The sequence below is a fragment of the Lactococcus hircilactis genome (assembly GCF_009601015.1).
GTDB lineage: Bacteria > Bacillota > Bacilli > Lactobacillales > Streptococcaceae > Lactococcus > Lactococcus hircilactis.
Window position 1 is genome coordinate 115,344 of sequence record NZ_WITJ01000001.1, and the last position, 57,671, is coordinate 173,014.

A 57,671-nucleotide genomic window follows, 5' to 3' on the forward strand; every position below is an offset into this window, starting at 1 on the left:
TTTTTATTTTTGGAAGTTTACCAAATCTTATCGAGATTTCAGACCCGACAATCACTGAAAATACACTCTCTAACGAAAATGAATTTCTTTGTGGCTTGCAATTAATTCTTGATGGTGCAAAATCAATAATATCCAATCAGAAAAATTAAAAATTATCATCCTTATCCCTGAATTAGAACAAACGACAACTTCGTATCTTCTGAAAAAAATATTTGAGAGAAAAAATTTGGACATGACGAGTGCAATCAACTCGTTTTTGGAAAAACGGTTGAGGAAAATTGCGTAAAAAAAGACCATAAAAAGGTCTTTTTTGTGTAAATCTGTTTCTTGCATTGTTTGTGGACAAGAGAGAGCAATGATGTCATTATTAAGGATAAAGGCAGTACAGGTTATGGCACAACCTACACAGATGGTAAGATTTAATCCTTGATTACGAAGAAATTTAAGTTCTTGAAAAAGTTAAAAAGCTAGAAAATGTTTAAAATTCACACATTAATAAGAACGTTTCGTTTGATAATCTTCTGATTTTACGACGCTGATGATAATTTTTTTATGATTTTTGGCGTGTTGTCCATAAGTAATCATTAGCCATGAAAGGACAAATAAGCTTAACGAAAATTTTGCAAGTCCATTAGAGAGAAGAAAGTCTTGACTTGTAAATAAATACATTGAACTGAAAGCTAATATAAAAGATACGATGAATAAAATAAGTCCCAAATTTTCAAATTTAAATCTTTTTTTGATTTTAACGTTTTTTAATTTCATAAGTCACTCCTTTTATTGATTTTTTCTATATTATATCGCTATTTTTTTTATTTGTCAAGAGAATTATCGTTTTATTCTATATTTTTTTAAAAATAAAAAGAATAGAAGTTTAACTCTGCTCTTTTTATTGTTGCACTTCATGATGAAAAAAATTTACTATTTAAGCTTAAATACCAGTGGCACTCCTGCAGTCAATTGTTCTTCTTTTCCGTAAACAAAAATGCGAAGTTTTTGATCTGAAGTGACTTGACCTTTATTATCGAAAAGATCGATATTCAAAACGGCACCGTGAAATTTTTGAGTAAATTTTAAAGCTGTCCAATTTTGGGGCATGGTCGGAGCGATTGAAAAATATCCATCTCGAAAATCAACGCCAGCAAATTCATTTTGAATGACTTCTAATGTTTCTCCCATTACTCCGATATGAACACCTTCAGCAGTGGTTCCTCCTTGAATATCATAGTAGTCTGATCCAATTGCTACGATCAAATCATCTAAAGCGGCTTGTGTTTCTCCGAGTTGTACGGCAATGCCTCCAAAAACAGGACGTGAAGTCGTAGAACCGTGAACTGTACAGGAGAGATAATAATCACGATTGATGGTTAACCAATTTTCTGGTAGTGTGTATCCAAGTTGTTCTACGAGTTCTTTTGTTTTATGTTTTCCTAAATTGTAGAGAATCATCAATAAATCTGCTTGTTTAACCACTTTAAAGCAATCAGGGGAATAGCCGTTTGCTTTGAGGATGCGATCAAGTCGATGGATATCTCCATATTTCTTTTTGTAAGCATCAAAATCGACATCGTCAAGTTTGAAAAATCCATCATATTGCTCAATTACACCATTTTCATCAATATTTAAATATAATTGATGTGCTACTTCTTGTGCTTTATCAAGCTGAGTTTTTCCAAGTGCTGAGAGATCAAATCCCTTTTCTCTTAGTTCAAAAAGCCAATTTAATTGCCAAACGACCATCAGATTAGTATAAGCATTATCCCTGATTCCACCAGCTTGTCCTGGATATGCTTCGTGGTATTCGTCTGGTCCCATCACACCTGTGATGTGAAATCTTCCATCTTTTCCAAGTTGCGCTTTATTTAGCCAAAATTTGGTCGTTTCGATAAGTAACTCTAGCCCCCCTTCCTTAAGAATCGTATTATCGTTTGTCAATTGAATATAAATCCAGAGATTATAAACAATGGCAAGAGACACATGACGCTGTCTGCGGGAATGATCTGGCTCCCACTCTTTATTCACTGGGTTGAGATGAACAAACTGAGATTGTTCATCCCCAATCATCGCTGATTGCCAAGGAAACATTGCTCCTGTTTCATCATCAATTTTGGCATTTGCTTTGGCAGCATCTATTCTTCTAATGCGATATAAAAGGAGGTCACGCGCAGTTTTCGGCTCATTTGCTGCAAAATAAGGTAAAACAAAAATTTCATCCCAAAAAATATGGCCGCGATAGCCTTCTCCAGTTAATGCACGAGAACCAATCGAAGCATCCAGATATTGGTTTGCTTCATGTTGTGCGGCTTGTCGGATGTGGAAAATATTCATTCGTGTCATGAGTTGAAGATCTTTGTGATCAGATTTTATTTTAATGTCTGCTTCTCTCCACACTTTTTCCCAATAATTTGAACGATGCGTTTGAATGGAAGATAAGTTTGCGTTTTTTATTTCATTTTTTACGAAAAGTAATGGATTTTTTGTTTCGTAACTTGTCGCAATCACAATTACTTTTTCAAAGGAGAGTGGTGTACTTTTTTCTAAGTGAAAAGTTCCAGATTCAATGATTGTTTCAGGATTTTCTGAGTCAATTTGTCTGAGTTCTTGTCCTGAGACCACTGTTTTTGCACTTAAGACCAGATCAATTTTTGTTGATCGTGTTTTTGCAATTAAGGTTTTATTTTCAGTTGATACTACTTCAAATTCTTTGCTATCAAAAGCGCGATAGCGCTCAACATTTTGATTGAGAACCGTGCCATCAATCCTACTTTCTATTCTTATCTTTGCAGGAAAATCAGATGTGATGGTTCCGCTAAATCCAATCTGGTGAAAGTTCACTGGATCTACTTCTTTTATTGTTGATAGAATTAACTGACCTTTTTCTAATTGTACCGTATAGCAGTCTTTTTGTTGTCCTTTTTTTAAATCTATTTCACTTTTTCTTTGCGTCGTTTGTGTTGAAAAATCAATGCATTGATCGTCAATAAAAATTTTTATTAATTGAGGGTTGGGAAGATTGACCATGTCTTCATTTTCAACATCGTGTGTTTCTACTGTGGTATGTGTGCGGTTAAAAATACCAGCCACATAAAGTCCTGGGTAGTGATCTGTTGAGCATGACGACCAAACTGGTGCACCACGCCACCCCAGATATCCATTTCCTAAAGTCATTAATGATTCTTGAGCATACGATCGTTTTGCTGTTTCAAGTTGATTAAATTTGATGGCCCAATCTGTATTTGACATTCGTCGTCCTTTCTTTGAGGTAGATTTTTTGTTGTTTCGCGCTACGATTTTAAAAAGAAACTAGAACGAGTTCGCTCTAGCTTCTTTAGTGATAAGAAGCTTATTGGACGGCATCTTTAAATGCATTTTTCTTTTCAACACCCGCACCCATGACATCTGAATCTTTATAGCCAAACATCCAAACAAGAACAAAGGCTACAATGATACAAATCACAGTTGCAATCCAGAAAATCGTCAAATTACTCATGCCTAAAAATTGATGGGGAACAACTTTTACACCATTAATGATTTTTCCATCCATTGGATTTGAAATGAAACTAGGAAAACCAATCAACGAACCTGAGAACCCGTACATTTGAAGTCCCATAAATCCACCAACAGCAGCTCCGACAGCGGCGCCAATTGAACTCATGATAAAAACTTTGATGTATTTCAAGTTGATTCCATAAATTGCAGGTTCAGTGACTCCCATCAGTGCTGACAAGGAAGCTGGAAGTGCTAATCCTTTCATATCTGCCTTTTTCGTTTTGAAGAATACTGCAAGCGCTCCTGCACCTTGAGCAAGCATGGTAAAGCTAACAATCATGTTAATGTTAGATTGACCTGTTGAGGCAAGTTGGAGGGTTAAAATTGGGATGATCAACCAATGCAAACCAAAAATAACAAGACATTGATAAAGTCCACCAATGATAAGTGCTGCGATACCAAGTTGAATGAGATTATCTCCATTTCCAATCAACGTTGTGACAATATTTCCTAAAACTCCACCAATCAAATTCATGATTGGACCTACGGCTACCATGACGGCAATTAAAGTCACAAAGAAAGTGATCATAGGTTCAAAAATTGGACGAAGGGCAACGTGGAGATGTTTGTGAAGCCATTTTCCAAGGGGCGCTGCGATTGCTGTGGCACAGATCGCTGGAAAAATTGTGTAAGCATAGGAAGGGTATCCTGTTGGATCAGGAAATGCGATCGGAATTCCAAATATGGTTGAAGTAAAATGGACACCCAAAACATTATGAAGTGTGGGCTGAGTGAAATTTGTATAGGTAACGCCTTTATGAACCACTGTTGTCACGGTATTAATTGCTCCGCGAAGGTTGGGATCAAGAAATACAGCCATGACTGCAGCGACAACATATTCGTTTGCTTTGAGTTGTTTTGCAGCTGAAAATCCGACAAGGACAGGTAAGAAATAAAATGGAGCCATTGCTGCTGTGGTAATGATAATAAAGGTTGATCCATTCGGATTCAGTAAGTGTGCATTCATCGCAGCAGGGAAAATCATACTTCCAACAGGCTGTTGTTTGAATAAATTGGCGAGTCCGTTAATCATTCCGCCAGAAGCTAAAAGTCCGATAATTGGAATCATAGATCCTGTAATTGTTCCAATAATTACTTGAAAGGCGTGAACGAATGGATTTTTACTTTGGTTACCTTGTGTTTCTCCAATCGCTTCTTGGGTTGCGGCGTCGTCAACAACGCGATTTCCGAGTTGCAAAACGACTTCGTCATAGATGTCTTCGACCGTTTGACCGATAACGACTTGATATTGATTCAGTCCTTGGTTGTAAACGGCACCTGCAACGCCTTTGATGGCTTCCACTTTTTCGTTGTCCGCTTTATCTTTATCTTTCAATGTAAAACGAAGTCGCGTGATGCAGTGGATGACTTTTATGATGTTCTCATCTCCGCCAACTGCAGCGATGATGTCTGATGCCATTTGGGAATAATTGGCCATGTGTTTCCTCCTTACTCAACGGGTGAGTTTTGTTAATAATAATAATGGTGGTGAGAATTTCCTATTTTCTCATTTGACTTGTGCGCTTCCAATATCAGCACCAGCGGTTGTCGTGCCTTTTTTCACTTCAAAATTTCCAAGTTTGTCTTGAGTGTTTGTGAAGACGATCATTGTCGTTTGAGATAATCCTGCCTTCTTTACTTGATCCCAATCGACGTGTCCAATTTCTTGACCGCCGTCAACAATGTCGCCCTCTTTCACTTTGAACGTAAATGGTGCACCGTTTAGAGAGACGGTGTCAATCCCAACGTGAAGGAGCACCTCAAGTCCGTCAGCTCTGACAAAACCAAGCGCGTGTCCTTGGACAAGTGATACTTTTGCTGAAACGGGTGCGAATAATTGATTTCCAGTAGGTTCAACAGCATAGCCATCACCCATCATTTTTTTTGAGAAAACAGGATCTGCAACCTCTGAAATGGAGATGATTTCGCCACTGAGTGGAGCATACAAGTGGGAATCTTCTTTTAAATTTTTCTTTTTACTAAAACCAAACATGTGATAAATCCTTTCTTTTTTTGATGTGTTGTATGTTTTGTTTTACAATCAGGTGCTTTTCCCCCTTACTTGTACATACAAGTTTGAAACTAAGATAAGTTTAACACATGAAACCGTTTTCGTCGAGTCTTAACTTATTTTTTTTTGATATAATGGATTTATGAAAAAATATGAAGTGATTTTACAAGATTTAGAAAAAAAGATTTTTGATGAAGTTTACACAGAAAATACATTACTTCCCAGCGAAAATGAATTGTCAGCGCATTATCATGCGTCGCGCGCTACAGTGCGTCAAGCACTAAAAATTCTTGCGGATAATGGGATGATTCAACGCAGGCACGGCTATGGGAGTCTTGTGATTCCACACAAAAAGTTACTCTTTCCTGTGACGGGTTTAATTTCCTACAAAGAATTGCAGCAGTCTTTGCAATTTGAAAGTCAAACAGAAGTTTTAAAATTTGAGAAAAAAAAAGTGGATGCCGCGTTGTCAGTACTGACAGCATTTCCAATTGGGACAGAAATTTTTCATATTTTGCGACGGCGTAAAATTGATGGAAAGTTTGCCATCTTGGATCGCGATTTTTTTAGGGCAGATCTTGCACATGGTTTGACGCTTGAACAAGCTTGCGATTCAGTTTATGAGTATTTGGAACGGGACTTAAATTTAGACATTGCTTATGCTCAAAAATCGATTACAATTGATCTTGTCAGCGCTGACGATATGAATTTTCTTGATTTAAATCCACATGATCGCCACATCGTTTCCGTGGTGTCCCATGTTTCTCTTGCAGATAATACGCTTTTTCAATTCACGCAAAGTCATCATCAGGTGGATAAATTTAGATTTTCAGAATTTGCACGACGACAAAAACATTGAGCGTGATTCCTCACTTGACAAAAAAAGAAAGACACATCATGATGAAAAAATTGGGACTATTGGGGTTGACCTTACTTACGGCTTTGTCATTAAGCGCCTGTCAAAGCAACTCCACACAAAAATCAGCCGCATCACTCACAGCTTCAAAAACAACGGAACAAAGCACATCTTCTGCTCCATCACACGCATCAACGTCTTCGTCAGCAGTCACAACAACTGATGAAACGCCTGATGCCATTTTAAAACGCTTGATCACTTACACAAATGAAAAATCAGCTGGACCGACACAAAATTATTATTGGAATAATGGAAAAGCACATTTATCTGGATTTGAGACGATGAAACCAGCAGATTATCATTTTGCGGCAGATGAAAAAGGCCGCTCAGGAATTGCCCGCGCAGTCTTGACTTTTTCTGAATTTGAAGCGTCAAAAGGTGCGCGTCAAGGGACACCACTCGATCCTCCTGCGTGGCCCAAAAATTCAATGACGAGCATTCATTTTGGACTGACCAATCGGACGTATCATGGCTTTTTGTATAATCGCAGTCATTCCATTGCTGACAGTCTTTTAGGCAAATTTTCTTATCGTTCACAGTACAATTTTACAACAGGAACGCGCAGTCAAAATGTAGGGGCTGACCAAAATGGCGGTATGCGTGCGGCTGAAGAACTTGCAGAAAATTATTGGAAAACGCATGAAAATAGTGATCAAACCATTCAATATCAAACTACACCACTTTATAATGGCAGTGAAACCATTCCGCGTGGCTCCGTCGTTGATGAAAAATCCTCTGATGGTAAACTTGATGTTGAAATTGTTGTCATTAATGATGCAGAAGGCGTTTCCATTGATTACAATGATGGCAATGAAAAAACTGGAACAGCTGAACCTTCAAAAGCACCTGAAACCACACAATCGTCCTCAAGTGTTGCTACACAAGATTCTAGCGATAACAGCGCTCCAGCAACTGCCAACGGCTGGACTACTGCCGCACAAGGCATGGTTTTTGTCAGTAAGAGCAATAAGTATTACACTGCTGTAGTGAATCCGTCAAATTATCAGTACGTCTCCCTCACCAAGGCACAAGAAATGAACGCAAATCAAGGGCGCAGCAACGCTTACGCTAAAAATTGAATGTTGTCAGTACTGACAGAAAAAAAGACATCGTACGATGTCTTTTTAAACGTGTGAAATTTTTTCAATGAGTGCATTTGCAAATTCACTCGTGCTCAAGTTTCCTCCCAGATCTTGTGTTAAATGCTGCTCCAGAATGGTTTGTGCTAAAGCACTTTTGATCACCTGTGCGACTTTAGTCCAGCCCAGATATTCAAACATCATCACTCCTGACAAAATCAAACTGGATGGATTTGCCAGATTTTTCCCCGCAATATCTGGTGCTGTTCCGTGTGTTGCCTCAAAAATCGCGTGTCCTGTTTTAAAATTAATATTGGCTCCAGGGGCAATCCCAATCCCACCAACCTCAGCTGCAAGAGCATCAGAAATATAATCCCCATTCAAATTTAAAGTCGCAATAACCTCAAACTGCTCAGGGCGAATCAAAATTTGTTGTAAAAAGTTGTCAGCAATGACATCATCCACAAAAATTTTTCCCGCTTCCAGTGCTTCTGCTTTCGCCTGCTGCGCGGCAGAAATCCCTTGCGCGGCTTTTATTTTCTGAAAATCAAGCGCCGTAAACGTCGGATATTCCGAGGCCACTTCATACGCCCATTTTCTAAACCCTCCTTCAGTAAATTTCATAATATTTCCCTTATGAACAAAAGTAACGCGCTTTTTGTCAGTACTGACAGCATGATCAAAAGCTGCGCGAACCAGACGTTTTGTTCCGTCAGTACTGACAGGTTTGATTCCAATTGCGCTATGCTCTGGAAAACGAATTTGTGATACTTTCAACTCATCAGACAAAAACGAAATGACTTTTTGTGCTTCCTTTGTGCCACTTGCAAATTCGATTCCTGCGTAAATATCCTCAGTATTTTCTCTGAAAATTGTCATATTCACTCGCTCTGGATTTTTAAGCGGAGACGAAATCCCAGAAAAATATTCGACAGGACGCACACACGCATACAAATCCAATTTTTGCCTGAGCGCGACATTGATTGATCGAAACCCTTCTCCAACAGGAGTCATAAGTGGTCCTTTAATTGTTACAAGTGCATCATCAATTGCTTGGAGCGTTTTTTCAGGCAAATAATCTCCCATTTTCTCAAATGCTTCTTGCCCTGCAAATAACTTTTTCCACTCAATTTTGTTTTGTCCATCAAAAACAATTTTGACCGCCGCATCAAAAACACGCTGTGCAGCAAAAAAAATATCCACACCAACACCATCTCCAGGAATATAAGCAATCGTAGGATGATCAGGGACGTTCAATTTCCCATTATTTTGTTCAATCTTCACTGTTTCACTTCCTTTACTTATTTCTAATCACATAAGGCATAATCCCATCATGAGCATAATAATCAAGATCCGACTGTGCATCAAATCTTAAAATCACCTCAAAAGTATGCCCATCTGCATGAACTTTAATTTTTTCATGAATCTGAGGATGATCAGGAAAATCAATTGTGTACTGTTCATCTCCCGTCAATCCAAGCACTTGCGCATTTTCTCCTTCCAAAAACTGCAAAGGAAGAACACCCATCATCACTAAATTGCTTCTATGAATGCGCTCAAAACTATCCGCAATGACAGCTTTAACACCAAGAAGTTTTGTCCCTTTTGCTGCCCAATCTCGACTTGAACCCATGCCATAATCTTTACCAGCAATGACAATCATTCCCGTACCCGCTTTTTGATAAGCCATCGCCACATCAAAAAGCGGTAAACACTCACCATTATATTTTGAATATCCTCCATCAGTCCCCGCAACCAATTGATTCTTAATCCGAACATTTGCAAAGGTTCCTCGTGTCATAACTTTATCATTTCCACGCCGCGAACCAAAACTATTAAAGTCCTTATAGGCCAATCCAGCAGCACTCAAATAGGCACCCGCTGGTGATTTGAGTGGAATATTTCCAGCAGGACTAATGTGATCTGTCGTGATTGAATCTCCGAACAATCCAAGCACACGCAAATTTTTGAAATTCTTCTTTTCTGGCAATGCTTGTGTAAGCGACTTAAAATAAGGAGGATTTGAAATATAAGTAGAATGATCATTCCAAGGATAAACTTCACTTTGACTCGTCTCGATTGCGTTCCAAGCTTCATTTTCATCGAAAATTTTTGCATAATTTTCCGCATATAATTCACGCGTGACGTATTTTTGAACGATTTCCTCAACCTCATGAGCATCTGGTAAAAGATCACTTAAAAACACATCTTGCCCTTTTTGATCTTTTCCCAAGCTGGTTGTTGACAGATTTTTCCGAACATTTCCAGCTAGCGCATAAGCCACGACTAAAGGTGGACTAGCCAAATAATTTGCCTTTACTAAAGGATGAATACGCCCTTCAAAATTTCGATTCCCACTCAATACACTTGCGACGGTTAAGTTTTTTTCTAAAACTTTTTCTTCCATTTCAGTCAATAATGGTCCAGAATTCCCAATACAAGTCGTACATCCATAACCTACCACATGGAATCCCAACTGTTCAAGATAAGGCAATAATCCTGCTTTTTCAAGATAATCTGTCACTACTTTAGACCCTGGTGCAAGCGATGTTTTAACAAACGAAGGCACACTCAACCCTCTTTCAACCGCTCTTTTTGCCACAAGTCCTGCCATCATCATAACATGCGGATTACTCGTATTGGTGCAGCTCGTAATAGCAGCGATCGCAACTTGCCCATCTTCTTTTTGTAACGGACCTTGTTTTAATGCAAATTCTTCAAAATTTTCAGCAACCTCAGAAAGCTCAACCATGTCCTGCGGACGAGAAGGTCCAGACAAACGTGTTGTGATCTGATTTAAATCCACTGTTATTACTTTACTATACTGAGGAATATTTTGATCATCATAAAATAATTGATTCGCTTTCGCATAAGCTTCAACAATCTCAATATGATCTTCCGAGCGATTTGTCCGTCTCAAATAATCAATTGTTTTCTCGTCAATTGGAAAATACCCACAGGTTGCACCATATTCTGGTGCCATATTCGCAATGGTCGTCCGATCAGCAACAGACAAATTTGCAAGTCCACTTCCAAAAAATTCAACAAATTTTCCCACCACTTTTTCTTCTCGAAGAACTTTAGTGATGGTCAATGCCAAATCCGTCGCTGTCGCAAAAAGTCCGAGTGATCCGACCAATTCAACCCCAATCACTTCAGGCAATAGCATTGCACTAGGTTCACCAAGCATGACTGCTTCTGCTTCAATACCTCCAACTCCCCAGCCTAAAACACCTAATCCATTGATCATTGTCGTATGACTATCTGTTCCAAACACACTATCTGGATAAAGAACGCCTTCTTTTTCTTGAATCAATGGACTTAAATATTCAATATTAACCTGGTGAATAATCCCAGTTGCTGGAGGAACAACTCGGAAATGGTCAAAACTTTTTTCTGCCCATTTCAAAAAAGCATACCGCTCATGATTTCGCTCAAATTCCTTTTGAGCGTTCCTTAAAATAGCAAAATCACTCCCTTGAACATCAACCTGAACAGAGTGATCAATGACTAAATCTACTGGAATTTCCGGATTAATTAACTGCGGATTTTTCCCAAGTTTCACCATCGCATCACGCATCGCTGCCAAATCAACAATTGCTGGCACCCCAGTAAAGTCTTGTAATACAACACGGCTCGGTAAAAAAACCGTTTCTTTTCCCGTTTTTCCTCCTAAATATCCCAAAACAACAGACAAATGTTGTTTTGTAATCGTTGTACCATTTTCTTGCCGCATCGTACTTTCTAATAACATTCTTAAACTGTACGGAAAACGTTCAATATCAGGAATCTCAGTAATATCACAATAGTCATAAGTTCGATTTGAAATGGTTAATTTTTTCATTTTCTATCCTTCATATCAATATATTTTTGTGATGGTAAAACACTTTCATAAGCTGGACGAATGATCTTATTCATATTGATCAATTCCTCAATTCGATGTGCAGACCATCCAACGATTCTTGCAATCGCAAAAAGTGGTGTATAAAGTTCTTTAGGAATCCCAAGCATTTCATAAACAAAACCTGAGTAAAAATCAATGTTTGGAGAAATCGTTTTATACGTTTTCCGATGTTTTTGAATCAAACGAGGTGCCATTTTTTCCACTCGTTCATAAAGTTTAAATTCTTCAATTCGTCCTTTTTCAAAAGCTAAATCCGCAACATACGCTTTAAAAACTTCAAACCGAGGATCGCTGATTGTATAAATCGCATGTCCAATACCATAAATTAACCCTTTTTGATCAAACGCTTGCTTATTTAAGATTTTCAACAAATAATCCGAGAGCACTTCATCACTCGCATCATAAGCCACGTTTTCACGAATATCATTGAGCATTTTTGCTGCACGAATGTTCGCTCCACCATGTTTAGGTCCTTTTAAACTAGAGAGTGCTGCCGCAATTGTCGCATAAGTGTCTGATCCAGAAGAAGTCACCACGTGAGTCGTAAACGTTGAATTATTTCCTCCCCCATGTTCCATATGTAAAATCAAAGCAATATCAAGCACCTTCGCTTCTGTATCTGTATAAGAACAATCTGGTCTTAACAGTCGTAAAATATTTTCTGCAGTCGTCAAATCAGCACTCGGATAATGAATGTATAAACTTTTAAACTCATGGTAATGACTGTGAGAATGATAAGCATAAATTGCAATCAACGGAAAAATTGAAATCAAATCAAGAGACTGATCCAACACTTTTTCAATCGAGATGTCAGTACTTCTTCCATCATAACTTGCCAGCGACAAAATACTCAAACTCAAAGAATTCATTACATCCTCAGAAGGATGCGACAAAATCACATCTCGAACAAAATTTTCAGGAAGTTTTCTTCTTTGCGCTAAAGTTTTTTGAAAAGCATCCAATTCATTTTGATTAGGGAGAGAACCAAATAAAATCAAATATGTAATCTCTTCAAAACCAAAACGATCCTCTTTACGAAGTGTTGCGACAATGTCTTTGACATTAAATGCACGGTATTCAAGAATCCCAGGAATTGGATTTCCACTTTGATCAACAGCATGAATCGCAGAAATATTTGTCAATCCCGCAAGCACACCAACACCATTGAGATCGCGTAACCCTTTTTTTACATCATATTTTTGATAAAATTCAATCGGAATAATCGAATGATGAAGTACTTTGTACTCGTAATCCTTTAACATTTGATCCATCTTAACCTCCCTTTTCAATTAAAAACATTCTTAATTATTAGATATTTTTAATATATTTCATACTATTATACATTTAATTGCACAAGTAAAGATATTAAAAGAACAAAACAATTATGTTACATTTTATTACATTGCGGCTTTTGAAAACGTTTAGATGTTTCAAATAACCCTCATTTATTTATTATCTAAAAATATGTGAAATATTTTTCATAAATTATTGAAATACTGACTTCTTTGTGATAAAATAATCAATGTATCGAAAGGAGTACTTTATGTTTTCATTAAAAAAACCCACTGCTTCACTTCAAGAAATTATTCTTAAAAGTGTGTGGTATGGATTTATTTCTGGAATGATTTCTGGAATGGTTAAAATTGGTTGGGAGGCCATTCTTCCACCACGTACAATTGCACGGAATTTAACCAATCCTCCTCAACATATGCTAGAGCAATTTGGAGCACCTTCATCATTAACTCATGCTTATGTTTTATATTCTACTGACCAAAAAGTATTTTGGTTCTCGCTTATTTTACACTTCACCTTCTCTGTTTTCTTTGCTGCTTTATTTATTTTTATTGCACAATATTGGAAAGCCATCACATTATGGCAAGGCGCAGCTTACGGGATTGTGATTTGGATTGTGTGGCATCTTCTCTTAATGCCCGCAATGGGAACTGTACCTGCCCCTTGGAACCAACCTTTTGCCGAACACTTCTCAGAATTCTTCGGCCATATCGTTTGGGCGTGGGCCATCGCCGCTTGCGCTTACTACTTGATTGCTAAAGATAAACGAGGAAATTTAGATAATATCTAAGCGACTATTACAAAATAAAAAGCATCTCCCATAATAACTATGGAGGTGCCTTTTATTTTATCTCTACAGCCTGGCATACAGTTCACACATCAATAATTTTTACTTTTACTGATAGAATTTCTGTCAGTCATTTTTCAAATCATTATAGTGCACAATTGCCTTTTCTAATAAATGACGTAAGCTGTCAGTATTATTTTCTAACCACTCCTCCCAAGCCACACTATATATTGCACGAGCCAGTCGAACCGCGAGTCTTGCGGTTCTTTCATCATAAGCTGTCAGCAAACATTCGACCAAGAGTCCCTCAATTTTACTTTGTTTTAGGAGTTCACGCTCTTCCAAATCAGGATGACTCGCAATTATTTTTTGACGTTTGACCGTTCGTATGCGATGTTCGTCAAAAAAATCTGCCGCATAAAAATAGCCGTCAAGCACGATAAATAAGGGATTCGTCTCTTTTGATTCACGCATTTTATTCAGTAACATTTCACTGTATTGCTCGCCTCCAGCAAAGAAAATATCCGCTTTATTTTTAAATTTTCGAAAAAAAGTGCGCTCAGTCAGACCTGCTTTGCTTGCGATTTGTAAAATTGTGGTATTCTCATAACCCTGTGCTGTAATCAGCTCAAGCGCTGCTTCATATAATTTTTCTTGACTTGATTTTTTCATTTTTCTCTTCCTAAAATGTCAGTTTGTGACATTTTTCTTGACAATCACTTTTTAAAAGCATATACTATTCTCAAATGTCAGTTACTGACATTATATAAAATCTGACTAAAACTGTCAATAAAGAAAGTTAAAAATGGAAATCAAATGAAAATTCTAATCACTGGTGCAACCGGAAAGGTCGGCAGTCGTCTTGCTCAATATTTTCTCAATCAAAAAGAAGACATTCGTCTTTTGGTACGTGATAAAAATCGAGCCGCTTCACTAAAAGAACAGGGAGCCGAAATCATCGTTGGTGATTTAACAAACCTAGAAGATTTGAAAAAAGCGGTCAATGGCATTGATGTCGTCATTCATACTGCAGCAGCTTTTCGCGGCGTTTCTGATGAAACTCAAAAATCTATCAACCTTGATGCAACAATCCATCTTGCCAAAGTAGCACTTGAAGCCAGTGTCCAACGTTTTATTTTTGCAAGCACAACTAATGTTTATCTCGGAAATACGCTTAATCGCCCAGCCACAGAAAACGATGAGCCAACAGGGACTGCGACTTATCCAGCAAGTAAAATTGCCGCCGAAAAAGGCCTTCATAAGCTTTTGGACGGCACCGCTACCGAACTCGTCATCACTCGCTTTGGCTTAGTTTATGGTGATAATGACCCACATCTGAGCGAACTTGCTCCTTATCTGACAGAACGTCATCCTGAAAAGTTAAATTCACTGGTTCATCATACAGATATTGACCGCGCGCTTCTCCAAATCGTTCGCACCAAAGACTTGAAACATGATCTTTACAACATCGTTGATGATTCTGAAACTTCTATCGCTGACATTTTATCAATTGAAAATATTGCTCAAGAGCGTCCGACTGATAATGCCTATACCAAATGGGAGTCGGTTGCTTCAAATCATCGTTTGAAAGAAGATTTTGGCTTCAGCTTCCTCTATCCGTCTATCACTGACGCTAAAGACGCCAACGCCCTTTAAAATTTAGAAAAGAGAACAAGTATGAAAATTACACTTTTAGGCTCACTAGGAAACATCAATCGACATTTTATTCCCAGATTAATCGCTGACGGACACGAAGTCACTGTCGTTACTTCACGTCCCGAAGGTGCCACAGCGATTGAAACGCTTGGTGCGAAAGCCGCGGTCGGATTAAATACTGACCTCGACTTTCTCAGTCAAACTTTCGCTGGCTCTGATTTGGTTTATCTCATGATTACGGGTATCGCTTTTTCATCAGCAACATCAATGTCTGATTTGGCTAAAATTTATAGTCAGGCCATCAAAAACGCTGACGTCAAAAAAGTCATTAACCTTAGCTCAGTCGGTGCACAAAGCCCAGAAGCTGGCATTCTCTACGAATATCATGTCATGGAAGATGCGCTTGATGAACTTGATGGTGTCATTGTCAAACACATTCGTCCTGTTGGTTTTTATACCAATTTACTGACAGAAATTGCGCCACTTAAGGCGCAAGGAAAAATTTTTGAAGCCATCAGTCCTGAAACATTGCGGGCTTGGGTTCATCCAAGTGACATTGCTGACGCTGTTTACAATCGTATCAATGATTTACTGACGGACAAAGCTGTCAGTAAAATAAAATATGTCGTTTCTGATTGGGCGACAGGTACTGATTGGGTCAATGCCTTAAAAACAAATAATATTTCTGCCCAATATATCACCATTTCGGTGGAAGTTTTAATAGAAAACTTTGTTAAAGCAGGTCTTCCAAAAGCTGTCGCTGACGGATTTGGACAAATGAATCAATTTCAACAAAGTCCTGACAAACTCTACCAAGAAATCAAATCCTCAAACTATCATCATGGCAAAGTCAAAATAAATGATTTTGCTAAAGAATTTGCACAAGCTTATGATCAATAATTCATTAATAAAATAACTTTACGACTGTCAACTTTGCGCGGAAGTGAGCGTTTTATGCCAATATCATTAGGGTCAAACGAGTACAATCATGAAGGATTTAATAAATTCAAACCGTATTTGAACCTCCTCTAAAACAAATGATCATCGCGACTATTTTACCAGACCTAAAATCAAATTCAATTTTACAACACAAATAAAATGAGACTTTAAGCAGTCCGAACGTTTTTTGTTTTGTATCAATAGGTTGGTGGATATCAATAGTTTTCCGAGTTTTTTTGCAAACTTTCGTAGTAATGGTGTTTCTTTTGCAAAATAAAATCTAGATGTTCTTCGAGTTCAGTAATTTGCTGACGTAAAATTCGTTCTTGTTCAACCAAAAGTGAAACTCGTTGGAGAATTGTTGAATCGCCTTGTTCTCGTAAAATTGAGTATTCTTGGATTTTTGTGAGTGGCATTCCTGTTGCTTTAGCTCTCTTGATGAATTCAATCCAAGCAAGATCAACTTCTGTGAATTCTCGATAATTACTGGAATTACGTTCTGGTTTTAGAAGTCCAAGTTCTTCATAATAGCGTAAAGTAGGGACTGATAGACCTGTCAGTAAAGCGATTTCTGAAATTTTATAAGTTTTTTTCATTTTTCACCTCTTTTTACTTGCTCTCAAGTTCACTTGAGGGTTTATAATGATTTTACCATAGAAAGGTAGAAATAAAATGAACAAAAAAGAAATTGGCTTAGAAAATTTAGCAAAAATTGACGGAGCGGCAGCTGAAGTTGTTTTTGATTCACTCAAAGATATTGCACCAGATTTGAACGATATGATGTTAGAATTTGCTTTTGGAACAATCTATAATCGAGGAGTGCTTGATTTTAAGCAGCGCGAAATGATTACAATTACAAGTTTGTTGACTCAAGGAGGATGTGAAAATCAATTGCGCGTGCATATTCAGGCTTCATTAAATGTCGGGTTGACTCAAGAAGAAATCATTGAAACCTTTATTCATTGCGTACCCTATGTCGGTTTTCCCAAAGTTTTAAATGCTATATTTATTGCCAAAGAAATATTTACTGATGAAAAGTAAAAAATCACTAACCCCAAAAAATTACTGATGAAACCATTGGAATTTCTGTCAGTGATTTTTTTCTTATTCAATCGCTCATCAGCAACACAGTTCCTTCCTCCTTGGATTGATGGACGTTGCAATCGCTTCTGGAGTTATTCTGGGAAGTTCTGTTGTATCCCAAAAAATATTAGGGAAAATAAAAGATATGATGAAAATGGGCTTAGCTATGCTATTTTATGGTACTATCATGTGCTTTGTAAGCTTTTTTGTAACGAATTTTTGGGTACTCCTTCCGCTTGGACTTGGCGCAATTTTTCTCGGTGTCATTCAGACAATCATCTACCCTTTGATCCAAAAAATTACAGAAAAAACTCAGCAAGGAAAAATATTCGCAGCTTTTGAAACACTTACCGTTGGAATTATTCCATTAGGTTCCATTCTATTTGGCTTTATTGCAAAATTTTTAGTTCCTCAAATATTTTTCTTGATTTATGGTTTTTATTATATATTTCTTGCAATAATTTTTATCCTCATTATAAAAAAATATAATTTTTCGTAGAATTACCCTCTATTTGAGTTTTTTTGCCATGCTAAAAGCACCGTCATAGTGATTATGACAGGTGCTTTTATGATAGATTAACGATTTGAGAGAGCCTCTTTTAACCAATAAAATTTTTATTTATTCATTTTAAATTGAAGATAATAATCATTATAAACCCCTGTCCAATAAGGATTAAGATTTGTATATGCTTCATCATCTTTAATTTTTGATGTTTCTGGATAATATTCTTTATCTTGACGCAAAGCTTTTGGTAAAAGTGCTTTTGCTTTTAAATTAGGGGTTGAATAGCCCACCCATTGTGCATTACTTGCTGCATTTTTAGGATTTTGCATAAAATTAATGAACGCATAAGCGGCTTTGACATTTTTTGCGGTTTTAGGAATGGCGAGATTATCATACCAAATGTTCGTTCTTTCAGGGATAACATAATGCAAGTGCGCATTAGTTGAAGTCATTTCTTGCGCTTGTCCAGAATAAACGACGGCCATCGGTGTTTCATTATTAATCATATAATTCATCACTTCATCGCCCAATATTGCCTTTATATTTGGAGTCAATTCGAGTAAACGATGATAAGCTTTTGTAATTTGCTTTTGATCCGTAGAATTAACAGAATACCCTTGTTCTAACAGCCCCATCCCAATGACATCTCTAGTATCATCTGTCAGAATGATACTATTTTTATATTTCTTATCCCATAAATCACTGAATTTCGTTGGCGGGGTTTTGATATAAAGATCATTATAAACAATCCCTAAAGTTCCCCAAAAATAAGGAAGAGAATACTGATTCCCTCGATCAAAACTGGGATTGAGCAATTTTGGATCATCATCACTCAACCCTTTAATTTTGGAATGATCGAGCTTAATTAAAAGATTTTCTTTTGCTAATTTTTGAACCATATAATCTGATGGAACTACAATATCATACCCTGTCCCACCTTGTCTCACTTTGGCATACATTGCTTCGTTTGAATCAAAAGTCATGTAATTCACATGATAACCCGATTCTTTTTCAAACTTTGTAATTAAATCTGGGTTGATGTACTCGCCCCAATTAAAAATTGTTAATGTATTGTCACTTGTTTTCGTTCCGCCTTTTGAAGCTAATTTGAGGCTACTCAAACCAAGAACAACTGTAATTGAAATTATTCCAATAAGGAAATAAAGTATTTTTTTCATTTTTATTCTTCCTTATGCAAATGCCAACTTCTTTTTCATTTCTGTCAGTACTGACAGAAAATATTAAGTCAAATTTGGCGCTTTTCCAGCAGTATCTGAATCCTTCATAATATAATAATAACCTATCACAAGCAAAATTGAAAAGAGAAATACAATTGCAGACAGGGCATTAATTTCAAGAGAAATTCCTTCGCGCGCACGACTGTAGATTTCAACAGACAAAGTTGTAAAATCATTTCCAGTGACAAAGAAAGTCACCGCAAAATCATCCAATGAATATGTAAAGGCCATAAAGAATCCAGCAATAATCCCTGGGGTTAAATACGGAAGCACTACTTCTTTGAGCGTTTGAAAACGTGTTGCCCCCAAATCATAAGCAGCATCCATCAATGATTTATCCATTTCCTGATAAAGTGGCATCACCATCAAGACAACAATTGGAATCGAGAATGCAATATGACTAAGCAAAACAGAAATAAATCCTAACTGCATCCCAATCACCGTAAATAAAATTAAGAAACTTGCCCCAATAACAACATCAGGTGACACCATCAAAACATTATTCAGACTCAACAATGTATCACGTCTTCGTCCTTTTCTTGTCTCAATATATATCGCTCCGATTGTCCCAATCAAAGTAGCAATCAATGAACTTAAAAACGCTAAAAAGAACGTCTGCACGACAATCAAAATTAAGCGACTGTCTTCAAATAAGGTTTGATAATTCGCCAAAGTAAACCCTGTAAATTTACTCATATCACTTCCAGAATTGAAAGAATAGAAAATCAAAAAGAAGATGGGAACATATAATACAAGCATCACAACACCAAGATAAATTTTGCCAAAGGTATGTTTTTTTTCCATATTATCCCTCCTTCTTTTCTTTTGTAAGTCCCATAACCGCAAGCATCGCAAGGACTAACACCACAGCGATAGTTGAACCCATTCCCCAGTTTTGTGTCGTTAAAAAATGTTCTTCTACAGCGGTCCCTAACGTAATGACTTTATTTCCACCAATTAACCGTGTTAACATAAAAAGAGATAAACTTGGAATAAAAACAGCTTGAACTCCAGCTCTTACACCATTAAGTGACAACGGAAAGATCACGCGTGTAAATGTTTGCCACTTACTTGCTCCCAAATCAGAACTCGCAAAAACCAAATGTTCATCCAAATCCTCCAACGCATTAAAAATAGGTAAAATCATAAACGGAATCGAAATATAAGAGGCCACAAAAATAAAACTGGCATCTGTAAATAAAATTTGAGTTCGACCAATGCCAATAAATTGTAAAAAATTATTCACAGAACCATACTTCCCAAAAATTCCTATGAATGCATAAGCTTTCAATAACAAATTAACCCAAGTGGGTAAAATAATCAACATCAGCCACATTTGTTTCATTTTTAGTTTTGTTAAAACATAAGCTGTCGGATAACTAATCAAAAGCGTCACAAGCGTGATAATTAAAGCATAGAGGACAGAATTCCACGTCATCATTAGATAAGTCCCGCTGCTAAAATAAGTCGCATAATTCAATAACGTGAACTGTCCAGAAAGATTAAAAAAACTTTGATAAATCAACATCGCCAGTGGAATGATCACAAATAGACCAATCCACAAGAAGTAAGGCAACGCATAAAGCCGTCTCATCATGCTTTCTCACCTCCTGAATTTTCCTCATCATCCATGGCTTCATGAAGATTTTCAAGTGTGTCTCCATCAGAATCAATCGCTTCTTGAACCACATCGTGAACCGCTTCTTGTACTGTTTCTTTAAATTCAGCTTCTTCTTCAGCAATCATATTGGCGAGACCAACGGTTTGTTCCTCTTCTTCTACATACTCTTCAATCCGTGCATCAAACTCTTCTTCAGATTCGTTTAGTCGCATAATATGGATGGCTTCAGGTTCGAAATCAAGACCAACTGTCTCCCCAACAATTGCTTTATGTGTGGAGTGGATGAGCCATTCATTATCAAATGCATCATAAGCGACAATTTCATAATGAACTCCACGAAAAAGCTGTGTATCAACTTTGACATTAAATTTTCCTTCATTTGGCAATGTAAATTCAATATCTTCAGGTCTAATCACCACTTCAATGGCTTCGTTTTTTCGCATCCCACCATCGACGGCTTCGAATTGTTGCCCATTAAATTCGACTAAATAATCTTCAATCATTCGACCATTTAAAATATTTGATTCCCCAATAAAATCAGCAACAAAATGGTTAATAGGTTCATCATAAATGTCTGTAGGACTTCCTGATTGTACAATTTCGCCCTCATTCATGATAAAAATCCAATCTGACATCGCTAACGCTTCTTCTTGATCATGCGTCACAAAAATAAATGTGATGCCAAGACTTTGTTGAAGTTCACGCAGCTCATACTGCATGTCTTTTCTAAGTTTCATATCCAACGCAGATAAAGATTCATCAAGCAAAAGAACTTTTGGACGATCTACAATCGCGCGTGCGATAGCAACTCGCTGTTTTTGTCCCCCCGATAATTTACCAATCGATCGTTTTTCATATCCAGCCAGCTGAACCATCTCTAGTGCTTCTTTTACACGATTTTCAGTTTCTTTTTTCCCTACACCTTTAATCTTAAGTGCAAAAGCGACATTATCAAAAACGTTCATGTTAGGAAATAGGGCATAACTCTGAAAAATTGTATGCACATCACGTTTATTCGATGGTAAGTCATTAATTCGTTTTCCATCAAGAATTACATCACCACTCGTAGCATCAAGTAGTCCTGCAATAATATTTAAAATTGTGGATTTTCCAGATCCAGAAGCACCAAGAAGGGTATAAAATTTTCCTTCTTCAATTTCAAAACTAATATTTTTTAAAACTACTGTATCATTATCAAAATACGTTTTCGATACATTTTTAAATTCAATAATATTTTTTGCCATTTTGATGAATTACCCTTTTTCATTTCTTTAAAGTACAATAAAACCAAGCGCCACTTACACTTGGTTACATTCAATATCGTATTTTATACTACTGAAAAGCAGAATTATACCGAGCAGAGTCTTGTGCAGAAGAACTTTAAATACTCTTATTGATGCGCGCAAGCGTGTTTTCTTGGGTGAGGAATTAATCCCCATAGTTAAACTAACCGTTTAACTAATCAATAAGGCAACGAAAGTCGCCATTTTCGGCTTTTGACCCGGCTGTCCGGCTGGCCTTAGCTCTACCATCATCTAAAATTCAATGAGAGCGGTCAAATCTTCTGTAAGCACAGAATAATTTAATTATAGCTTAAATTATTTTGAATTGCAAGCACTACATTTTTTATTAATGCAATGCTTAATGTTTAACACAAATGAATTAAAAAAATAACTCAATTACATGGATTATCATACTTTCAAGTTTACTAAAGTATCATTTTCATAAATATAGTGTTTTTCTTATGTTTTTTTATGTAAAATGTCCATTTAATTTGTTCATCTTTTTTTATTCTTTCTCAGCAATTATATAATTAACGATGTTTATGATTGTTGAAAAAACAGCAAAAATAAGAATTATATATAAAACTAGTTTCGTGGGCTGTCTCACAGCATTCATTTGAGTTAATATCTCAAATAAAGAGATAACGACAATAAATACTTGTAACATAATATTTGTTAATAAAAATTTAAATTTCATATAGTTTCCTTTATTTTTTGTTTTTTATTTCTATTATTTTATCTAATCTATTTTTAACTGTAGTATTATGGGTAGCGATAATAATTATTTTTTTCTTGTCTAATATTTCTAATAATAAGTCTATCACTTTTATTCCTTTTTTAGATACTATTTACTACAAGTTCAGTACATCATAAAACAAGATTCGTTACAAATTTCCTATGTAAGTTTAAATTAAGTTAGTCATCAAGATTACGAAAAAGATATCACAAAATTCTAAACTTGTGGTTAAGCAACAGCAAATAGAAAAGAGATGTAAGATTAAGAAAATAAAATACATCTCTCAAATATAATGATATAATAAAAAGAAAAGGAAAAAATTATGATCTTTCTTTCTGCTGTACTTATTTTATGCTGTCTGTGGTATTTATTAAAATTCTTAGCTCATTTTTCATTAAAAATTCATGATCTCGTGCGCAAACTGTCGCTTTACACTCTTTTTCTTGCAAAGTGGTTACAATCTGCTCCAGCAACGTTTACTTATACTGCTATTTTTTGTGCGTTCACACTTGTTCAAGGTACGACACCACAACGTTTGATTAATATCATCACAAATCATTCTTCAACCAGTATTGCAAGATTTTCCAATCGTCCGATTTCAGTATTTTTTGATAGTGCGTTTTGGGTTGCTGATCATGGTGCAGGATTGATCCTCTACGTGGTGATTTTTTGGACCGTCATTGCTTGGGCGGAGCGAAAATATGGCTCACCTAGAATTATATTTATCACTCTTTCAGGTCATATTTTAGCAAGTATTGCGACCATTTTTATTGAACTTTGGGCGATTAACAGTGGACGCGCTCCAAGCTCTCTTGCGATGGCAACCGATGTGGGTGTTTCATATATTCTTGTTGCAGGATGTGCTGCAGCAATCCTTTTGATGAAAAAAGGAATGTTTTGGTTAAGTCTTATCTCATTAGGGGCATTTATTTTATTCCCCATTATTTTTGAACACAGCATTTGGGATATGGGACATCTTTTTGCAACAGTGATCGGGTTTATATTTGCAAAGTTGTTGCTGTCTCTCTCTCCGATTAGAAAGGTTAGCTCGCCTCGTGAATTATTTGAAAAGTGTCGTGCTGAACTTTCCAACTTATAAAAATCAACCAAATTCCACCAATAATGGCATTGATTTGCTGTCCTAAAGGTCCAACCAATTGAGGAATCGCTCCAGCAACAAAAGATAAAAGTGTGGTCAAAACGAAAATTATCATCAGTACCATCAAAAGTTTACCACGATAGATGAGATAAGAAAACACCACTGCTAATAAGATAAAAAGTAAAGCAATTACGCTCAAGCCATCATGAATAAAAAGAAATGGTGCTTTGAAGGGGTTTGGAATTCCCTCACTATGAGGCAAATCTGAATAAGGAAAAAGTGCTGCTCCTGCTGTTGTTAGTCCAAATCCTGCAATGGAAATAAAAATCATAAAAAGACGATTGTCTTTTTTTTCATTGATTTTGTAGAGTCTAAACGCAAGAAAAAGGCAAAAAATGCCTGACAGAATATCCGTAAAGGTAAAGAGAAAATGATAGGGTTGATCAAGTGCTGAAAGGCCACTTAATAAACTGGAATTTACAACTTTGGGATTAAGCCAAATCGCTATCAGCCACGCGTTGTATAATAAAGCAATTAGCGTTGCAAGTCCGATTAAAAAACTATTTTTTTTCATGATTGAGGGATGCTCCTTCATCAGATGAATTTTGACTTAGTGTAATTTCTGTCATTGTGAACGCAGGTAAGCCATAAGTTAGTGCTGATTTAAGTGCACTACTTGCTGTGTCATTCAATGCTGGATCTGGAAAAACATCGGAGATATCAATTATCATTTCGTCATCCACAAAATCATTAAGCAATTGGCGTGTTTTTTCTTTGCTTTGATAAGCTAAAAGCACGGTTACTTTTAATTCTTGAACAAAAAATACTTGATCAAATCCCAGAGATAATGCTAGAAAATCTAGTGGTTCAACTTCGACAAAATCATGTAAGATCAATGATTTTCGTAAGTTCGATAATTGTGCTGTTACTTTGATCAACGTGGCTTGAAGATCCTTTTTATCATCAGTCAACTCAACCAATGTCTTAGTAAGCATCTTCCAAGAGTGGACACGTAAACTTAATTCACCAGTCTGTGTTCTCATCAGAACGCCCGTCACGCGCACACGATCGCCAACAGTGACATCTTTTTTCCAGACAGCAAAGCTTTCAAGACGATTTTCAGCTTCTGAGTAGTCATTGATCAGATCACGTTTTAAGACGAGTTGGATTTTTGATTGATGGTCTGATAAATCTGCAAAAAACATCGCCCCACGTCCACGTAAGCTGATTATTTTTCCTTGAATCGAATGTTCATTTTCATCAAAATCTATGGTATTTTCATACTTTAATCGAAGTATTTCAATCGCTTCACACTCCGTGTCAAGGAGGCTAAATGCTGGAATTCCAATTTGTTTGAGATCGTTTAATTTTTGAAGTGCACTATCATCTAATGTATTTTCTTTCATTAATTCGAGGCGCTTTTTTTCCTCAATTTGATGGACTTTTTTTATAAAATCGGATTTTTTCCACCATACATTTTCAATTCTCTGATCATAATTCCGAACAAAAAAGTGTTTTATTTTTGACGCAATATTGGTTGGCACAAAACCTTCTGCTTGCCCAATCGCTAAAAGCACTGAGGTGAGCGATCCTCCATTGTCATAACAAATGTAACGTGTGCGCCATTCTGGAAGATAAATATCATTTGAGCGATAGAGTGATTCAAGCTGATACCACCGAGAGAAAAATTTCATAACGGTACGTGCTGCTTTATCAAGAGGGTTCGCTTGAAGGGTTTCACCGTTAATAAAGAATTGACGTGCGGCAGCAAAATTTAAGCTGATTTCACTCAAGCCTTTTTCTTTTCCTGCTTCAATCAAACTGGTAATCATAAATGTTACCACACCATTCATCGCATCAGGCGCTCGTCGCATACTGTCCAGTGAAAGTTTATCGGTACCAACGGGTACAAAAGAAAGGATGCCTTGATAATTTCCAACGGCATTTGTTGCTGTGACAATCATCACTTGTTGATCTGTAGGATCACCAAAACGACTAGAGGTCATAGAATATCCTCGCTCATCTCCGTTTCTCCATTTTTCAGTGAGTTGCGTTAATTCGTTGAGTTCTTCAGTTGAAAGATCTGCTTGACGTCTGATTTGAATTTGATAGTTTTCCCGCTCTGCACGGCGCATCACTTGCGCTACATCGTGCATTCCTGGATTTTCCGTAGAAAAATCATGGACAAGAACGACGGCTTCATCTCCAAATACCGTTGCATTAAGTCCTAATTGGGTATAGAGTTTTGTCGCTACTTCTGAGGATCCAACTACAGCTGGTGTCCAACCTTGTGCGCGAGCAAGTTTTAAGAATGCTTCTATTGCACTTTTCCACGATTTTTCTTCTCCAATTGGGTCGCCACTGGCTAATAAAACATCACCAAAAAGATGATATGTGATTGCAGCTTTTCCATTTTTTGAAAAAATGGCTTTTTTATCTCTTCGCGTCGCAAAATAGGCCAAAGAATCCTGAGTACCGTAATCTAAAATTAATTGACGAATGGCGAGTTCTTGTTTTGCGTTTGATGAAAGTTCACGTTGATTGGATCGCGTGAACATTAAAAATGCAGTGATAAATCCAAACAACATGATGACTGAGATTGTTGTGCTAACCCAAATGTTGTTTCCTGAACTATAAGTAAAAAGATTTTGTCCAAAAGGGAGAAGGTAACGAAAATCGCTCACGGATTCCCTAAAAACATAGAGCATCCGTTGTCCCAAACTGACGGAACCATGGAACGATAAATATGAAACAATGAGTCCAAAGAAGTTGGAAAAAACGAATCCTCCGATGGCAACAATAATTGCTTTTCCCCACGTTCCGTTGATTATCTTGGTTGGAAAAGCATGACGTGAAAGTATCATGATGAACGCAGTTCCAAGTGAAACGAGAACCCCTAAAATAACAAATAAGAGCGATAAAATCGAAAATTGAGACAATTCAAGAGATTCTTTTGTGACATATCCTGTCCAATAAGACAGTAAAAAAATGAGTCCAAAAAGAACAAACGCTAATTGAAAATAAATCACTTCAATCCATAACGCTAATCTTCTTCGATGACGAATTGAACTTGCTAAAATAAACAGAACAATCGCATTGAAAATGCTAAAATCAGTCGGTAGGGCAAAGAGATATAAAAATCCTGAAATTAGTTTTTGTACTGGTGGCATTAGCCAGCCCATAATCCCAACAATCAAAGCGTAAATGGACGCGAATTGCACTAACCATCCCAAAAACTTCGCTGCCGTTTCTTGCCAAGCATTGATTGGTTTTGTTTTTTTGGATTTTATTTTTTTTGTCTTTTCATTTTTCATATTTTTTTTCGATTCATTTTGGATTGTGGAGCGTATGCAATTACTGAGTTTATTTTTTTTGATGAACAATCAAAAAAATTCGGGTATCATTCGTAATTCATAAAATTCGATTCTTACATTATAGCACATTAAATAAATAAAAAGATTAAAAAAATGAGAATATAGCATCTCAAGTTTTTTTTTTAGTGAGCGTGATTGATGAGTTATTCTTGGCTCATTGTTCGTTTCAATGATTTCTCTTTGAGAGCTTCTATTTTTAGTCCTGTAAAATTCATTTTCTGACTTGAATTGATTTATTTTTCGTACAGGAAGTAAAATTTTGGAGTGTCATTTTTGCTGTTTTCCTTATCTGGACAGCTATTTTTTTTAAATTTAAACCATGAACTTATTTTTTTTATCATCATCATTAAAAAAGGATTAGATTTGATTAATGCTTTTTTCACTTTTTCTTTTAGGACAATACTGTGTGACTTTTCGTTAAATTCAATAATACTTCCTTGGATTTGAGTAACTCCTTGTTTTTCTTTTCCTCCAAAATTTTGGCGTTTTTCTGATGTGGAGATTTCTTTTTTGTAGTGGAGGAGTTCTGATGTTCTTTCCTTAATCCAAATTTGATGTGTCCATTTTTCAATAGAAAAAAAGAAGAAAAGGAACAGACAACATAGTAACACGAACATAAGCTTTTTTTTCAAACTTTTCTCCTTGTCAATGGTTTGTTATACATACTCTATCATATTATTATTTAATGTCAAGTATTTATAGTATGTTTCATAAAAAACGAATGAGTGATATTTTATAAGAAATCGTGATTCGTTCACTTTTTTCTTGAAGGTTTTACATTTAAAGCGTACAATGTGAATTATAAATAAAAAGATGACATGGGGGAGTTTATGAAAATCGTTTCTAAAAAGAAAATAGGCATTTTTCTTGTTTTAATTGGTTTTGTCATTTTTGGATTCTTTTTTTGGCAAAAAATAACAAAACCTGATTTAAAAAATGCAAATTTATCTGCACAACAAATCCCCAAATGGACTGCTTCTACACAAGCTTTAGTGAGTAAAAATGCTTTTAAAAAGGCTTTAAGTCCTTATTTTCCTGCAGTGAAAACGATGCAAATTACAGATGAAAACTCGCCGATTGTCCCTGGACTTTTAGGTACTTGGTCTATTGATCCAAAAACTGGGAAAGCGGCTTATGCTACAAAATGGACGCCTCAAGGAATTACAGCAATTTCTAATCAATACATTCTTGTGACGGCTTATGATGGAAATCATCACTTAGACTCTTTAGTTTATGTGATTGATTTTAAAACTGGAAAGTATTTGAAAACTGTGATTTTACCGAACCAAGCTCATGTTGGTGGAATTACTTATGATGAAAAGCGTCAGAATATTTGGATCTCGACAGATGAGAAAAAAGCTGCAGAACTTACGGTTCTTAAACTTTCTACTTTGAAAGCTTATGATGCTAAAAAATCAAAAAAAGCCATCAGAGTCGATGAAACTTTTAAGTTACCTTGGTTAAAAGCAACGTCAACGATTGCTTATTCTGAATTAGATAATGCAATTATTGTACCCTATTTCTCAACAGAAACATCAAGTTTGTATGGTTTACCCCTCAATGATCAAGGAATGATTGATGATCAAACGATTTTAAGTACGGGGCAAAAAAATAAACTCAGTGATCTTGATTTGCAAAACCTTTTGAAACATGTTTATTGTGCGGAAATTCCTGCAAAAGTGCAAGGTTTTGCATCACTTGGCAATGGATATGTTGGTACTTTTAATACATCTTATGGGAATGTGAGTTCTTCTGTGCGTTTTACTGCTTGGTATCTTGATGATCAAAGTAATACGTCACTCAAAGAATTTAAATTTAAAAATATCAGTGTTTCGACATCAAAGAAAAATCAAATCATAAAAATGCCACCTTACTTAGAACAAGTCGCAGCACATGATGATACGAGTTTATATTATCTTTTTGAATCAGGCGCTACAAAATACCGACTTAAAACACCTGAGGTGATTGACCGAATCGTTAGTGTGAGTTATGATGATAAGGGAGTTTATGAACAAGCTAAATCCGCACTCAAACCTGAGAAAATTTCGCTTCCTTCCTACGATGAATTTCATTCAAAATAGTCTTGAATTTCTTATTTGTCACCAATGATTCGTACTTCACACTCGAGTGTAATCCCTGAATTTTCTTTTACTTTTTCAATCACGTGAGCAATCAGTTGTTCATAATCGAGTGCTTTTGCATGATCAACATTGACCATGAATCCTGCGTGTTTTTTGGAAACTTCGACACCACCAATTCGAAAGCCTTGCACGCCAGAAGCTTGTATAAGCTGTCCTGCAAAATGTCCAGCAGGCCGTTTAAAGACAGAACCACAACTTGGATATTCTAGCGGTTGTTTACTTGCACGCAGCGTGTTCAATTTTTCCATTTCTTTTTTGATGAGCATTGGATCTCCAGTGGTCAGCTCAAATTTTGCAGAAACGACAATGAGATTGTGCTCACGGATGATGGATTGACGGTACCCCCAGTGCATTTCTTGTCCTGTCAGTACTGACAGATTTCCATTTTGATCAATGACTTTACAGCTGGCTAAAATTTCTGAAATTTCTCCGCCATAAGCGCCCGCATTCATGAAAACAGCTCCTCCAATTGATCCTGGAATACCACACGCAAATTCGAATCCAGAAAGTGCATGTGCAGCCGCAATTTCTGAAACTTGAATGAGCCCAGCGCCCGCTTGTGCTTCAATCGTGTACCCTGCAATTTGAACACGGTTCATTTTTTCAAGCAAAATGACCACTCCTCGAATTCCACCGTCACGAACTATTAAATTTGAAGCATTCCCAAGAACGGTCACAGGTACCCCATTTTCACGTGCTTGTGCAATCAATTGCTCTAGCGCCATAACGGTTTTTGGAAAGGCTAAAATATCTGCTGGACCACCGACTTTAGTGTATGTATACTGGCTCAAGGGTTCATTATATTTTAATTCCAAATCTGAAATTTGTTCAAATATTTTTTTATCTAACATCATTTTCCTTCATCACATCATCTTTTTTATCATTATAACATGTTTTATTTTAAAAAAGTGCTCACCACAGGTTCAAAAAACAAATGTGGCATTTTTAGTCGATTAATTTTAAGAAACGATTCTCCCAGAGTTGCTCAAAAAATGCGATGGTTTTCTCAGCAGAAAGAAAGGGATTATCATAAGTTGATGACAAGCCGCGCATCATAACATTTTCATACCCCAAACCAAATGCAAATTCAACACTCGCATTGATACAATAATCTGTTTGAGCGCCTGCAAATTCTATTGATTTGACCTTAAGTTGGTTTAGTATGTCTTGCAAAGTCGTCTGATAAAACGCATTCGCATGTGTTTTTCTAACAAAAAAATCCTCTTTTGATAATTTTATCTCAGGAATAATTTCCCACGCTTTAGTCCCAAAAATAAGTCCCTCATCCTCATGTTGTACGACAATGACGGGCAATTGTTGCTTTCGATACAACTTAAGACGCAAATCAATGGCTTCAATCAATTTTTCACGCTGATAAATGGGTTGACTGCCTTCTTGCAACACACCGTTTTGCATATCAATCATTAAAAAAGCATCTGCTAACATCTGTCAGTACTCACAATCTTTTTTTTATTCTTTTTTATGGTCCAAATTTTTTCTGTCAGTACTGACAGAAATTAATGGAGCAAATCCAGTGTTTTGAGCTGCTGATCGATTTGGTCCAGCACATTTTTTAAATCCGATGGATTATTGACAAAGTCAATTTGATCTCCATCAATTTTTATTTTGGGTGAAACATTATATTTTTCATACCATTCTGGATATTCGTGATAAACTTGATGATAATATTCTCTTAAGCCTGGTTGTGTCTTGATTTGCTCAAATGCACGCCCACGCTTTTCAATTCGTGATAACATAGTCTCAAAAGAAACGTCAATAAAAACCAGTAAATCAGGGCGCTTCTTTGGCATCCCTTCAAGTTCTTCAAGCATATTTCCAAGTAAATCTTTGTAAATATCAAGTTCAGTTTTAGTTACATTTCCATTTTTGTAGTTTAATTTTAAAAACAATTCATCTTCAAAAATAGAACGATCCAATACATTGTTATCTCTACGATATGCCATTTTAATGGATTCAAAACGCTTATTTAAAAAATAAATTTGAAGCAAAAACGCATATTTTTTAGGATTTTCATAATACAAATCCAAAACGGGATTATGATCCACTGCTTCATAAAAAACTTCCGTCCCTAAATGTGCGCCCAAAGCTTTGGCAAGACTTGATTTCCCAGCACCAATAGTCCCTGCTAATACGATCAAAATTCTAATTTCCTCCTCTAAAATTGGTTTTTTTTATTCCAATTTTCCATTGTCAAACACAAAAAATGACAACTTATCTATTATACCTTATCTCATCGATTTTTTTAATAAATAATCTCGAACTTGCGAAGAAAAATAAAGTGATCCGGTGATCAATAAAATATCATCTTGCGCTAAATTTTTTTGTGCACGGACTAAAGCCAGCTCAAAACTTGGAGCTAATTCCACTCCTTCTTCTTCTAAATCCTTGAAATCACTTAAATTCAACGCTTTAGGATAATTAAAAGTGGTCAAAATTAAATGTGAATGATTCACAGTTTGAAGCATTTTTATCATTTGACTGATGTCTTTTGTGATAATTGCTGAAAATAGAATCGTGATATTTCGATTTGGAAATTCACTTGCTAAATTTTCAAGCAGTCGTTTCATCGCATGGACATTATGCGCACCATCAACTAAAATTAAAGGTTTTTCTCCTAACTTTTCCATCCGAGCAGGCCAAACCGCTTCGCGAATTCCCGCACGAATCGCTTGTTCACTTAAGCTGATACCGACTTTATTTGCATAGACTAAAGCAAGCTCAATTGCCATTGCAGCATTTTCAACCTGATGCAATCCCACCAATGATTTTTCAAGATTGAGCAGTGTTTCTTGTCCAGCAAAAAAATTAAAATGTTCATTTTCTTCAAGTTCAGTCCGATAATCATAAGGAAATTGATAGACACGCGCAGTTTTTTCTCTAGCTACTTCCCAAATGACGCGCAATGCTTCTAGTTCAATATTTCCAAGAACTACTGGAATCCCAGGTTTAATAATTCCCGCCTTTTGAGCAGCAATTTCACCCAAAGTTTTTCCCAAAATATCGATATGATCTAACCCGATTGTTGTAATGCCACAAACCACTGGGTTAATCACGTTAGTACTATCTAATAATCCACCTAAACCGACTTCGATGACTGCTAAATCAACTTTTTCATCTGCAAAATATTTAAACCCCATTGCTGTAATGATTTCAAATTCAGTAATGCCTGTTAATTTTTCATCCGCATCAAGTTGTTCAACTAAAGGCTGCAAAAGATTCACATAGTCAATAATTTTTTCATCCGGCATTGGTTGCGCATTGATGGACATCCGTTCTCCAAATGTTTCAATAAATGGACTGGTATAGGATGCGACTTTTTTTAAGCCTGCTTTCATAAAAATTGAGCGCACAAAAGCAACCGTTGAGCCTTTTCCATTTGTTCCAGCGACATGAATCATTGATAATTGATTTTCAGGATGATTCAATAATTCAAGTAAAGCACTCACGCGAGATAATCCCGGCCGAATATTAAATTTCAAGCGTGAATGAATCCAATCCAGTGCCTCATCAATCGTATTTACAACCATTTTTTGCCTTCTTCTATCAAACTGTAATATTTTTTAAACTCCTCTGGAGCCTGAGCTTCACGCAACAAAACAACTGGCAGCTCAGCTTGTTGAGCTTTTTGATTCGTTCGCTTTAAAACATACCTAAAATCAATATGCGTATGCGCTTTTTCATTTTTTACTTGATTATATGGAATCGAAATTAGATTCACATCCACTAACTTTCCATTTTTTTGAGCAAAAAATCCTGTTTCTTCATGAAATTCACGCATCGCAGCTTCTATCGGACACTCGCCCAATTCTACATGTCCTGCAGGAAGTAGCCACTCTTTTTGATAGGGATGTTCAATAAAAAATAGTTGATCTCCCTCAAAAACGAGTGCACTTGCAGAAAGTTGGACATCAGGATTTGATTTTCCACGTAAATTTCCTTTAAAATGAGCAAGCAATTGATCGAGTTCAATGTACTTTTCTTCATTCATGTTTTCTTTTATTGTTTCTAATTCATCTCTAAGCGTTTCATTCATTTTTATGCCTGCTTATATTTCTTAAATCCATCAATCAACAGTTTAGTGTCTTTTGTATCATGTACACGAAGCACGCGTCCACCATCAGCAATCATCTGTGCTTCCAACATTAAATTTCCAAACCCTCGATCTTGATCGCTGAATCCAAAATCTTGACTTAAAAAACGTTTATGTGAGATTGCAATCATTACTGGAAGTCCAAAACGACTCAAAAGTTCGCTGCTTTTTGCGCGTTCTAAACTATCTCCTCCTCGATTTGGATCATAAAAACCGACACCAGGATCTGTGCAAATCTGTTCCTTTTTTAATCCAGTGTGTAGTAATTCTTGTTTTTTATGTTCATAAAATCCACTCAATTCTTCAAACACATCGTCTGAATACAAAAATGGCGTTCGTCCATTATTCATTGCAACGACTGATGGGCGGTACTGTTCAATGACTTTTAATTTTTCATCTGTATCAAATCCATCAATATCATTGATAATATCCACCCCACAATCCAAAACGCGCTCCATTACCTCTGGTTCATCAGTGTCAATCGCAACTGTAACATCAGGAAATTGTTTCTTTAGTGCTTTGAGTGGTTTTTCTAAGCGAAGCCATTCTTGATTTGGTGTAATGTCCAGATAGCCTGGACGAGAAGATTTTCCGCCCAATTCGATCACACTCGCGCCATCAATCAGTTGATTTTCTACTTTTTTTAAAAAAGAATCGACATTTAAATTTTCCTGTGCACCATCATGAAACGAATCTGGTGTGATATTCATAATGGTATAAACGATAGGTTGATTTGTGAGATCAAAATTAAAATGTGCTCCAGACCAAACAATTTTTTGACGGTTCAAAATCTGTTGAAGTTGCGCTTTTTCATTGGGATCATCCCAGCGATTTATCTGCTTTTCAAGCTCAAAACTATCAAACAAAACGATTAATGTCGTTTCATCAATCATAACTTTATTTCCAACTCTAAAAAGTTTTTTCATTATCATCTGACGTTTTATTTCTGTCAATTCTGAAAAACAAATGGAAATATGATTCAATGAATAGGATTGCGTATTTAATTCTTCAATTTTCATGATGATGAACTCCTTTTTCTTTTACAATCTCAACTGCTTGTTCGGTTTTTTTCAATTTTTCAATTGCATTTTCGACTGCTTTATATTCATAAAAATCCACAGGAAGAATTTCAATCAAAGGAATCAAAACAAAAAGACGATGAAATACTTCTTGATGTGGAATCGTTAAATCATTTGACGCCATTTTTACGTGATCAAAAAACAAAATATCAATATCAATGGTCCGTGGCCCCCAACGGATGATTCGTTTTCGATGTAGCACTTTTTCAATCCGATGAATGACTAAAAGAAGCGCATGAGGAGCTAGTTCTGTTTCTATTTCAAGTGCTAGATTAATAAAGTCATCTTGAATCACTCCTCCCACAGGAGAGGTTTCATAAAATGAGGAGCGTTTTTTTAAAAGAATACCCGGCTCATTTTCTAATAAAGTGATTGCCTTTTGAAGATACGCTTCACGCTTTCCAATGTTGCTTCCCAAACTTAAATAACACGTGTGTTTCACATTTTTCTCCTAGCGTTTCATGATGACTTCTGCAGAATCAAAAATGCCATCAATCGGAACCGCTAACTTGCGCAGATGAATTTCTACGGTTTGGATTTCCGAATGACTTGATTTTATAGCTGTGATGATGTCAAATGCAAGTTTTTCAATCAAATCGACCCGCGAGCACTGAACTATTTTTTGCGTTAGTTCATAAAAGGACACATAACTTAAGGTTTCATCAAGTGCATCTTTTCCTGAAAAATCAAAATTTGTTTCCACTAATAAATCAATTTCCAGCATTTGACCGATTATTTTTTCTTCTTTTAAAACACCAATATGCGCTTTAAATTTCATGTTATTTAACTTAATTTGATACATTTTTTCCTCGCTTCATGATGCAAAAATCTTTTTTTTGAAACTTTGATATAAAAAAGCTATGACGTTTCATAACTTTAACTTAAAGATACTTTTCAATCGCTGACCAAGCGTGATCAAGTCCTGTTTTATCAAAAGAAGAAAAGATGATAAAATCATCGGTGCTATCGAATCTTAATGCTTTTCTAATGATTGACTCTTGACGATTCCATTTTCCGCGAGGGACTTTATCTGCTTTTGTTGCTACTAAAATGACTGGAATATGATGATATTTTAAAAATTCGTACATCATGCAATCATCCTCAGACGGCTCATGTCGGATGTCAACTAAACTTACCACTGCTTTCAAATTTTCACGTGTGATCAAATATTCTTCAATCATCTTTCCCCATTTTTCACGTTCTTTTTTTGATACGCGCGCATAACCATAACCTGGAACATCTACAAAATGAACGGTATCATCAATGTTGTAAAAATTCAAGAGTTGAGTTTTTCCAGGATTTCCAGAAGTTCTTGCGAAATTTTTTCGATTCAAAAGGGTATTGATAAAGCTCGATTTTCCTACATTAGATCGTCCAGCTAGAGCAATTTCAGGTAAATCTGACTCTGGATAATGCTGCTTTGATGGGGCAGAGATGGTTAATTTTAGATTATTCAAATTCATAGTTTCAATTATAACATATTTTGTACTTCACAGAGCTTCTAAATTGATGGGGTATGATATTTTTTTTTCAGATAAAAGTAAATAGGTAATCCCAATAAGGTCGCGCCAATTCCTGTCAGTGAAAGGGCAAAATCATTAAATAAAGTCATGCAAATAATGAAAAGTCCTCCCAAAATGGCAATTGTTGGAACGATGGGATAAAGTGGTACTTTATAAGGACGAAGTAAGTCTGGTTCTCGTTTTCTCAAAAGAAAAAGTGCGATAAAAACGAGTGTATAAAACAGCCAAATGATGAACACTAACATATCAGTAAGAAGATTAAATCCATCATTTGAAAAAAATGCAATGCAAATCATCGTACAAGCTAAAATCAACTCTAATACTCCTGAAGCAATGGGAGTTCCTTTGTGTACTTTCACAAGTAGCTTCCAAAAAGGAAAAAGTTTTTCTTTAGCAAGCGTGTAAGGTTGGCGCATCGCAGTCATCGTATAGCCATTTATCGTGCCATAGACTGAAATGAGAATTCCGATGGTTATGATTTTCCCTCCGATTCCACCAAATAAGAGTTCTGCTACTTTTGATGCAGCATCTTCATTTCCAGAAAGTTGAGAGATAGGAAGTACTTTGATAAAAATGTAGTTAATCAAAACATAAATAATCATCACACCAACAATTCCAATGGAAATTGCTCTGGGTAAATCTTTGGTCGGATTTTTAAGTTCTCCTGCGATATTTCCAACATAAATCCAGCCATTATACGCATACATTGTCGCTAAAAGTCCAGCACCTAATGCTGGAAAAAAAGAGAGATGATGACCTACGCTAAGAGGAAATAAGCTGACTTGAGCGGTATCTTGGTGCAGTATTCCAAAAATAATGATTAAAATAATCGGAATCAATTTCATCACAAATGCAATGGATTGGATAAGTCCACCCACACGTGATCCTAAAAAATTCAAGAGTGCTGTGAGGATTGCGACACTCAGTGCGATAGGAACTAAAAAATCCTGTGATAAGCCTAAGAGATGAATCACTTGAGTTCCAAAAACGATAGATAATGCAGCCACTTCTGCTGGAAAATAAATCATGACTTGTGCCCAACCCAATAAAAATGCAGCTGTTTTCCCATATCCTCGCTCAATATACCGCAGCATGCCACCTGTTTCAGGAATCGCTGCAGCCATTTCTGCTCCTGTGAGTGCAGCACAAATTGAAATCACTCCTGCAAAAATCCAAACAAACATAAATAGACTCGTCGTTTGTGTTGCTTGTGCGACACTTGCTCCTTTAAAAAAAACACCCGATCCAATCACAGACCCCATGACTGTTGCTAATGCTGGAAAAAAACCTAAGGTTCTTTTCAATTCTTCTTTACTTTCCACATTTTTCTCCCTTTTTCATTGAAAATGATTTCTTGGCATACAAAAAAAGCAATCTGACGACTGCTTCAGTATGAAAAACAACAGATTTCTAAGGTTTTACATACGATCAGCACACCACAAGTTTTTCTTGTGACAGTCAAATGAGTTTTTCTCATTTGCCCAAAAATAAAGATGAGCATGCTTTATTTTTTCGGCAACCGCTCCTTTTCTTGATTTCACTGCTGTGCTCAAACTCCATCAAGGATCCTATTGGTTGCAACCTCTGTCGATTTCTATAGTTTATAGTTTATCTGAAAAAATGAGAATGTTCAACTATTTATACAAAATTCTTAGATAATCTAATTTAATATTCGGATTTTAAGAAAGTCGTTAGAAAAATCAAAAAATACAGAGGTTTTAGTTATATTATAATTACATTCTGTCTATTTTATCTTGTTAATCTGTTTCTAATTTGATAAAATCAGGATATGAAAAAATAATCTCGTCTTTTTTGCCTCCTTAACGGATGATTGATTTAAATTTTCTGTCAGTACTGACAGAAAATTTAAAAATGAAAAACAGTTTGTCAGTACTGACAGGCTCAAAAAAGGAGCAAAAAAGTCATTTTAAATTAAAAATGACTTTGCTTTAAATTAAAAATTCTCTCTAAAAATAAGTCACTGCAGTGGCTTATTTTTGTGGTTCTATAATGACTGCCTTGGAATTAATTTTGATGGAATCATGATTAATTCTTTTGTTATCTTTTTTTCTTCAATTTCTTTAATCAATGTATCTACTGCAACATAACCAATTTTTTCAAGATTCTGCTCTACTGCTGTTATGCCTGGTCCCATGATTTCTCCCCAACTTAAATCATCGTATCCAACGAGCCCAATATCTTTTGGAATTTCCAATTTATTTTGTTTTAAAAATTTAATGCACTCAAAAAGTAATGGTCCATTAAAAGTATAAATTGCAGTTTTGACATGATCTTGAGTGAGTGGCAGAATTTCATTCCAAAATTGACTGTTATCTACATCTAAATCTTTGGCTTCTGGTGCAATAAACTCTTTAAGCTCAATTTCTTGAGTTTTTATTGCATCCATCAATCCCTCGTATCTTTTAATTCGAGTGGAGGAAAAAGTGACTGGTGGCGAGAGGACAATCAGTCTTTTATATTTTTTTTCGATTACTAATTGAACAAGTTCTTTCGATTTTTTAAAATTATCCGAAACGACTGCTGGCCATACTAATGGTTCTACATATCGGTCAATTTGGACGAGAGGAAATTGATGATCGATCATCTTATAATCTGAAGAATCAATGCCAAGCGGTTGTATGATTACTCCCTCTACTTGTTCTTCTAGTAACTTATTAATATTTCTTTGTTCAAGTGTTCTACTAAGGTCTGAATCCATAATGATGGGATGATATTGCGATTTTTTTAATCGATTCATCATTCCTTTGATCAATCTAGCGGTATAGAAGTTAGAAATATCACCAACAATGATTCCGAGTATTCCAGTTTTTTGAGTCTTCAAAAAGCGAGCTTGACGACTTGGATGATAATTTAAATCTTCAATGACTTGTCTAATTCTTTCTTGTGTTTCTTTAGACATATTTTCAAACTTACCGTTGAGATAGCGAGAAATAGTTGTTCTTGAAACGTTAGAAATTCTCGCAATATCATTAATTGTTGCTTTTTTTTCCATACCCATATTATACGATACTTTTTGATAATTGTACTAAATAAAACTTAATATTATTGATTTGGTCATTTCTATCTTCGGTTAATTTTTGGAATAATTTGAGGTTTTAGTTCGTTATTAACAAATACTACAAATGATTCCCATTTTTCTGTGTCAACAAGCCAGTCTTTTTTTATCATCATCGCTTGTTGGTTGATTGAACTAATGTAAATGACGTCATCAAAAAAACTAATTTTATAAATAGGAACTTCAAAATTTTGATTTTTTGAAAACGTAAAATTTCTTTCCTCACTTAAGTTTTTATTTTCTAAATACTTCTTTTTTGAACGCACTGGAAGAATGATAAAAAAGTTGAACAGAATAAGAAACAGATAAACTAGTGCTAAGATGATTAAAAGTGTTTCTGACCATTTAAACGTCTCGAATATTACTTTTCCCACTATCAATCCAACAAGTGTTATGACAAAGGTGGTACGATAAGAAAGTCGTCTGACCATTGTCAAATAGTCGTTAAAGCTAGCTTTTCCATGAAATTCAAACATAAATTTTCTCCTTTTTTGTTCTTTTAAAATGCTTTGTGATACATATAAATTGCTAATATAAAAGCCCCTACACTAATCAAAATTCTTAATATTTTTTTGGGCAAATGTCGTGCAATAATTGATCCGATGTAACCACCAATCATAAAACCTGCTCCCATAGGAATGGCATACTTCCAGTTGATGTTTCCATAAAAAATATAAACAAGTGTCGCAGTAAGATTCGTAAGTCCCATTGTGATATTTTTGATTGCATTCGCAACAACTAGAGAAATTCCTTTTGTCATTGAAAAAACTAAAATCATAAAAACACCGCTTGCAGCACCAAAATATCCGCTATATGTTCCAATTAAAAAGATGAGAAGAATTGTCAATCCTCCTTTATTAACAGGAACAGCACTTGTTCTTTCATCTTTACTTTTAACAAAGGAGGGTTGAAGAATTAAAAACAGAGCGACAAACGCAATCATAAATGGAGATACTTTTTCAAAAATTTTGCTTGGAAAACAAAGAAGTAAAAAACATCCTAGTAAGCTTCCAAGCATTGCTAGCGGAATTATCCAATATAAATCTGATCTATTGTTTTTCAGTTCTTTCTTAGAAGAGAGTGTTGATCCAACTCCTGAAAATATAAGCGCCGCTGTATTTGTGACATTTGCCACTAGTGGAGGCAATCCCATTGATAATAAAATGGGGTAAGAAACAAGTGAAGCCATTCCGGTTACTGAGGCTAGTATTCCCGCAAAAATACCTGCTATAAAAAGTATGCTAAAAAAAATCATTGCTATTTTCCTTTTTCGAGACTATTATAGCATATTTTTTCGTTTTAGTGTATCGATAACCTAAAATCTTTTACAATAATCATTGTGACTATGCTAATCATACTTTTGTCAGTACTGACAAGGTTAGAATAAAAAGCCTTGAATGATTTTAACATCCAAGGTTTCTTTACATGTTTTTATGTTTCTTCTCGTTCAGTCAAAACGCGCTGATTTTTACTCATCCTATTTCTGTCAGTACTGACAGAAACGTAATGTTCTCATTTTTAGTCAAAAAATTCAGCATATAGTGTTCTTACAGCCTTGTTTTCTTGATGCTCAGCAACTACAAAAAGGAGCGATACTTCGCTTGACCCTTGCAATAGTGTCTCAATTTTTATTTTCTTTTGTGCGAGTGCTTTTGTTGCTCGTGAGGTAATGTGTGTCTGTTGACGCATTTCTTCGCCAACCGCTGAAATGATTGCGAGGTGTTTTGTAAATCTCACTTCATCAGGATCAAGTCGTTCTTGAATGGTTTCGATTAAACGTTTCTCATTTTGTTCAGAAAGAGGATTATGCTTGATCAAAATTGTAAAATCATCAATTCCTGTGGTCATTGCTTCAACTGAAATATTTAATTGTTCTAAAATTTCAAAGCAGCTGCGGATCACACTTGCGGTGCGATTTCGCATATATTTGTTCACTTTTAGCAGGTCATATCCTTTTGAGGAACTCACACCTACTAGGGGCATATCAATCGTCCAGCGAGAAACAATTTTTGTTCCGTTTAATTCAGGGTGATTTGTATTTTTCAAAACCATGGGAACACAAGCACGTTCGACAGGGATGAGTGCTTCATGGTGAATGACATTAAACCCGAGCGTGGCTAATTCTCGCATTTCACGATACGTGATCTCTTCAATTATCACAGGAGATTCAATTTGGTTGGGATTTGCAGCATAGATGCCGTCAACATCAGTAAAATTTTCGTACAGCTCTGCGTTCAATCCTGCAGCAATGATTGCTCCTGTAATATCTGAGCCACCTCTTGAGAAGGTGCAGACTTCATCTTTTTGTGTTATCCCGAAAAAACCTGGGATAATGAGAATTTCACGTCTTTTTGATAACAGACGAATTTTTTGATTTGCTTGAGGGAGTAATGTCGCCTGTGCCGAATCCCCTTCAACCAAGATTCCTGCTTCTTTTGGACTGACAAAACTGGCCGTCAAACCATTTTTATTAAAAAATGCGGTTAAAATTAAAGCGCTACACGTTTCACCTAATGACAGAAATTGGTCATAAACATAGGCGTTTTCAAGTGATAATTCGGTTAGATTTTTGATTTTGTCAGTAATGACAGAAGTCATTTCCTTCAAGTCAAGTTCTTGTAACACACAAGAAAAACGGGTCACTAATTTTTCTTGGATTTTCTTGATATTTTTTTTATTTTTATAGTCCAGATAATAAGAAATCAGCAAATCTGTCACTTTGACATCTGTCGGATATTGCTTCCCAAATGCTGATACGACCACAATTTTTCGACGTGGATCAGCTTTTATGATCTGAAAAACTTTTCTGATTTGATCCCCATTTGCCAAGGATGATCCTCCGAATTTTGTCACTTTCACTTTTAAATTCCCTTTTTTCTTTTTGTGATTGATTTAGGATAATCGCATTTTGAAATCGTCATATCCAAACGTTTTGATCAGTTTCATTTCCCCGTTTTGCTGTTTGATTGCAATGCTTGGAAGTCCAATCCCATTGAATGTATTATTTTTTACCATCGAATAATGCGCCATGTCTGTGAAGATGAGCTGATCTCCCACTTTTAGTGGTGTGGAAAATGAATAATCTCCAATCACATCGCCAGATAGACAAGATGGACCGCCCATGCGATAGGTATATTGACATACTCCAGCTTCGTGTGATCCGATCACCATTGGTCGATACGGCATTTCAATAACATCTGGCATGTGTGTTGCTGCAGAAGTATCCAAAATTGCATTGATCACTCCAGCATTTTCAACAAAATCGACGACCTCAGAAACTAAGAATCCAGTATTTAAAACCACTGCTTCACCGGGTTCAAGATAGATTTCCAAATCATATTTTTCACGCATGCGCTTGATTTCAGAAATCAAAAGTGCTAAATCATAATCTTCACGCGTAATATGATGCCCACCGCCAAAATTCAACCATTTCATCTCAAAAAGTAACGCTCCAAACTTTTCTTCAATGACAGCCAATGTTTTTGCCAAATCGTCAGAATTCTGCTCACACAACGTATGAAAATGGAGTCCAGATAAGCCGTTAAGATCGGGCAATGCTTCTGTCAGTACTGACAACGTCGTTCCAAGTCTTGATCCTTCACTTGCAGGATCATAAATCGCATGTTCTGGATTTTGCGTTGAAAATTCAGGATTAATTCGTAACCCACACATTTTATTTGCTTTTAATGCGCGCTGACCAAATTTTTTCCATTGTGCTGGGGTATTAAAAATAAGATGATCGCAATTTTGCAGGATTTCATCAAATTCACGCTCAGAAAAAGCCGGTGAAAAAATATGTGTTTCTCCGCCAAATTTTTCATGTCCCAATTTTACTTCATACAAAGAAGATGCTGCAGAGCCATCCAGATACTGACTGATTAAAGGATACATTGAAAACATCGAGAAAGCTTTTTGTGCTAACAAAATTTTACATCCCGTTTGATCTTTAACCGATTTTAAAATTTCTAAATTCTGGATTAATAAAGTCTCATCTACATAATAATAAGGTGTATTTAGCATGAGCGTCCTTTCTTTTTCCATTCTGTCAGTACTGACAGAAAATAATTTGTTTTTCCACTCTGTCAGTACTGACAGAATCCTTAATCCACAAGTGTTGGATTAAAATCTTCCACCCAAGGCAATCCCCATTGATTCAACAAATCCATGTATGGATCTGGATCAAATTCTTCCACATTATAAACACCAGGTTTTTTCCATTTTCCTGTCATGACCAAAGCAGCGCCAATCATTGCAGGAACACCTGTTGTATAAGAAATTGCTTGAGATCCCACCTCTTTGTAACATTCTTGATGATCACACACATTATAGAGCCGATAAGTTTTCTCAATTCCATCTTTTTTTCCTTTGAAAATACAACCAATATTCGTTTTCCCAATCGTGCGTGCCCCAAGACTTGCAGGATCAGGAAGCAAGGCTTTCAAAAATTGAATCGGAATAATTTCTTGACCGTGATAATTTATTGGCTCAATTGAAGTCAGACCAACATTTTCAAGAACTTTCAAATGTGTCAAATAACTTTCCCCAAAAGTCATAAAGAAACGAATCCTTTTAATTCCAGGAATATTTACTCCTAAACTTTCTAATTCCTCATGATGAAGAAGATACATCTCTTTTACACCAGTACCTTCAAAATCATAATGACGTTTAATTTCCATCGGTTTTGTATGCACCCAATTCCCATTTTCCCAGTACGATCCTGGAGCTGAAACCTCACGAATATTAATTTCAGGATTAAAATTTGTCGCAAATGGATAACCATGATCTCCACCATTACAATCTAAAATATCGATTTCATTAATTTCATCAAACTGATGTTTTAGTGCATAAGCAGAAAAAACACCTGTCACACCAGGATCAAAACCAGTCCCCAAAAGTGCTGTAATTCCCGCCGCTTCAAATCTTTTTTTATAATTCCACTGCCAAGAATATTCAAACTTTGCCTCATCTTTAGGTTCATAATTTGCCGTATCCACATAATCTGTTTTTGTTGCTAAACAAGCTTCCATGATGGTCAAATCTTGATAAGGTAACGCTAAATTCACAACCACATCTGGCCCAAAATCCATCATCAAATCAATTAAATCACCTGTCTGATCTGCATCTACCTGAGCTGTATGAATCACAGCACCCTTCCCATCTAACTTTTCTTTCAAAGCATCTGCTTTTGATTTTGTCCGCGTGGCAATCATAATTTCTTCAAACACGTCAGAATTTTGAACCATTTTATGAATTGCAACACTCGCAACACCACCAGCACCAATCACTAAAACTTTACCCATTTTTTCATCTCTTTTCTTTAATTTTTTTTATTGGATTCTTCAAATCCACACTTTCACACACTTACTTTGAAAATGTCAATAAAATTTCGCGAATAATTTTACAAGCAACCGCTGTCGAACTTCCAGAATGATCATAATGAGGCGATAATTCCATCACATCTATCCCCACAATATTCAACTCAGAAAGCTTTGAAATCGCAAAACGCAATTCATCAAACGTCACACCTCCAGCCTCAGGCGTTCCTGTCCCTGGCAAAATCGATGGATCCAGCACATCTAAATCAAGGGTGAAGTACACCGGTTTTCCCTTCAAGCACTCAACGGTTTCTTCCAATCCATCAAAATTGAAACGCTGCAAATGAATATGCTCTTTTGCCCAATAAAATTCTTCCTTTTCTCCAGATCGAATCCCAAAAGAGTGAATTTTTCCATCTCCTAAAATATCGTGACACCTCTTTATTACACTAGCGTGTGACCAGCGATTCCCCAGATAATCCTCCCGTAAATCCGTATGTGCATCAAAATGAATCACTTCCAAATCTGGAAATTTCTCAGATAAAACATGCACTGGTGCTGAGGTCAACGAATGTTCCCCTCCAATCATTACTGGAATTTTTCCATCTGATACTATGATTGCTGTCATTTCTTTGACTTGTTCAAGCACGCGAACACTCTCGCCAAAAATCAATTCCAAATCTCCCGCATCAAAAACCTTCGCATCTTCGTTTAAGTCTTTATCTAAATAAGGCGAATACGTCTCAATCCCAAAACTCTCAGAACGAATGGTCCCACTTGCAAAACGTGTTCCAGGACGAAAACTTGTAGTTGAGTCAAAAGGTGCTCCCCACAAAACAAATTCCGCCTCTTCATACGTTTTATCACAAGCGATAAAAGTAACTCTATTTTCTTTCAACATCAAAACCTCTTTCATTTTTTATCATCAAAACACTCTTCTTTTTACTCCACATTTTTTAAAATCTCTTCCACATAAGTCGGTAAAGCAAAAGCACCGAGATGTAACCGTGGATTATAATACCTTGTTTTTATTCCCCAACTCAACCACTGCTTCGGATCAAAATCTCCTGTTGGATGCAATTTTTTACTTGCAAACCCAAATAACCAATGCCCTGATGGATAAGAAGGAATATGAGCCTGATAAATTTTAACAATCGGAAAAGTTTGAACAATTCGTTTATGAACCGTTTGCACCGTCAATGCTTCTTGACTATAAAAAGGACTCTCATGTTGATTAATCAAAATCCCATCTGACGATAATGCCCGATAACAATTACCATAAAATTCCTTTGTAAACAAAATTTCCCCAGCTCCAAACGGATCAATCGAATCAACCAAAATTAAATCATAACACTCTTCTTTTCGACGAACAAAACGTAATGCATCCTCATAAAAAATTGACACCCGCTCATCATCCAGTTTCGAAGAAATATCTGGTAAATATTTTTTACAAACCTCAACAATTTTTTCATCATATTCAACCAAATCAATATGCTCAATTCCTGGATATTCCAGCAAATCATGAATAAAACCCCCATCTCCCGCACCAATAATCAAGACGTTCTTAATCTTTGGATTCACCGCTAAAGGAACATGAACCATCATCTCACGATAAATAAATTCATCTTTTTCAGTCAAAGTAATCTGACCATTTTGAGTGAGCACGCGCCCAAATTCCTTTGATTCTAAAACATCAATTCTTTGATATTCAGATTCCCCAGAATAAAGCACCCGATTAATCTTCAAACTAAAATCGACATGAGGCGTTTGTGCCTCAGAAAACCAAAGTTGCATCCCTTTATCTTGCATCAGTACTCTCCATCTTCCTTCAATACATTTAACTTCTTCACTTCTAAATCCTCAGTTCCTGTAATTAAACACCCCTTTTCTTTTGCATAACTAATATAATTAATAATCTCCATTGTAATTCGCTCACCAGGTGCTAAAATTGGAATCCCTGGCGGATATGCCATCACAAACTCCGTACAAACTCTTCCCTCAGAACCCAAAAGATCTACAGCTTCTTTTTTTCCATAAAAAGCATCTTGAGGAACAACGACCAACTCTGGATTAATATATTCTTGCATCCACATCCCAGTTTTATCTTTTTTATATCGTCTCCTAATATCCACCAAAGCCGAAACGAGACGTTCCAAATCAGATTTTCGATCCCCAACTGAAACATAAGCTAAAATATTTGCAATATCTCCAAGTTCCATTTGAATATCATATTCATCACGTAACAGATCATAAACTTCGATTCCAGCCAAACCAATGTCTAACGTATTAATGGTCAATTTTGTTTGATCGAAATCAAAAACAGCATCTCCATCAATCAAATCCTCTCCAAGTGCCCAATAATCTCCAATTTCATTGACTTCTTCTCGCGCATACTGAACTAAATCAACCACACGTTTCATCACCTCCTTACCGTTTAATACCATGTGTTTTCTTGATAAATCAAGACTCGATAGCAATAAATAGGACGCAGATGTTGTTGAGGTCAAATTAATGACTTGACGCATATAATCTGGATTAACCCTTTCATTTGTCAAAAGAATAGAGCTTTGTGTTAAGGATCCTCCTGATTTGTGCATTGATACTGCCGACATATCACAACCTGCAGCCATAGCACTCTGTGGCAAATCCTCTCCAAAGTACAAATGTGTCCCATGAGCTTCATCAGCCAACACAAATAAACCTGCCTCATGAGCCATACTTACAATTGATTTTAAATCTGAACAAATCCCATAATAAGTAGGATTATTAACAAAGATTGCTTTCGCATCGGGATTCTCATTGATTGCTTTTTTAACCGACTTTAAAGACATGCCTAAAGAAATCCCTAAGCGCTGATTCATTTCTGGATTGATATAAATTGGATACGCACCACATAAAACTAAAGCATTAAGCACAGAACGATGAACATTTCTCGGTAAAATAATCTTATCGCCCCTTTTAACCGTTGCAAAAACCATTGCTTGAACGCTAGAAGTTGTTCCGTTCACCATAAAAAACGCATGATGCGCACGAAAAGCTTGTGCCGCAAGAAATTCAGCTTCTTTAATTACTGATTTTGGATGATTCAAATTATCCAAAGGTTTCATTGAATTAACATCAATATCCATTACTTTTTGACCCAAAAAATCAGTAAGTTCTGGATTTCCTCTTCCACGTTTATGACCGGGAACGTCAAATGGTACCACCCGTTTACTATTAAATTCTTTAAGCGCTTCATAAATTGGCGCACTATTTTGATTCACCATCTTTTCTCCAATCAATAGAACTTAGTATTCCTTTTTTATTTTTTTGACTGGTTGATTATTTTTTCTAAAAAAAATAACATCAAACGCAATCTTACGCTTGATGTTTATGCAATCGTTTCATTCGGCTCAAAAAAAGCCCCTGAGTTTAGAGTCTATAAAGTCAAAAGAACTTTTAATACTCTTATTGATGCGCAAGCGTAAATTTCTTGGGAGAAGCCATTTATAAACTTAGATGATTTTTCATCTAGGGCTTCACAAGTGAAAAAATTTTTTTCACTAATCAATAAGGCAACTAAAGTCGCCAACTCGGCTTTTGATCCGGCTGTCCGTATGGCCTTGGCTTTTCAATCACATGCTTTATTCACAGATTTCGAAGCGATCAAATCTTCTGCATTGTTACAGACAAAAATTATTATACTTTATTTTTTAATATAACACAAGAAAAAAGATATTTTTATTTTCTACATTTTTTTCACCTTCACAAAAACGACAAGAAAATCCCTGAAAATTTATATTTCAAGGACTTTTATTCATACTATAGCAAAATTAAACGCTGAAAAAATCTAAACTCTCAGAATTTCTAACAAAAAACCTATCGCTCCATTCCCAAAATAAAATCATTTAATCCTTTCTCTGAGGATGAAGCCGTTCAGAAATTGCACTTTGTGCAGCAATTCGACCAAAAGTAAAAATATCTGTCAGTGAATTTCCACCAAGACGATTCCCCGCATGGATTCCACCAGCCACTTCTCCTGCTGCATAGAGTCCCATAATCACCATATTTTCTTTCGTTAAAACATGAGCTTTACCGTCAATTTTTAGCCCTCCCATCGTATGATGAACAGCTGGTTTACGCGGTGTCGCATAAAACGGTGCAGTGTCACATTTTAAGTCAAATGCGCTCTTACCAAATTCAGGATCAAAGCCCTCATCAACATAAGAATTGTACTGCTCAATTGTCTCCACAAGCGTTTGTGGATCAATATTAATCTGACTTGCTAAATCCTCTATTTTCTCTGCTCTATAAAGCGTTCCTGCAGCAACTTGATGATCTAAATTTTCTTGAGTAGTATTATAGGCAGTATTTTTAATTTTTTCATCAGCAATCAGGTAAAATAACCCTCCATTATCAATAGCTGCTTGACTCAACTCATCACGACTACCAAATTCATTGACAAACCGTTTTCCCTTCTGATTCACCATGATAAAATTGGCTGGTGGTGTTTGTACCCCTGTAAAAAGTTCGCCATTTTCTGGATCTGCCACAGGCATCATTTGAGTGAATCCCATTCCTACCAAATCAGCCCCAACACTCTCACCTAAACGAATCCCATCTCCTGTAATGGCTGGAGAATTTGTCGTTTTAATGTCATCATCAATTTCTGTCCAATAGGTATTATACTTTTGCAACATTTTTGTATTTGCTCCAAAACCTCCTGTTGCCAAAATAACTGCATTTGCATGAATGGTAAGTTCTTGACCATTGATCCCTTTAGCAATAACACCTGAAACCTGACCTTTTTCATCAATGATTAAGGCTTCAGCCGATGTTTCTGTCAGAAGATTTGCACCATGCGCCAAAACATAATCCTTAAGCGCACTTATAAAACCAAATCCCATCGGTTTTACAGGCTTATGTCCACGACGCCAAAGCGCACCAACTGGCATGGACACCTCACTGTAATCAAACGCAACTCCAATATTTTCTAACCATTTTTGAGATTCTAAAGCATGATCCGTCAAAATCTTTACAAGATCGTATTTTCCATAAATCTCATGTCCTTGTAAATCTGTGCGTTTCCCACCCAGATAGGTCTGAATGCGATGAAAAATATTAGAGTCAAACAAATATGAATTTCCAAATTCAACCGCTTTGAGATACTCAGCAACCTGTTTCCTAAATGTCGCAAAATCTGCTCGATATTCAGCCGCGATTTTATCTTCTGGTATTGCGGCTAATTTTTGCAATGTTTCCTTTTCACCATGTAAAGCAGGAAATTGATTCTGCCATTTTGGATCAGCAGCATTCATTGGACCACCCGCACGAATAGTATTTCCACCAACAGACGGAAATTTTTCAAGAATAATGACTTTTTTGTCCTCTTGCAACATCCGAGCTGCAGCTGTCAGACCAGCTCCACCTGCACCAATAACGACCGCATCAGTTGTCATTTCTTGGTGCTCTACTTTTTGTTTTGCAGTGATATTTCTTGGACGCTTACGTAATGTATCAGGATTCGCGCCTGCTAATTTGACTGCTTTTGCAACACCATCCAAAAGTCCATTTGTCGTTACAGAAGCACCAGAAATAGCATCAATATTGAGCGTTTGATGCTCAATAATTTGATTTGGAATCCTTTCAAATACAATATCTGCAATCCCTTGCGTTTCACCTTCAGTATTTATATTAATGCTTTCAATCCGATTTTCAGAAAGTGTGACTTTCATTGGAATCGGACCATTATGCCCAAGCGCTGAAACCTCATATTCCCCTGGTTCATAATGTAAATCTTCAAGAACACTCATTTGAGAAACAATACTTGTAAATCGAATAAATTGATTGAAACAACTTTCTAAAAAATTCACAGTACTTTCAACAATTAAATCCCCATTATCAGAAAAAGCTTGATTGGCTTGACCAAGTAAAAATTCATAACCTGGCATGACCAGAGCATCAACACCAGGAGCATCCAAAATTTGTCTCAGATGAAGTTGTGCTCGTGAAGATCCTTGAATATCAAGGCTCGCACCTACAATCATCACTGGTTTATTCTCAAAAGGGTGTAAATTAAAAGAAAACCACTCTAAAAAGCTTTTCAAGCTGGAAGGAATAGAATGATTATGTTCTGGAGTTCCGATAATCACACCATCTGCTGCCAAAATTTTTTGATTCACTAACTGAAGAATCGGAAGATCAGACTGGTCATCTGTCTCGTTAAACATTGGTATATTAGCGATTTCAATAATCTCAATTTCAGCTTTTTTTGCAAAGTGTTTTTGCATAAATTGCAAAAGCAGTCGATTATAAGACTTTTTTGCGTTTGTTCCAACGATTGCTACAAACTTCATTAATTTTTCCCTCCCTTATTTGCAAGTTCCCAAGAAAACTTTTTTCTCGCCAAAGTTTTTTCTGGATTCTTTTTTACCAATTTTTCCACCAAAGGCACAAAATCACAAAATTCTAAAAAGCATTCTTCAAGTTCAGTTAACTTTGCTTGATTTGTAAGTTCATTATTTTCATCAAAAACTTGAGCAGAGTGTCCAAGAAAGAACTCATTTCCTGGCATCACACGCGCTTTTAGCTCTGGAGCATCAAGAATTTGTCGAAGATGGGCTTGTGCTCGTGATGTACCTAAAGCACCAAGTGAACAACCTACAATCATCACTGGTTTATCAATCAGAGGTCGTGTGGAAAAAGAAAGCCACTCCAAAACACTTTTAAGCACGGCAGGAATCGTATGATCATACTCAGGTGTTGCGATAATGACAGCATCGGCTGCTTCAATTTTTTTAGAAAATCTTAAAATACTTTCTGGAATCTCGTCTGTTTCTGGCTCATCAAACGCTGGCAAATCCTTGATTTCAAGAATTTCTATTGTAGCCTTACTTGCAAAATGCTGTTGCATGAATTGCAATAGTTTTCGATTGGTCGATCTCTCAGAGTTCGTCCCAACAATAGCGACAAATTTCATAATCGTTTATCCTTCTTGTTAATTTTTTTACAATCTAAGTATAACGCTTTCTGAATTAAAATTGAAATACTTTTTTTCTTATTTTTTAATAACAATTTTGTTATAATGAGAAGCAAATAGGAGAGACAAAAATGGCAAATGCATCAAATGTTTTACATTATTTGGACACTTTACTCAAAACAGGAAGTTTTACAAAAACTGCACGAAATCTTTATATCTCACAGCCATATTTAACGCAAACCTTTAAACGAATTGAAAAAGATTTAGGAGTAGAACTGATTAATAGAGATTCCAGACCCATTCGACTTACTGAGGCTGGTGAACTTTACTATCGCCATCTCAAAAAAATGGAATTTGAGCAAGATGATTTTCGCAAAAAACTTTACCCATTAACGATTACTAATGGCTTAATGCTTCAGATTGGAATTTTAGGCACTTTAGGATCTGATTTACTCCCAAAATTTCTTCCTGATTTCATTGAAAGATTTCCAAAAATAAAAGTCGAACTCAGTGAAGACTCCGAGGAAAATAATGAACGTAAGACTATTTCTGGAAATCTTGATTTTTTTATTGGTCAAAATTCTGAATTACTTTCTCGAACACTAATATCCCATTCCACTAAAAGAATGGGATATTACGCTATCATTCCAGCTTCCTCAAAACTCTACCAGAAAAACCAGTTCATATTGAACGAGGATCAATTCGATCTTTCTCTTTTTTTGCAGGAAAAGTTAGTATTGACTGCAAAGAATTCTCCTGTCCGCCGCAACATTAACTATCTGTTTGAGAAATACCAGATTGTTCCACAAATTGTTTTAGAAACTCAAAACTTATTAAGCACCTTCAATTTAGCAAAAAGTGGTCTTGGAAACACAATTATACCTGAAAATCTGATGGATACAGAACGAGTCAAAAAAAGCTACAATATCTTCCCTCTTTCAAAAGAACTCATTTCTTTTAACTTTTTCATTGCTCATCGTACCGAACGAGTCTTAAGTGCTTCTGATAATGTGCTCATCGCATTATTTTTGGAGCGTATCACTTAATCCCTCTTTTAATTTTAGAAACAAAAAATCCTGAATAATCCATTATTCAAGATTTTTTACTTTTCCCCAATAAAATGAGATTCCATTTTTAAAACGAAAGATAGATACTTCTTGTTTTTATAAGAGGATCATACACCATGATTTAGTCGTACATTATCCTAGAAAATACCAAAAAGGCATTTAAAAATCGTATTGTTCTTCTTGCTGTTTTAAGAAGTAATCGTATGAAGTCGCCGCTTCAATCGTTTCTTTAGCATAGCTTTCTAATCGCATCTCGATATCATCACTCTCCAATTCTGATCCTTTGAAATCGAAATCATATGCAAATACATAATGATGCATAATATTTGCTTTCATAAAAGTTAAAATTGGTTTTAATTGATTTTCCATTACTAAATAATGCTTTTGAGAACCTGCCGTAACAATAAACCCGATTGTTTTATTTAAAAACGCTGCTTCTGGTAATAAATCAAATATATTTTTTAATGGAGCTGGAAACGATGCTTGAAAAGTAGGGATCCCAAAAACAATAACGTCGGCATTCATCACTTCTGTTAATACACTTAAGGTATCTCCCGAATAATCTTGCCAATTCCTTCCATCACTAAATACCATCTTTTTGTCTTTTAAGTCTATAAATGAAATTGAATCAGTTTCTGATAGTTTTTCTTTGATGTTGTTTTGATAGATCTCTAATAAATTTCTTGTTTTATTTCCAACAATTGTTCCATTGAGAATCAAATAGTTCATTTTAATGCCCTCGTTCTTTTTTTCACTTCAGGTAAAATTTTTGTCCCAATCAAATCAATATTTCGTTTGATATTATCAAAAGAAACTCCACCCATATCAATTTGAGCCATATAGCGTTGCATTCCAAAAAGTTCATGTTGATAAGTTAGTTTATCAATGATAAGTTCTGGCTCCCCAACATTAATCACATTTCTTGGATCGATTGCTTGAGCGAACGCTGCTTTAGGAAACTCATGACCATTTGATAACTTAAATCCATTAGCAATATGCGGATAATATTCTTGCATCGCTTTTTGAGTCGTATCTGCTGTATAGAAAAATCCTCCAGTTGTTATCGGCAGTGAAGTTGCATCGTAGCCGCTTTTTTTTGCTGATGCTCTATAAGTGTCTATGGTTTTTTTGTAATAAGTTGCTGGACCACTCAAATGTGCTAAAACCATTGGTGTTCCAGAGGCACCAGCTGCTATCGCACTGGCTGCAGGTCCTCCGACAGCTCTCCAAATTTGAAGATGACCATTATTTGGACGCGGAAGAATATGAGCATTATTTAAACTTGCTCTAAATTTCCCTGACCATGTGACATACTCCTCATGATTAAGCTTTTGTAAAAGCTCAAACTTTTCATCGAATAATTCTTCATAATCTTTGAAATGATAGCCTAAAAGTTCGAACGCACCAAGCCTTGACGCTCGACCAGCCACTAACTCAACTCGACTATCACTTAGTAAGTCAAGCGTTGCAAAATCTTCCCACAACATTACAGGATCATGAACACTTACCAATGTAGCAGAAGAAACAATTTTGATTTTTTTTGTTTCTTGAACAATTGCTGATAAAATGACACTTTGCGCTTGTGAAACAAAATAGTCCTGATGACTTTCACCCACATCAAAAACATCAATACCAGCTTGTTCAGCCATTTTAGCAATTTCGATAATTTCTTTTAACCGTTGTTTTTCTGAAATGATCGTATTGTTATGTGGGTTTACCATTAAGTCCCCGAGAGAATAAATACCAAACTCAATGCCATTTGAGACATCAATAGGTTTTACGAAATTATTTTGAACGGTCATTTTTATTCCTTTCTAAAGGTAAAGTTTAAATAAAAGAAAAGTACTTTATTTTTTATTAAATAACTCTGATTTAACGTATCGTTTTCAAAGCTGAAGACCAATTAATCAGTTGTCCCAAAAGCGCTTTAAGTTCACCCTCATGATAATCAGCTGGTTTAAAGATAGACATTTTTTCAAAATCTGTCATAAGAGATAGATTAACGTTTGTTTGAGTTGTAGCCATCGCAAGTTGCCCCGCAATCATGCGCAAGTTTTCAATTGAACGCGCGGCACCTAAACCACCATAGCCCACAAAAGCAAGTGCTTTATCTTTTACTTCTGGATTTAAGAAATCAAGTGCATTTTTAAACGCTCCTGATACGCCATGATTATATTCAGCAACAACGAAAATATAACCATCAAACGAAGCCATTTTATCCGACCATTTCTTAATTGCCTCTTCTTGTTTCGCAGTTGCTTTTGTACCGAGGAAAGGTAACTCGTAGTCCAACAAATCTACTAATTCAAATTCAACCTCTTGTCCTTGAGTAAATGCTTTTGCCTTTTCAGTTGTCCATTTTGCAACGGCCAAACCATTACGCCCCTCGCGAACACTACCTAAAATAACACCAATTTTTAACATTGTTTTACCTCTTTAATATTTTATTTACTCTTTAACTATATCAGATGTTTTTTAATAAGTAAAAGGTTTTGTTTACAAATGTAAACATTTCTTTCTACATCAAAAAATTGAACGAATTGATTTACTCTCTTTCCCCAAAAAGAAAAAGACTTTAAAGTAATATCTCCCCAAAGCGTAAAGCTTTTATGGACACATCAAAAAAAGTCTTTTTGATTGAAATCACGATATTTTTCCATCGAATCCATCGTTTATTTCATTCAATCCTTTTACTAATATTACCAAATATAAGTTGAAACACCATTGATTTTAATTGAGGTGTTTGTTGCCCAACTGTTGTCTGATTATCTTTTTTAATTAGAGTTCCAGTATCAGAAAGTTGATTTATTAAAAAATTTGTAACAAGATTTTCTCCAGTTTCTTCTGGATGATAATCTACTGTTGTATTCATTGCAAAAGTTTGATAGAAATTACCTTTTGTATTTGATTTATCAGAACCATCATAAAAGAAATCATATCGAACATCAAAGGAAACAGCGTAATTATTAACATCAGTTTGTATGATATTCGTAATATTGATACTATCAAAATCGATTTTTTTAGCTGGGATTGTAGCTTTTTTCATATTATTGTCAATCGTAGCTTGAATATCCGTAAAGAATTTGTTATTTCCTCCACCCTTAAAAGTGTTTGAAACATCACTTGGAACTTCCCCATTTTCAGCATACTGCGCTAAATCAGAAAATGCATTTTGTAATAATGTTGTTGCTGTTTGAGTATCAAGCTTTTGATTCCAATTCAAATAGACTGATTGTCCATCAGTGACGGATGAAACTTTGCAGAGAGCAGATTTTATAATTCCCGAATCAAAAGTTCTTGTCACTTGAATATCCCCATCACCAACTACTGGAATATCCACAAATTTAAACTCACCATTTGAAATGGTCCCAATTTTTGAAGCATCTATATACACATCGCCTTTATCAACATTACTATAAAATTAAATGTTATATATTTTAAATTGAAATCTGATAATCCTTTACCGTTGACTAACTTAATTGATTTTTTTAAATCAGTCTGTTGATTCTTGACTGTTCCTTTTGCTTTTATATCATATTGAGCAGGGAAGAGCCTATTGAAGTTCTTTTTTGTTTTTTTCAATTAATAGCTATTTTATTTATCATCTTGTGGTAGCTACTCATGTTTTATTAATTTTAAAATCATTTCGATCTATTTGAAATAAATAGACCAGTGTCTGTGACAATTTGGGTTGAAGGGTGCATGACAATGAATACAACTTCCTTCTTTATAATCTTCAAAATTTATAATATTTCTACATTTTCCACAAATCGCTGGATAATCTGTTTTATCGCAAGCTTTGAAAGAATGATCCATTAACTCGTCATGGCACTGATAACAGGCAAAATATTTCTGACAAGTTGAGCACTTTAGACCAACAATATCGTTTTTCTGGTGATAATGAGCACAACGTCCTTCACTATCAATTTCTCTCCCCCAAATTTTAAACACAGCTCTTCTTTCCATTTTCAATATCGTGTAATTCGATGAGTTTTATTAATATGCTTTTTCTCCATTGATTTAGAAAATTAGTTGTTCTGATAATCTTCTATATAATTCATTATCAATCATTTTGTGTTAACAACTATACATTATTTTTGTTTCAATTTTATAATATTTAAATAAATTTGTCAATTAAATCTTAAATTTACCTTAAGATAATGTCGGATTTATTGTTTAATTTGCATTTTTATTTCGTAAAAATCAATAAAAATTTTTTATAAATAAATCGAAAGTTTCATAAATACCCCATACTAATCTTTTTTAAACTTACTTATTTTTTATTTATTTTCTGAGTGACCAAATAAATAGGTTATTACTGCTTTTTTATCTGATTATACGAACATCTATTTTTTGACAAAATTCATAATCAGAATATCGCTTTCATTATTGAGATAATTATGCTTAGCACGCATTTACTGATTGAATTAAATGATTTTGGTGTGGTTTATACACGGATAAATGAATAAATTATCACTCCCTCTTTTCTTCATTCTTTTATAGACTATTTTTAAACGCTTTCAACACAATTTGTTTTTGTGTGAATAAATCATTGATGATCTTAATTTTTTCTCTCCCTCTTTTTAATGAGACCGCTCTACACTTGTATTTAAGTGAAAGTACTTTTTATATTTGTTAAATTCTCAAAGAAATCGGCGAGTTAATTTTCATTTAAGATAGTATTGACATTAGCTGTATTAAACTTAATCTTTTTAAATAATTAATAAAATTTATTCTATTCTTTCATTCTAGTTCGCTTCTATTAGTTATTTCAGGTTTATTAAAAATTAAATTTGATTGAGAAATTTATCTTTCAGATAGTTTTGCGGCTAAAAAAATATTTTGCGAGCGATAGATAATACAGGTCAAATAAATAACTGTCATCGTGTACGAATGATAATTAACCTTCTTTTCTTTGCTATTTTTTTAAATCTTGCAAAAGATTTGAATTAATTATTGAATAATTTTCAATAATTATGAGTAATAAAAACTCTCTAAATTTAATTTCAACATCAAATCCATTAAAACCTTAGTTTTATTATACTCGCTTTTTCCCAGCAATTCATCCTCAGATGAAATAACAGGATCAATCCAATCAGCCTTTTTAACATCCACTCTATAGTTGCTAGATCAGCTGAGTTATTTTCCCCAGATTAATCGTTTTCGATGAGTGGATCCACTATTAAACTAATGGCTTGCAACTTTGCGTTATAAGACTCAATTTTTTCATTCAAGCTTTGAAGTTGAGCTTTTCCTTTTTCTTGAATACTTATAACTTCTTGTTCAGCTGCTTCCATCTTGTCTTTGGCTTCTTGTTCAGTTACTTCT

55 protein-coding genes and 1 riboswitch (2 of these 56 cut by a window edge) are annotated in these 57,671 nt (G+C 35.6%); of the genes, 12 read left to right on the plus strand and 43 right to left on the minus strand.

Annotated elements, in window-relative coordinates:
• Nucleotides 1–149, plus strand: partial view of a TetR family transcriptional regulator gene (locus GHI93_RS00535; RefSeq protein WP_153494618.1) — the end only. It extends 511 nt beyond the left edge of the window; only the last 149 of its 660 coding nucleotides appear in the window; its start codon lies off the left edge, out of view; its stop codon occupies nt 147–149.
• A 343-nt stretch (nt 150–492) separates the two neighbouring features.
• Here the strand turns inward: GHI93_RS00535 and GHI93_RS00540 are convergent, their stop codons facing one another.
• The 4 genes from GHI93_RS00540 to GHI93_RS00555 form a co-directional block, all read right to left on the minus strand.
• On the minus strand, nt 493–765 hold the full coding sequence (locus tag GHI93_RS00540) for a hypothetical protein (RefSeq protein ID WP_153494620.1): 273 nt from the start codon (nt 763–765) through the stop codon (nt 493–495).
• A 156-nt stretch (nt 766–921) separates the two neighbouring features.
• Nucleotides 922–3,243 carry a glycoside hydrolase family 65 protein gene (locus tag GHI93_RS00545; protein ID WP_153494622.1) on the minus strand — a complete coding sequence of 774 codons (2,322 nt, stop codon included), beginning with the start codon at nt 3,241–3,243 and terminating at the stop codon, nt 922–924.
• A 100-nt stretch (nt 3,244–3,343) separates the two neighbouring features.
• Nucleotides 3,344–4,987, minus strand: coding sequence for a PTS transporter subunit EIIC (locus GHI93_RS00550; RefSeq protein ID WP_153494623.1), 1,644 nt, complete (start codon nt 4,985–4,987; stop codon nt 3,344–3,346).
• Nucleotides 4,988–5,056: 69 nt separating this feature from the next.
• Entirely contained in the window at nt 5,057–5,542 is a 486-nt protein-coding gene (locus GHI93_RS00555) for a PTS sugar transporter subunit IIA (protein ID WP_153494625.1), read from the minus strand.
• A gap of 160 nt (nt 5,543–5,702) precedes the next feature.
• Here GHI93_RS00555 and treR point away from each other — a divergent pair, with 160 nt between their 5' ends.
• Together treR and GHI93_RS00565 are read left to right on the plus strand one after the other, a co-directional pair.
• Nucleotides 5,703–6,419 carry a trehalose operon repressor gene (treR, locus tag GHI93_RS00560; RefSeq protein ID WP_153494627.1) on the plus strand — a complete coding sequence of 239 codons (717 nt, stop codon included), beginning with the start codon at nt 5,703–5,705 and terminating at the stop codon, nt 6,417–6,419.
• 38 nt (nt 6,420–6,457) lie between these two features.
• Nucleotides 6,458–7,555 (plus strand): DNA/RNA non-specific endonuclease, encoded by a 1,098-nt coding sequence (locus tag GHI93_RS00565; RefSeq protein WP_343030282.1) that lies wholly within the window; start codon nt 6,458–6,460, stop codon nt 7,553–7,555.
• A 45-nt stretch (nt 7,556–7,600) separates the two neighbouring features.
• On the opposite strand, the gene icd is transcribed toward GHI93_RS00565, so the two are convergent.
• The 3 genes from icd to GHI93_RS00580 are packed head-to-tail and all read right to left on the minus strand — an operon-like array spanning nt 7,601 to nt 12,721.
• Nucleotides 7,601–8,839, minus strand: a complete 1,239-nt coding sequence (gene icd, locus GHI93_RS00570) for an NADP-dependent isocitrate dehydrogenase (protein ID WP_343030283.1) — start codon at nt 8,837–8,839, stop codon at nt 7,601–7,603.
• 13 nt (nt 8,840–8,852) lie between these two features.
• A complete protein-coding gene (gene acnA, locus GHI93_RS00575) occupies nt 8,853–11,399 on the minus strand; it encodes an aconitate hydratase AcnA (protein ID WP_153494629.1) in 2,547 nt (848 codons plus the stop codon).
• The gene (locus tag GHI93_RS00580; RefSeq protein WP_153494789.1) at nt 11,396–12,721 is read right to left on the minus strand and encodes a citrate synthase; all 1,326 of its coding nucleotides are present in this window, start codon (nt 12,719–12,721) and stop codon (nt 11,396–11,398) included. The genes acnA and GHI93_RS00580 overlap by 4 nt, the downstream gene beginning before the upstream one ends.
• Before the next feature lie 281 nt (nt 12,722–13,002).
• Between GHI93_RS00580 and GHI93_RS00585 the strand changes: the two genes are divergently transcribed.
• Entirely contained in the window at nt 13,003–13,542 is a 540-nt protein-coding gene (locus tag GHI93_RS00585) for a YagU family protein (protein ID WP_153494630.1), read from the plus strand.
• A gap of 123 nt (nt 13,543–13,665) precedes the next feature.
• Here the strand turns inward: GHI93_RS00585 and GHI93_RS00590 are convergent, their stop codons facing one another.
• Complete coding sequence (locus GHI93_RS00590; RefSeq protein WP_153494632.1) at nt 13,666–14,211, minus strand: TetR/AcrR family transcriptional regulator; 546 nt, start codon at nt 14,209–14,211, stop codon at nt 13,666–13,668.
• Nucleotides 14,212–14,328: 117 nt separating this feature from the next.
• Here GHI93_RS00590 and GHI93_RS00595 point away from each other — a divergent pair, with 117 nt between their 5' ends.
• Together GHI93_RS00595 and GHI93_RS00600 are read left to right on the plus strand one after the other, a co-directional pair.
• Nucleotides 14,329–15,195, plus strand: a complete 867-nt coding sequence (locus GHI93_RS00595; protein WP_343030288.1) for an NAD-dependent epimerase/dehydratase family protein — start codon at nt 14,329–14,331, stop codon at nt 15,193–15,195.
• 21 nt (nt 15,196–15,216) lie between these two features.
• Nucleotides 15,217–16,095: an SDR family oxidoreductase gene (locus GHI93_RS00600; protein WP_153494636.1), complete on the plus strand. Its 879-nt coding sequence runs from the start codon at nt 15,217–15,219 to the stop codon at nt 16,093–16,095.
• Nucleotides 16,096–16,349: 254 nt separating this feature from the next.
• On the opposite strand, the gene GHI93_RS00605 is transcribed toward GHI93_RS00600, so the two are convergent.
• Complete coding sequence (locus tag GHI93_RS00605) at nt 16,350–16,730, minus strand: MerR family transcriptional regulator (protein WP_153494638.1); 381 nt, start codon at nt 16,728–16,730, stop codon at nt 16,350–16,352.
• 76 nt (nt 16,731–16,806) lie between these two features.
• On the opposite strand from GHI93_RS00605, the gene GHI93_RS00610 reads away from it, so the two are divergent.
• Together GHI93_RS00610 and GHI93_RS00615 are read left to right on the plus strand one after the other, a co-directional pair.
• Entirely contained in the window at nt 16,807–17,175 is a 369-nt protein-coding gene (locus GHI93_RS00610) for a carboxymuconolactone decarboxylase family protein (protein WP_153494640.1), read from the plus strand.
• A 109-nt stretch (nt 17,176–17,284) separates the two neighbouring features.
• Nucleotides 17,285–17,716, plus strand: a complete 432-nt coding sequence (locus tag GHI93_RS00615; RefSeq protein ID WP_153494642.1) for an MFS transporter — start codon at nt 17,285–17,287, stop codon at nt 17,714–17,716.
• Between the two features lie 116 nt (nt 17,717–17,832).
• On the opposite strand, the gene GHI93_RS00620 is transcribed toward GHI93_RS00615, so the two are convergent.
• From GHI93_RS00620 to GHI93_RS00635, 4 genes are all read right to left on the minus strand, one after another.
• Entirely contained in the window at nt 17,833–18,900 is a 1,068-nt protein-coding gene (locus tag GHI93_RS00620; protein ID WP_153494644.1) for an ABC transporter substrate-binding protein, read from the minus strand.
• Between the two features lie 63 nt (nt 18,901–18,963).
• The gene (locus GHI93_RS00625) at nt 18,964–19,764 is read right to left on the minus strand and encodes an ABC transporter permease (protein ID WP_153494646.1); all 801 of its coding nucleotides are present in this window, start codon (nt 19,762–19,764) and stop codon (nt 18,964–18,966) included.
• Nucleotide 19,765: 1 nt separating this feature from the next.
• Entirely contained in the window at nt 19,766–20,557 is a 792-nt protein-coding gene (locus tag GHI93_RS00630; protein ID WP_153494647.1) for an ABC transporter permease, read from the minus strand.
• The gene (locus tag GHI93_RS00635; protein ID WP_153494649.1) at nt 20,554–21,825 is read right to left on the minus strand and encodes an ABC transporter ATP-binding protein; all 1,272 of its coding nucleotides are present in this window, start codon (nt 21,823–21,825) and stop codon (nt 20,554–20,556) included. The genes GHI93_RS00630 and GHI93_RS00635 overlap by 4 nt, the downstream gene beginning before the upstream one ends.
• A gap of 1,097 nt (nt 21,826–22,922) precedes the next feature.
• Between GHI93_RS00635 and GHI93_RS00640 the strand changes: the two genes are divergently transcribed.
• Entirely contained in the window at nt 22,923–23,699 is a 777-nt protein-coding gene (locus GHI93_RS00640; protein ID WP_153494651.1) for a rhomboid-like protein, read from the plus strand.
• Here GHI93_RS00640 and GHI93_RS00645 read toward each other — a convergent pair.
• The 3 genes from GHI93_RS00645 to GHI93_RS00655 all read right to left on the minus strand — a co-directional run bounded on the left by GHI93_RS00645 (nt 23,644) and on the right by GHI93_RS00655 (nt 27,705).
• Entirely contained in the window at nt 23,644–24,273 is a 630-nt protein-coding gene (locus GHI93_RS00645) for a DUF998 domain-containing protein (protein WP_153494653.1), read from the minus strand. The genes GHI93_RS00640 and GHI93_RS00645 overlap by 56 nt on opposite strands.
• On the minus strand, nt 24,260–27,013 hold the full coding sequence (locus tag GHI93_RS00650) for a phosphatidylglycerol lysyltransferase domain-containing protein (protein ID WP_153494654.1): 2,754 nt from the start codon (nt 27,011–27,013) through the stop codon (nt 24,260–24,262). Before GHI93_RS00650 ends, GHI93_RS00645 begins: the two co-directional genes overlap by 14 nt.
• Nucleotides 27,014–27,306: 293 nt before the next feature.
• A complete protein-coding gene (locus GHI93_RS00655; RefSeq protein WP_153494656.1) occupies nt 27,307–27,705 on the minus strand; it encodes a hypothetical protein in 399 nt (132 codons plus the stop codon).
• Nucleotides 27,706–27,903: 198 nt separating this feature from the next.
• Between GHI93_RS00655 and GHI93_RS00660 the strand changes: the two genes are divergently transcribed.
• Nucleotides 27,904–29,154 carry a YncE family protein gene (locus GHI93_RS00660; RefSeq protein WP_153494657.1) on the plus strand — a complete coding sequence of 417 codons (1,251 nt, stop codon included), beginning with the start codon at nt 27,904–27,906 and terminating at the stop codon, nt 29,152–29,154.
• 11 nt (nt 29,155–29,165) lie between these two features.
• Here the strand turns inward: GHI93_RS00660 and murB are convergent, their stop codons facing one another.
• The 10 genes from murB to GHI93_RS00710 form a co-directional block, all read right to left on the minus strand.
• Nucleotides 29,166–30,065 carry a UDP-N-acetylmuramate dehydrogenase gene (gene murB, locus GHI93_RS00665; RefSeq protein ID WP_153494659.1) on the minus strand — a complete coding sequence of 300 codons (900 nt, stop codon included), beginning with the start codon at nt 30,063–30,065 and terminating at the stop codon, nt 29,166–29,168.
• 94 nt (nt 30,066–30,159) lie between these two features.
• Complete coding sequence (locus GHI93_RS00670) at nt 30,160–30,660, minus strand: cysteine hydrolase family protein (RefSeq protein ID WP_153494661.1); 501 nt, start codon at nt 30,658–30,660, stop codon at nt 30,160–30,162.
• A gap of 71 nt (nt 30,661–30,731) precedes the next feature.
• The gene (locus GHI93_RS00675; protein WP_343030289.1) at nt 30,732–31,376 is read right to left on the minus strand and encodes a deoxynucleoside kinase; all 645 of its coding nucleotides are present in this window, start codon (nt 31,374–31,376) and stop codon (nt 30,732–30,734) included.
• Between the two features lie 84 nt (nt 31,377–31,460).
• On the minus strand, nt 31,461–32,762 hold the full coding sequence (locus GHI93_RS00680) for a bifunctional folylpolyglutamate synthase/dihydrofolate synthase (RefSeq protein WP_153494664.1): 1,302 nt from the start codon (nt 32,760–32,762) through the stop codon (nt 31,461–31,463).
• Nucleotides 32,753–33,268, minus strand: a complete 516-nt coding sequence (locus tag GHI93_RS00685) for an NUDIX domain-containing protein (RefSeq protein WP_153494666.1) — start codon at nt 33,266–33,268, stop codon at nt 32,753–32,755. The genes GHI93_RS00680 and GHI93_RS00685 overlap by 10 nt, the downstream gene beginning before the upstream one ends.
• Nucleotides 33,269–33,270: 2 nt before the next feature.
• Nucleotides 33,271–34,344 (minus strand): dihydropteroate synthase, encoded by a 1,074-nt coding sequence (gene folP, locus GHI93_RS00690; protein ID WP_153494668.1) that lies wholly within the window; start codon nt 34,342–34,344, stop codon nt 33,271–33,273.
• Nucleotides 34,334–34,846, minus strand: a complete 513-nt coding sequence (gene folK, locus GHI93_RS00695; protein WP_343030284.1) for a 2-amino-4-hydroxy-6-hydroxymethyldihydropteridine diphosphokinase — start codon at nt 34,844–34,846, stop codon at nt 34,334–34,336. Before folK ends, folP begins: the two co-directional genes overlap by 11 nt.
• 9 nt (nt 34,847–34,855) lie before the next feature.
• On the minus strand, nt 34,856–35,206 hold the full coding sequence (gene folB, locus GHI93_RS00700) for a dihydroneopterin aldolase (protein ID WP_153494670.1): 351 nt from the start codon (nt 35,204–35,206) through the stop codon (nt 34,856–34,858).
• Nucleotides 35,207–35,285: 79 nt separating this feature from the next.
• Nucleotides 35,286–35,867, minus strand: a complete 582-nt coding sequence (yihA, locus tag GHI93_RS00705; RefSeq protein WP_153494672.1) for a ribosome biogenesis GTP-binding protein YihA/YsxC — start codon at nt 35,865–35,867, stop codon at nt 35,286–35,288.
• 38 nt (nt 35,868–35,905) lie between these two features.
• Entirely contained in the window at nt 35,906–37,249 is a 1,344-nt protein-coding gene (locus GHI93_RS00710) for an APC family permease (RefSeq protein WP_343030285.1), read from the minus strand.
• 98 nt (nt 37,250–37,347) lie between these two features.
• Nucleotides 37,348–37,522, minus strand: a riboswitch (Lysine riboswitch).
• A gap of 232 nt (nt 37,523–37,754) precedes the next feature.
• On the opposite strand from GHI93_RS00710, the gene GHI93_RS13130 reads away from it, so the two are divergent.
• The gene (locus tag GHI93_RS13130; protein WP_281347465.1) at nt 37,755–37,880 is read left to right on the plus strand and encodes a hypothetical protein; all 126 of its coding nucleotides are present in this window, start codon (nt 37,755–37,757) and stop codon (nt 37,878–37,880) included.
• A gap of 52 nt (nt 37,881–37,932) precedes the next feature.
• Here the strand turns inward: GHI93_RS13130 and GHI93_RS00715 are convergent, their stop codons facing one another.
• The 11 genes from GHI93_RS00715 to GHI93_RS00765 all read right to left on the minus strand — a co-directional run bounded on the left by GHI93_RS00715 (nt 37,933) and on the right by GHI93_RS00765 (nt 51,276).
• The gene (locus tag GHI93_RS00715) at nt 37,933–38,940 is read right to left on the minus strand and encodes a LacI family DNA-binding transcriptional regulator (protein WP_153494674.1); all 1,008 of its coding nucleotides are present in this window, start codon (nt 38,938–38,940) and stop codon (nt 37,933–37,935) included.
• A 68-nt stretch (nt 38,941–39,008) separates the two neighbouring features.
• A complete protein-coding gene (locus GHI93_RS00720; protein ID WP_153494676.1) occupies nt 39,009–39,479 on the minus strand; it encodes a hypothetical protein in 471 nt (156 codons plus the stop codon).
• A gap of 23 nt (nt 39,480–39,502) precedes the next feature.
• Entirely contained in the window at nt 39,503–40,258 is a 756-nt protein-coding gene (locus GHI93_RS00725; protein WP_153494678.1) for a sulfite exporter TauE/SafE family protein, read from the minus strand.
• 263 nt (nt 40,259–40,521) lie between these two features.
• A complete protein-coding gene (locus GHI93_RS00730; protein WP_343030286.1) occupies nt 40,522–41,862 on the minus strand; it encodes an aspartate kinase in 1,341 nt (446 codons plus the stop codon).
• Nucleotides 41,863–41,895: 33 nt separating this feature from the next.
• Entirely contained in the window at nt 41,896–43,023 is a 1,128-nt protein-coding gene (gene nspC / locus GHI93_RS00735; protein ID WP_415579462.1) for a carboxynorspermidine decarboxylase, read from the minus strand.
• An 80-nt stretch (nt 43,024–43,103) separates the two neighbouring features.
• A complete protein-coding gene (locus GHI93_RS00740) occupies nt 43,104–44,303 on the minus strand; it encodes a saccharopine dehydrogenase family protein (protein WP_153494681.1) in 1,200 nt (399 codons plus the stop codon).
• Nucleotides 44,304–44,364: 61 nt separating this feature from the next.
• Nucleotides 44,365–45,219, minus strand: coding sequence for an agmatinase (gene speB, locus GHI93_RS00745; RefSeq protein ID WP_153494683.1), 855 nt, complete (start codon nt 45,217–45,219; stop codon nt 44,365–44,367).
• Nucleotides 45,220–45,260: 41 nt separating this feature from the next.
• The gene (gene speE / locus GHI93_RS00750; RefSeq protein ID WP_153494796.1) at nt 45,261–46,112 is read right to left on the minus strand and encodes a polyamine aminopropyltransferase; all 852 of its coding nucleotides are present in this window, start codon (nt 46,110–46,112) and stop codon (nt 45,261–45,263) included.
• Nucleotides 46,113–46,126: 14 nt separating this feature from the next.
• Nucleotides 46,127–47,584, minus strand: a complete 1,458-nt coding sequence (locus tag GHI93_RS00755) for an aminotransferase class I/II-fold pyridoxal phosphate-dependent enzyme (protein ID WP_153494685.1) — start codon at nt 47,582–47,584, stop codon at nt 46,127–46,129.
• A 621-nt stretch (nt 47,585–48,205) separates the two neighbouring features.
• Nucleotides 48,206–50,653 (minus strand): flavocytochrome c, encoded by a 2,448-nt coding sequence (locus GHI93_RS00760; RefSeq protein ID WP_153494687.1) that lies wholly within the window; start codon nt 50,651–50,653, stop codon nt 48,206–48,208.
• Nucleotides 50,653–51,276, minus strand: coding sequence for an NADPH-dependent FMN reductase (locus GHI93_RS00765; RefSeq protein ID WP_153494689.1), 624 nt, complete (start codon nt 51,274–51,276; stop codon nt 50,653–50,655). The genes GHI93_RS00760 and GHI93_RS00765 overlap by 1 nt, the downstream gene beginning before the upstream one ends.
• Nucleotides 51,277–51,407: 131 nt before the next feature.
• On the opposite strand from GHI93_RS00765, the gene GHI93_RS00770 reads away from it, so the two are divergent.
• Nucleotides 51,408–52,322, plus strand: coding sequence for a LysR family transcriptional regulator (locus tag GHI93_RS00770; RefSeq protein WP_153494691.1), 915 nt, complete (start codon nt 51,408–51,410; stop codon nt 52,320–52,322).
• A gap of 180 nt (nt 52,323–52,502) precedes the next feature.
• Here the strand turns inward: GHI93_RS00770 and GHI93_RS00775 are convergent, their stop codons facing one another.
• The 6 genes from GHI93_RS00775 to GHI93_RS00800 all read right to left on the minus strand — a co-directional run.
• A complete protein-coding gene (locus GHI93_RS00775) occupies nt 52,503–53,072 on the minus strand; it encodes an NADPH-dependent FMN reductase (protein WP_153494692.1) in 570 nt (189 codons plus the stop codon).
• The gene (locus GHI93_RS00780) at nt 53,069–54,145 is read right to left on the minus strand and encodes an LLM class flavin-dependent oxidoreductase (RefSeq protein WP_153494694.1); all 1,077 of its coding nucleotides are present in this window, start codon (nt 54,143–54,145) and stop codon (nt 53,069–53,071) included. The genes GHI93_RS00775 and GHI93_RS00780 overlap by 4 nt, the downstream gene beginning before the upstream one ends.
• A gap of 70 nt (nt 54,146–54,215) precedes the next feature.
• Nucleotides 54,216–54,767, minus strand: a complete 552-nt coding sequence (locus tag GHI93_RS00785; RefSeq protein ID WP_153494696.1) for an NADPH-dependent FMN reductase — start codon at nt 54,765–54,767, stop codon at nt 54,216–54,218.
• Nucleotides 54,768–55,020: 253 nt separating this feature from the next.
• On the minus strand, nt 55,021–55,737 hold the full coding sequence (locus GHI93_RS00790) for a zinc ribbon domain-containing protein (protein WP_153494698.1): 717 nt from the start codon (nt 55,735–55,737) through the stop codon (nt 55,021–55,023).
• 257 nt (nt 55,738–55,994) lie between these two features.
• Nucleotides 55,995–56,309: a CHY zinc finger protein gene (locus tag GHI93_RS00795; RefSeq protein ID WP_153494700.1), complete on the minus strand. Its 315-nt coding sequence runs from the start codon at nt 56,307–56,309 to the stop codon at nt 55,995–55,997.
• A 1,187-nt stretch (nt 56,310–57,496) separates the two neighbouring features.
• Nucleotides 57,497–57,671, minus strand: partial view of a coiled-coil domain-containing protein gene (locus tag GHI93_RS00800; protein WP_153494702.1) — the 3' end only. 1,265 nt of this gene lie beyond the right edge of the window; only the last 175 of its 1,440 coding nucleotides appear in the window; its start codon lies off the right edge, out of view; the stop codon is at nt 57,497–57,499.

Excerpts from the sequence above, each read along its gene's own strand:
- GHI93_RS00765 (WP_153494689.1), bottom strand. The coding sequence starts at position 51,276 with ATGAAATTTGTCGCTATTGTTGGGACGAACTCTGAGAGATCGACCAAT.
- yihA (WP_153494672.1), bottom strand. The coding sequence starts at position 35,867 with ATGAATTTGAATAATCTAAAATTAACCATCTCTGCCCCATCAAAGCAG.
- folB (WP_153494670.1), bottom strand. The coding sequence starts at position 35,206 with ATGTATCAAATTAAGTTAAATAACATGAAATTTAAAGCGCATATTGGT.
- GHI93_RS00585 (WP_153494630.1), top strand. The coding sequence starts at position 13,003 with ATGTTTTCATTAAAAAAACCCACTGCTTCACTTCAAGAAATTATTCTT.
- GHI93_RS00635 (WP_153494649.1), bottom strand. The coding sequence starts at position 21,825 with ATGGCAAAAAATATTATTGAATTTAAAAATGTATCGAAAACGTATTTT.
- GHI93_RS00755 (WP_153494685.1), bottom strand. The coding sequence starts at position 47,584 with ATGGTGAATCAAAATAGTGCGCCAATTTATGAAGCGCTTAAAGAATTT.
- GHI93_RS00620 (WP_153494644.1), bottom strand. The coding sequence starts at position 18,900 with ATGAAAAAAATACTTTATTTCCTTATTGGAATAATTTCAATTACAGTT.
- GHI93_RS00600 (WP_153494636.1), top strand. The coding sequence starts at position 15,217 with ATGAAAATTACACTTTTAGGCTCACTAGGAAACATCAATCGACATTTT.
- acnA (WP_153494629.1), bottom strand. The coding sequence starts at position 11,399 with ATGAAAAAATTAACCATTTCAAATCGAACTTATGACTATTGTGATATT.
- GHI93_RS00580 (WP_153494789.1), bottom strand. The coding sequence starts at position 12,721 with ATGTTAAAGGATTACGAGTACAAAGTACTTCATCATTCGATTATTCCG.
- GHI93_RS00640 (WP_153494651.1), top strand. The coding sequence starts at position 22,923 with ATGATCTTTCTTTCTGCTGTACTTATTTTATGCTGTCTGTGGTATTTA.
- GHI93_RS00630 (WP_153494647.1), bottom strand. The coding sequence starts at position 20,557 with ATGATGAGACGGCTTTATGCGTTGCCTTACTTCTTGTGGATTGGTCTA.
- GHI93_RS00775 (WP_153494692.1), bottom strand. The coding sequence starts at position 53,072 with ATGAACTATTTGATTCTCAATGGAACAATTGTTGGAAATAAAACAAGA.
- GHI93_RS00760 (WP_153494687.1), bottom strand. The coding sequence starts at position 50,653 with ATGAAGTTTGTAGCAATCGTTGGAACAAACGCAAAAAAGTCTTATAAT.
- GHI93_RS00555 (WP_153494625.1), bottom strand. The coding sequence starts at position 5,542 with ATGTTTGGTTTTAGTAAAAAGAAAAATTTAAAAGAAGATTCCCACTTG.
- GHI93_RS00715 (WP_153494674.1), bottom strand. The coding sequence starts at position 38,940 with ATGGAAAAAAAAGCAACAATTAATGATATTGCGAGAATTTCTAACGTT.
- treR (WP_153494627.1), top strand. The coding sequence starts at position 5,703 with ATGAAAAAATATGAAGTGATTTTACAAGATTTAGAAAAAAAGATTTTT.
- GHI93_RS00645 (WP_153494653.1), bottom strand. The coding sequence starts at position 24,273 with ATGAAAAAAAATAGTTTTTTAATCGGACTTGCAACGCTAATTGCTTTA.
- GHI93_RS00545 (WP_153494622.1), bottom strand. The coding sequence starts at position 3,243 with ATGTCAAATACAGATTGGGCCATCAAATTTAATCAACTTGAAACAGCA.
- GHI93_RS00795 (WP_153494700.1), bottom strand. The coding sequence starts at position 56,309 with ATGGAAAGAAGAGCTGTGTTTAAAATTTGGGGGAGAGAAATTGATAGT.
- GHI93_RS00725 (WP_153494678.1), bottom strand. The coding sequence starts at position 40,258 with ATGATTTTTTTTAGCATACTTTTTATAGCAGGTATTTTTGCGGGAATA.
- speB (WP_153494683.1), bottom strand. The coding sequence starts at position 45,219 with ATGTTGAAAGAAAATAGAGTTACTTTTATCGCTTGTGATAAAACGTAT.
- nspC (WP_415579462.1), bottom strand. The coding sequence starts at position 43,023 with ATGCTAAATACACCTTATTATTATGTAGATGAGACTTTATTAATCCAG.
- folP (WP_153494668.1), bottom strand. The coding sequence starts at position 34,344 with ATGAAAATTGAAGAATTAAATACGCAATCCTATTCATTGAATCATATT.
- GHI93_RS00605 (WP_153494638.1), bottom strand. The coding sequence starts at position 16,730 with ATGAAAAAAACTTATAAAATTTCAGAAATCGCTTTACTGACAGGTCTA.
- GHI93_RS00550 (WP_153494623.1), bottom strand. The coding sequence starts at position 4,987 with ATGGCCAATTATTCCCAAATGGCATCAGACATCATCGCTGCAGTTGGC.
- GHI93_RS00590 (WP_153494632.1), bottom strand. The coding sequence starts at position 14,211 with ATGAAAAAATCAAGTCAAGAAAAATTATATGAAGCAGCGCTTGAGCTG.
- GHI93_RS00625 (WP_153494646.1), bottom strand. The coding sequence starts at position 19,764 with ATGGAAAAAAAACATACCTTTGGCAAAATTTATCTTGGTGTTGTGATG.
- GHI93_RS00565 (WP_343030282.1), top strand. The coding sequence starts at position 6,458 with ATGATGAAAAAATTGGGACTATTGGGGTTGACCTTACTTACGGCTTTG.
- GHI93_RS00650 (WP_153494654.1), bottom strand. The coding sequence starts at position 27,013 with ATGAAAAATGAAAAGACAAAAAAAATAAAATCCAAAAAAACAAAACCA.
- GHI93_RS00780 (WP_153494694.1), bottom strand. The coding sequence starts at position 54,145 with ATGACCGTTCAAAATAATTTCGTAAAACCTATTGATGTCTCAAATGGC.
- GHI93_RS00615 (WP_153494642.1), top strand. The coding sequence starts at position 17,285 with ATGGACGTTGCAATCGCTTCTGGAGTTATTCTGGGAAGTTCTGTTGTA.
- murB (WP_153494659.1), bottom strand. The coding sequence starts at position 30,065 with ATGTTAGATAAAAAAATATTTGAACAAATTTCAGATTTGGAATTAAAA.
- GHI93_RS00720 (WP_153494676.1), bottom strand. The coding sequence starts at position 39,479 with ATGTTTGAATTTCATGGAAAAGCTAGCTTTAACGACTATTTGACAATG.
- speE (WP_153494796.1), bottom strand. The coding sequence starts at position 46,112 with ATGCAACTTTGGTTTTCTGAGGCACAAACGCCTCATGTCGATTTTAGT.
- GHI93_RS00660 (WP_153494657.1), top strand. The coding sequence starts at position 27,904 with ATGAAAATCGTTTCTAAAAAGAAAATAGGCATTTTTCTTGTTTTAATT.
- GHI93_RS13130 (WP_281347465.1), top strand. The coding sequence starts at position 37,755 with ATGATTGATTTAAATTTTCTGTCAGTACTGACAGAAAATTTAAAAATG.
- GHI93_RS00610 (WP_153494640.1), top strand. The coding sequence starts at position 16,807 with ATGAACAAAAAAGAAATTGGCTTAGAAAATTTAGCAAAAATTGACGGA.
- GHI93_RS00680 (WP_153494664.1), bottom strand. The coding sequence starts at position 32,762 with ATGGTTGTAAATACGATTGATGAGGCACTGGATTGGATTCATTCACGC.
- GHI93_RS00670 (WP_153494661.1), bottom strand. The coding sequence starts at position 30,660 with ATGTTAGCAGATGCTTTTTTAATGATTGATATGCAAAACGGTGTGTTG.
- GHI93_RS00740 (WP_153494681.1), bottom strand. The coding sequence starts at position 44,303 with ATGGGTAAAGTTTTAGTGATTGGTGCTGGTGGTGTTGCGAGTGTTGCA.
- GHI93_RS00685 (WP_153494666.1), bottom strand. The coding sequence starts at position 33,268 with ATGAATGAAACGCTTAGAGATGAATTAGAAACAATAAAAGAAAACATG.
- GHI93_RS00785 (WP_153494696.1), bottom strand. The coding sequence starts at position 54,767 with ATGTTAAAAATTGGTGTTATTTTAGGTAGTGTTCGCGAGGGGCGTAAT.
- GHI93_RS00540 (WP_153494620.1), bottom strand. The coding sequence starts at position 765 with ATGAAATTAAAAAACGTTAAAATCAAAAAAAGATTTAAATTTGAAAAT.
- GHI93_RS00770 (WP_153494691.1), top strand. The coding sequence starts at position 51,408 with ATGGCAAATGCATCAAATGTTTTACATTATTTGGACACTTTACTCAAA.